The following is a 51648-nucleotide window of genomic DNA, read 5'->3' as shown; positions in this document are numbered from 1 at the left end:
TTTAGGCTCAAGGCCCTGACCGACTTCCTTAACCTTCCGGCACTGGGCAGGCGTCAGCCCCCATACATCGTCATTCGACTTAGCGGAGACCTGTGTTTTTGGTAAACAGTCGCCTGGATCTCTTCACTGCGACCTACTTGCGTAGGCACCCCTTCTTCCGAAGTTACGGGGCCATGTTGCCGAGTTCCTTAGAGAGAGTTATCTCGCGCCCCTTGGTTTACTCAACCTCCCTACCTGTGTCGGTTTCGGGTACAGGTGACAATTAGTTAACGTGTTTAGAGCTTTTCTTGGAAGCTTGACCGCTACCACTTCGGGTCCGTAGACCCTCGGATTTTTAACCCCAGCTCGAAGCGTTTTCGCCGCTTCTCATCGCCTCGGTTAATTACGCCGATAACCAACATTCGGCTGGTGCGTGCCTTCTCCGTCCCTCTGCACAACTAATTCTCAGTACGGGATTGTTCGCCCGTTGTCCATCGACTACGCCGTTCGGCCTCGCCTTAGGTCCTGACTAACCCTCCACGGACGAGCCTTGTGGAGGAACCCTTAGGGTTTCGGGGTATTGGATTCTCACCAATATTTGCGCTACTCAAGCCGACATTCTCACTTCTGTTTCGTCCACACCTGCTTGCCGCTAGTGCTTCAACCTAACACAGAACGCTCCCCTACCACTTGTAAATCAATACAAGTCCGCAGCTTCGGTACAAAGTTTAGTCCCGTTCATTTTCGGCGCAGGAGCGCTTGACCAGTGAGCTATTACGCACTCTTTCAAGGATGGCTGCTTCTAGGCAAACCTCCTGGTTGTCTGTGCACTCCCACCTCCTTTGCCACTTAACTTTGATTTGGGGACCTTAGCTGGCGGTCTGGGCTGTTTCCCTCTTGACGATGAAGCTTATCCCCCACCGTCTGTCTAGTAAGATTGTTGCTGGTATTCTGAGTTTGTCTCGATTTGGTACAGCTTGAGGCCGCCCGCACCGAAACAGTGCTTTACCCCCAGCAATTATTACTTACCGCTGCGCCTCAACACATTTCGGGGAGAACCAGCTAGCTCCGGGTTCGATTGGCATTTCACCCCTAACCACAGCTCATCCGCCGATTTTTCAACATCGGTCGGTGCGGACCTCCACTTGGTGTTACCCAAGCTTCATCCTGGCCATGGTTAGATCACCCGGGTTCGGGTCTATATACACTGATAATTCGCCCTCTTCAGACTCGCTTTCGCTGTGGCTATTCGCCATACCAGTGACTATAACTCGCCGGCTCATTCTTCAACAGGCACGCGGTCGGACGTTGAATCATCCTTCCACTGCTTGTCAACTGACGGTTTCATGTTCTATTTCACTCCCCTTATCGGGGTTCTTTTCACCTTTCCCTCGCGGTACTGTTGCTCTATCGCTCACGCAGTAGTATTTAGCCTTACCGAGTGGTCTCGGCTGATTCACTAGGGATTTCCCGTGTCCCTAGCTACTCGGGATTCAGCTAGTATCACTTCAACTTTCGACTACGGGACTATCACCCTCTTTGGTACACTTTGTCACGTGTTTCGTCTAGTCTAGTGCTTCCATGTCGCTGTCCCACTACCCCAGAATACAAACTACTCTGGTTTAGGCTCTTCTCCTTTCGCTCACCACTACTGGGAGAATCTCGTTTGATTTCTTTTCCTCCAGCTACTAAGATGTTTCAGTTGGCTGGGTTGGCTCATACCTGTCTATGGATTCAACAGGCTGTACTAAGGGTTGCCCCATTCGGATATCTTCGGCTCAGCGCTTGCTGCCAGCTCCCCGAAGCTTTTCGTCGGTCGCCACGTCCTTCTTCGCCTCTGCGTGTCTAGGTATCCACCGTCAGCTGTGTTTCGCTTGACCAGTAATAGATCGCAAATACTTGGTTTTCTACCTGACTTGTTCTCTTGTCTCTATGCAGTTTTCAAGGTGCTCGCTGGAAACTCTCCAGCAGTTGTCCGACTCTTGCAGACAGTGCTGATTTTTTCTCAACTTAACTAGTCTATCATATTCTCTGCGTCGTTCGCCAAAATTCCGTTCGCCCGCTGACGAACACCCGATTTACGACTTACGACTTTTTGAAGGTGGGCCATCCTGGACTCGAACCAGGGACCTCACCCTTATCAGGGGTGCGCTCTAACCACCTGAGCTAATAGCCCCTACTGGTGATACCGCTCGTACCGAACCAGTTCTAGTTTGAAAGCGTTGCTGCACTTGAGTTTTTTTTGTCAGTGTCGTCCGACCTCGGGATGTCACAATTTTAGATTTTTGATTGACGATTTTGGATTAGACTATCTCAATCTAAAATCCAAAATCTCAAATCTAAAATTGAGTTGGTCTCCCTGTAAAGGAGGTGATCCAGCCACACCTTCCGGTACGGCTACCTTGTTACGACTTCACCCCAGTCATCAGCCCTGCCTTCGGCATCCTCCTCCACGAATGGTTAGAGTAATGACTTCGGGCGTGGCCAACTTCCATGGTGTGACGGGCGGTGTGTACAAGGCCCGGGAACGTATTCACCGCCGTATGGCTGACCGGCGATTACTAGCGATTCCGCCTTCACGCAGGCGAGTTGCAGCCTGCGATCTGAACTGAGCTACGGTTTGCTGGGCTTTGCTCCCCATCGCTGGTTGGCTTCCCGTTGTCCGTAGCATTGTAGTACGTGTGTCGCCCAGGACGTAAGGGGCATGCTGACTTGACGTCATCCCCACCTTCCTCCGGTTTGTCACCGGCAGTCTGTCTAGAGTGCCCAACTGAATGATGGCAACTAAACACGAGGGTTGCGCTCGTTGCGGGACTTAACCCAACATCTCACGACACGAGCTGACGACAGCCATGCACCACCTGTGTTCTGGCTCCTTTCGGCACTGCCGAGTTTCCCCAGCATTCCAGACATGTCAAGCCCTGGTAAGGTTCTTCGCGTTGCATCGAATTAAACCACATACTCCACCGCTTGTGCGGGCCCCCGTCAATTCCTTTGAGTTTCACACTTGCGTGCGTACTCCCCAGGCGGGATACTTAACGCGTTGGCTCCGGCACTCCTCGGGTCGATACGAGAAACGCCTAGTATCCATCGTTTACGGCTAGGACTACTGGGGTATCTAATCCCATTCGCTCCCCTAGCTTTCGTCCCTCAGTGTCAGTCGCAACCTAGTAGAGCGCTTTCGCCACTGGTGTTCTTCCCGATCTCTACGCATTTCACCGCTACACCGGGAATTCCCTCTACCCCTATTGCTCTCTAGCTCACCAGTTTCCACCGCCTCTTCCCAGTTAAGCTGGGGGCTTTGACAGCAGACTTGATGTGCCACCTGCGGACGCTTTACGCCCAATCATTCCGGATAACGCTTGCATCCTCCGTATTACCGCGGCTGCTGGCACGGAGTTAGCCGATGCTGATTCCTCAAGTACCGTCATTTGATTCTTCCTTGAGAAAAGAGGTTTACGACCCAAGAGCCTTCCTCCCTCACGCGGTATTGCTCCGTCAGGCTTTCGCCCATTGCGGAAAATTCCCCACTGCTGCCTCCCGTAGGAGTCTGGGCCGTGTCTCAGTCCCAGTGTGGCCGGTCGTCCTCTCAAACCGGCTACCGATCGCAGCCTTGGTAGGCTCTTACCCCACCAACTAGCTAATCGGTCGCGAGCTCCTCTTTTGGCTATACAATATTTCACCCAAGGGCATATCCGGTCTTAGCTGCCGTTTCCAGCAGTTGTCCCCGTCCAAAAGGCAGATTCTCACGCGTTACTCACCCGTCCGCCACTAGAAGTCCGAAAACTTCCCGTTCGACTTGCATGTGTTAAGCATACCGCCAGCGTTCATCCTGAGCCAGGATCAAACTCTCCGTTTTTTTCCTTAACTCTCATATCTTCTTTCTTCTAATTCGACACCAACTCTCTTGTGCTATTGGCGCTTTCAAACTATACTCTTTTCTAGGTTCGGTCGCCTTGCAGGACTGCTTTTTAGCTCGTCTCTCTTCCGGCGCTTTATTAATCTAACTAATCCCTCTCGCTCTTGTCAACTACTTGGGCAAAATTTTTTTTGGATTACTCCAGACTGTTGATATGGCGGAGTTTAAGCGACAATGACATATGCATTGTGCTGCTGAGGAACGAGACTTGTGAACTTTCAATCAGTGATTGCTGTACTACATAAGTTTTGGGGCGATCGCGGTTGCTTGATTGCCCAACCCTATGACACGGAGAAAGGTGCAGGTACGAAGAACCCCCACACTTTTTTAAGAGCCTTGGGACCTGAACCGTGGTCAGTCGCTTATGTTGAGCCTTGCCGTCGTCCTACAGATGGACGCTACGGAGAAAATCCCAATCGCTTTCAACACTACTATCAGTACCAAGTGTTGATTAAACCTTCTCCTGAAAACATACAAGGTCTATATCTCGATTCTTTGAGAGCATTGGGTATCCACCCAGAAGACCATGATATTCGCTTTGTAGAAGATAACTGGGAAGACGCGACTGTAGGTGCTTGGGGTACTGGTTGGGAAGTCTGGCTGGATGGGATGGAAATTACTCAATTTACCTACTTTCAACAGTGCGGTGGGATCGATTGTCGTCCTGTTTCAATTGAAATTACCTATGGTTTGGAACGACTAGCAATGTACCTCCAGGGAGTAGAGGCGTTTACAAAGCTGAAATGGACGGACGATATTACCTACGGGGACGTTCATCTCCAAGGAGAAATCGAGCAGTGTACCTATAACTTTGAAGCCTCGAACCCTGAAATGTTGCTGACATTGTTTAATATGTACGAGCAGGAAGCAGAACAATTAGCTCAAAGAGCATTGGTTTTGCCTAGCTTGGATTACATTCTGAAGTGTTCTCACACTTTTAACCTTTTAGATGCTAGGGGAGTGATTTCTGTTACGGAACGGACTCGTTACATTGGCAGAATTCGGCATTTGGCAAGAAAAGTTGCTCAACTATATATTCAGCAACGGGAAGCGTTAAGGTTTCCACTGCTGCACAAAGCAAAAGGGTAGAAAACTAATGGATAATCTGAGAGATCTGTTGGAACCGATCGCAGCTTGGTTTCGTAGTTTAGGCATTCCAGAACCGATCGTCCACTGGGGACATCCCTTAATGATGGGAATTGTCGTGTTTGTGATGGGTAGTTTTGTTGGATTTGCGGGATGGCGTAGCAGAATAGTTGCAGATCGAGACGTTGCAACGGAAAGTGCGATTGCTCACCGCACTCTAGCACCTTGGATGTTTGGTTTTATGGCGGCTGGCTATACGGGTGGCTTGCTGTCACTGGTAATGCAGCAACAACCAATATTGAAAAGTCCTCATTTTTGGACTGGATCGATTGTACTATTGCTGTTGCTGCTAAATGGAGCGTTAGCATTATTAGGTTTTGGCAAGGAAAAAGGTACTTTACGCACAGTTCACGCTTACTTGGGTAGTACGGCGCTTTGTCTAATGTTCCTCCACGCTGTTTTAGGGTTAAGGCTGGGTTTAGCAATTTAATCGCTTTGTGAATAAAGTTCGCTTGGTGGGAATCATAAGATAATGAAAATCTGAGTTCTACCAAAGTGAACTATGCAGGGAGAATTACCATTTAGAGCGACTGGGCTGTCTGTTGGGCTGTCTGTATTAATTGATGCTGATAATGCTAATGCCAACTTAGTTGAGCCTCTACTCAAAGAAATTGCGAAATATGGTACTGCTAATGTTAAACGAATTTATGGTGATTGGACGCGACCGCAACTGAGTAGCTGGAAAGATAAGCTGCATAAATTTGTCATACAACCCATACAACAGTTTAGTTACACATCAGGCAAGAATGCAACTGATAGTGCATTAATTATTGATGCAATGGATCTGCTATACACTAGCAATTTTGATGGTTTTTGTATTGTTTCAAGTGATAGTGATTTTACTAAACTAGCTTGCAGAATTCGAGAGTCTGGATTATTTGTATATGGCTTTGGTGAGAAAAAGACTCCTGAACCTTTTCAAAAAGCTTGTGATAAGTTTACTTATACAGAAAACTTAGAAGAATTAGAAGAAAAAGAAGGGCAGAAATCAGAGCTTTCCTCAACAGAAAGAAAAGCACAAAGTAGTGCGAAACTTAAGCAAAATCAGAAATTAGTAAATTTTGTTAAAACCGCTTATGATTCTATTACCGAAGAGGAAGGCTGGGCGAGTCTAGGAGAACTGGGAATTCAACTTAACAAGTTAGATTCATCTTTTGATTCTAGAAATTATGGTTATAAAAAGCTTGGAGGATTGATTCGAGCAATTAATATATTTGAAATTAATACAATACCGCATGAAAAAAATCCAGCAGTTAAAGCTTTATATATTAAATTAAAAAATTAAGTAAATATTCATTCTTGATGACTCCGATTACTGGTGTTCTACTTTGTCTTGCTTACATTTTAGGTTTATTGTCTACAGCGATTGCATGGGGAGGCTGTGGATTACTGGTTATAGGAATTATAGTAGCAGTATTAGCTAGTTTTGGTAGAAGAAGTATTTACAGAAATAAACTTCCGAATAACTTTTGGCAAGTCAAGCCGCAAATATGGTTATTAGCTGGTTTAATTGGTTTTAGTGCAACTATATATATTCAAATAAGAACGCCATATCCTGGTGAGAATGATATTAGCAAGGTTATAGCTACTAATGCCCAAAATCCAGTACAAGTTGTCACTGTTCAGGGAACAATTACTAGTACACCACGTTTAACGAGAAGCCAGCGATCGCAATTTTGGCTAGAACCGTTTTATTTAAATGTTGACAACGATATTAGTAAAGATGTAACTGGTAAATTATATACAACTGTACCTTTATTACAAGCAACTGGATTGCATGAAGGGTCAAGAATTACTGTCACAGGAATTTTATATAAACCTAAATCAGCAAATAACCCAAGAGGATTTAATTTTCAAGCTTATCTAGCCAGAGAGGGTAGTTTTGCTGGTTTGAAAGGAAAAGAAGTTAGTTTAATTAACTCAGATATTAATCAGGATACCAACAATTGGGGATGGTGGGCAGTCAGACAAAAAATTCTTCGCTCTCAGGTACACTTGTTAGGCGTACCAGAAGGAGTTTTAGTGAGTGCGATGGTTTTAGGAAACCGCGTAGTTGACTTACCATCTTCTGTTAGTGACTCATTTATTCGAGTTGGTTTAGCTCATGCTTTGGCTGCATCTGGTTTTCAAGTATCTTTAATTTTAGGAGTTGTCTTAGCGATCGCTCAACGTTTTTCTAATCGAATTCAATTTATCATTGGAGTATCGGCACTACTAATTTTTCTCGGTATGACAGGTATACAACCATCCGTATTGAGAGCAGTTATTATGGGAATTGGTGCTTTAACTGCTCTAGCGTTAGAACGGAAAGTTAAACCTTTAGGCTTAATTCTATTCGCTGCTACTTTGTTATTAACTATAAATCCAATTTGGATTTGGGATTTGGGTTTTGAGTTTAGCTTTTTAGCAACTTTGGGATTAATAGTAACAGTACCAGCATTGATAAAAAAACTAGATTGGATGCCACCTGCGATCGCAACTTTAATCGCAGTGCCAATTTCAGCGTATATCTGGACAATTCCGCTACAAATATATAATTTTGGCTTAATTTCTCCTTATAGTATTTTAGTTAATATAATAACGACAATACCAATTTCAATTATTAGCTTAGGAGCTTTCATCAGTGCGATCGCAGCGTTAATGCATCCAACTATGGGTAGTGCTTTAGCTTGGCTGTTATATTATCCAGCTTATTACCTCATGGAACTCGTCGATTTTTTTGCTGGACTGCCAGGAGCCGCAACCGCTGTAGGAATCATATCCCCGTTACAGCTCGTAATAATATATGGGTTATTTATCTTAACTTGCATTCAAAAATGGTGGCAGAAAAAATGGTGGTTTGTAGTGCCGATCATGATTAGCTTGGTATTCATTCCAGTTTGGCAAACTCAAGCGAGCTTATTCCGAGTTACAGTTTTAGCAGCAGGAAAAGAACCTGTTTTAGTAATACAAGATCGTAGTAAAGTTTTACTATTGAATAGTGGAAATGAAACTACTTCTAGGTTTACAGTTTTACCTTTTTTACAACAACAAGGAATTAATCAGCTTGATTGGGCAGTAGCAGCAGAGCCTAATTCGATAAATAGCCTCAACGATTGGTCGTTGCTTTTGCAAAATTTATCAGTTAAAAACTTTTATAATTGCTCTAGTCGCGATCGCAATACAACGATTACCTCTAAACTATCGGATACAAACTGCCAGCAGTTGCTTCCAGATCGAGAAATATCTACAGGTTCGACATTAATTAAGCGACTCGATGCCCAACAACAGATTCTACAGATGCAAATCCAAGATCGGACTTGGCTAATTTTAGGGGAAAGAGAGATCGAGAAAACGAATGAGAGATTGCCACATGCTCAGGTATTGGTATGGTCGGGAGAGAAACTAGATTCTAGTTTGATTGCAGCAGTGAAGCCGGAAGTAGCGATCGCCGCTAGTGGTAAACTCGATCCGAAGACGATGGCTGAATTGCAACAAGGCAAAACTAAAGTATTCTTGACCGGAAAAGACGGTGCAGTACAGTGGACAGCCAAAGGTAAGTTTGAGATTGCAGTAGAAACAGTTGAAGACAAGGCATCTGCACTGTAGAATAGTATTCTTGTCTAAAATAAAGCAAGACTATCTCCTGTGGAGAGGTGGCAGAGTGGTTGAATGCGGCTGACTCGAAATCAGTTTTGGGGTCAAACCCAACGGAGGTTCGAATCCTCTCCTCTCCGTTTCTAAATTAATAAACGCGATCGCACCACAGAGATAACGAGCTGGCGTGGTACGATCGTCATGCTTTTAAGTCAAATGTGCGATCGGTGACAAAACCAACAGCACCATGACGAATTCTCAATTTTTAGAGCAACAATTTTTAGATCAACAATGAAACGGCGACGATTTATTGCCAAAACGACTACGGCTGCTGCTACCACCACAGCTTTAGGTGCTTGCGTCCGCGTGCAAACCAATAACGCCCAGCAAGCAGGTGCTTTACCGAAGGTACGATGGCGCATGGCTACAAGTTGGCCTAAAGCTTTGGGGATTTTCGGTGGTGCGGAAACCTTCAGCAAGCGCGTGCAGGAAATGTCAAATGGGCGGTTTATCATTACGCCATTTGTAGCAGGAGAATTAGTCCCAGGATTGCAAGTTCTGGATGCAGTTCAAGCAGGAACGGTGGAATGCGGTCACACCGCTAGTTATTATTACATTGGGAAAAATCCCGCCCTTGCCTTTGCCACATCCGTACCGTTTGGATTAACTGCCCAGCAGCAGAATGCTTGGCTGTATCACGGTGGTGGTTTGGAGGCAATGCAAAAGCTTTATGCTGATTTCAACGTGATTAATTTTCCGGCTGGTAACTCTGGGGCGCAAATGGGTGGCTGGTTCAAGCGAGAAATTAAATCAGTTGCCGACTTGAACGGTTTAAAGATGAGAATTCCTGGCTTGGGGGGTCAGGTGATGTCGCGCCTGGGCGTGAACGTGCAGGTGTTACCTGGCGGCGAGATTTATCTAGCACTAGACCGAGGTGCGATCGATGCAGCAGAATGGGTTGGTCCTTACGATGATGAAAAATTAGGTCTCAATAAGGCAGCAAAGTTTTATTACTACCCGGGTTGGTGGGAACCAGGACCAACCTGGGAAGTATTGGTCAATCGAGCTGCTTGGGATAAGCTGCCAAAGGAATACCAAGAAATCCTCAAGAGTGCTGCTACAGATGCCAATATGGATAATTTGGCTCAATACAATGCTTTAAATGGGGCAGCATTAGACCGACTCGTGAAGGGCGGGACAAGACTAACTCCTTATACTAAGGAAATTATGCAAGCAGCACAAAAGGCGACCACCGATTTATTATCTGAAAATGCTGCTAAAGATGCAACTTTTAAACAGATTTACCAGCAGTGGAATGCGTTTCGCGCCCAAGTTTATAGGTGGAATGAGATCAATGAGTTGAGTTTTACGAGTTTTACATTTCCATCTATTTAACTACAGGTAAGCCCCAAAATACTGCCCGTTGTCGCAGCCAACCCGCAGTAGTATAACGGGCGATCGCGGCGTTGACTTGTTGTCGCAAGCTATCGTATTGCAATCCTTTTGGCATGACGACAGCTAACGGTTCGGCTGACAATAATGTTGGTAGAATCTCATACTGAGGATATTCTCGCACCCAACCGCTCAACACGCTGGCATCGGCTGTAAAGGCTGCTGCTATGCCAGATTCTAGCAATGCGTGCGCCTGCTGATAGGAATCAACTCCCAATAGCTGTACTTGCGGTAATAAATACTTGACTGTAGGAATTGTGGAAGAACCTTTGAGGACGGCAACTGTTTTCTTAGCAACATCGTTGAGACTTTCTGCTGTTGCTTTTTTAGCAATTATTGCCGCACCATCTATGTAGTAAGGCGGACTGAAACTAACTAAACGCGATCGCGAATCTGTAGCTGTGACTTGGGCGATCGCTAAATCGACTTTATCTTCTATTACCGCATTGAGGCGATCGCGGTTTGCAACTGGAATAAATTTTACTGCTGCTGGGTTTCCGAGTAAATCTGCTGCTAATTTTTGAGCAAGTTCGATTTCCAATCCTCGCAGCTTTCCTTGTCGATCGCGAAAGCCCAGAGGTGGGGAATTATCTTTCACAGCTACTAGAAGATAGCCCCGCTGTCGAATCTCTTTAAATTCGGCGGCGTTGCTTTTAGAGATGAAAGGGTAAAGGGTAAAGGTTAAAGGGAAGAGTAGAAGAAAGAAGTGCAAACAGTTCGTCATGCTTCTACTTACCTTCATTCTGCCTTCATCCTTCATCCTTCATCCTTTATTTTGCTTGACCAGCGAGTTCTGCAACTTTAGCAAAGCTAGCTGGATCGAGAACTGCCAATTGTGCCAACATTTTACGGTTAATTTGAATCTCAGCTTTCTTGAGATTCCCCATCAGTTGACTGTAGCTCATACCATGCTGTCTTGCAGCTGCGTTGATCCGCACGATCCACAGGCGGCGAAAATCACGCTTGCGCTTGCGGCGATCGCGGTAGGCACTCCGCAATGCTTTCATCACTTGCTGATTTGCCGTGCGGAACAGAGTCGAGTGAGAACCGCGAAATCCTTTCGCGAGTTTGAGAATTTTTTTGCGGCGTTTGCGGGCAACGTTACCGCGTTTTACCCTGGTCATGAATAGAATTCCTTCGTAACTTACAAATAAGGGAGCATCATCCGAACGTTTTGCTCGTCGCGTTCGTGTACGAGTGCTGCTTTAGAGAGACGGTTCTTTCTAGCAGTCGTTTTCTTTTCTAAAATGTGATTTTTGAAAGCTTTACGACGCACGATTTTACCAGTGCCTGTGGCACGGAACCGCTTTGCCGCTGCTTTGCGAGTTTTCAGTTTAGGCATGAACTAGCTCTGATTCGACACAATCCATTAATATAGCATCTTTTATATTTCTTCTACTGTAAATTTTTATATGGAGTTGTGGGATTTCGTTTAGGATTTATTGACGATCGCGCTCTAGCTGAGTTTTAACAAAATAGCTGAAATTTCAAAAGGTTGACAGTTGATGGTTGACAGCGATGAAATTTCGTGAGTTTTGTCTTCTTTTTCAGCGCTAGATAGTTATGAAGTTAAAAAGTTGTATTGCAGCAGCAGCTATTGGTCTGAGTTTGAGCTTAATCGATAATGGAGCGATTGCGGTCAAATCCTCCAAGTACGCTTACCAAAAGATGGCTGATACAAGCGGTTCTTTTAACAGCTTTGGATTGCCTGTTATCAACAACGCCGGAACCGTTGCCTTTAGCGCCAATACGGACGGAGCATTAGGAGCATATACCAGTACGGGCAAGATAATAACAACGATTGCCGAAAACGTTGTTTTATATGAAAGTATCGGTAGTCCCATCGCGATTAACGATAGTGGAACCGTTGCTTTTGTTGCTACGCCAGCACGGGGAGCAACCACCGCAGAATATCCCACGGAAACGATTTTTACTAGTACCAATGGTAAGGTAACTCAGGTTCCTGCTTACAAGCCATCGCCTGAAAGTGGCTATCCTTCTTACGATCGCATTGTATCTCTGGCACTCAATAACAGAGGCACTATTGCTTATGTCGCTCAAAATATGCGTGGTATAGGCGTATTGAGTAGTGATGGTAGGCTGATTGCTGAAGCTAACGATGCTAGATTGTCCACTGTCGATTCAGCCAATATCAACGATCGCGGTACGGTAGCTTATAGATCTCAAAATGGTTATGAGTTTAATATTCTCGCCCACAAAGGCACAATAACTAAAACTTTAACTAGCACTACTTATCCTCTGTACGTCATGGCTCCAAAGAGCGGCGCTTTCTCTCCCTCGCTCAATAACCGAGGAACAGTTGCATATGTTGCTTTGGAAGTAACACCGACAAGCGAATACACGGCTGAGTTTAATCCTGCTAAGGCAGCAATCTTGAAGAATAACGGCACTAAAATAACTACTGTTGCCGATACTAACGGAGCCTACAGCAGCTTTAGCAGTGGAAGCAATTTTAATTTTGCCGCCGTACCCCCTGCCATCAACGATCGCGGTACAGTTGCATTTTTTGCTCAACTAGATACAGGTGGTGAAGGAATTTTTATCGGTCCCGATCCTGTCAAACATAAAGTTATTGCCAGTGGCGATTCTTTGTTCGGTTATATGGTACAAAGTGTTGCTCTATCTACAGATGGAATCAACGATTTCGGTCAGGTAACTTTTATTGCTTGGCTAGCTAACGGTACAGAAGTCATCGTCCGTGCCGATCCGTTTGGTACTGGCTGCAATTGTTTTGTCAAATAGAGTTTCAAATAGAGTTTAGCTGTCGTCGTGCCTCGTACAACAACAGCGCCGCTGCAATTCCTACATTCAACGACTCTACCCCCGCACAGAGGGGAATTTGCACTTGTAGATCTGTCATTGCCGCTAAATCTGCTGATAAACCTGCTCCTTCATTCCCTAACAAAATTAGACTTGGCACCCGCCAGTCTACTTCCCAATATGTCATCTTTGCGGTAGGCAAAGTCGCGATCGCTTGCATTCCCGCCGCTTGACACTGGAGTATAGTTTGCCGCAGATCTTGACTTACGACCATCGGCAATCGAAACCACTGCCCAGCGGAAGCTCGTAACACCTTGGGATTGTCTAAATCTACACTATCTGCGCTCAACCACAGCCCCGACGCACCAGCCGCCGCCGCCGTGCGAATTATCGTCCCTAAGTTCCCAGGGTCTTGCAGCGTCTCCAAAGCTAAACTGATGCCTATATGGGGTACTTCTCGTCCTTGCTGCCTGGTTGCCGTCGCTACAACTCCGTCAGGATTGATTGTAGTTGCGATCGCCTGCAAAACCTCTGGAGTGACAATTTCTACCCGCGATCCTGAGCGATGCAGCTGCTGCCAAAGCTGTTGATGGTTCTCCTGCCATTGGGAAGTACAACAGACGCATTCCACGGGATATTGCGCTGCATAAGCCTCCTCTAACAAATGGGTTCCTTCCAAGAGAAAAACACCCTGTTGCGATCGCTGTTTGGCAGAGTGTAGCTTTCGCATCTGCTTAACCAGAGGATTTTGCAAACTCGTTATCATCTATAAAATCTACTATTGACGATTCAGAGCTATCGTGGTAGTAATTAACTGCCAACTAGATTCACAGGACATATAAGACTAAACATGTAAGGCTAATAGCTCGTTGCTGGTAACCAAAACTTCAAGTTGATGCGGAACCCGGGACTTGAACCCGGAAGCCTTTCGGCACATGAACCTGAATCATGCGCGTCTGCCAATTCCGCCAGTTCCGCTTGCCCTCAACTTCAGTGGGCGCAATTTCTCATCATGACTTAAATATTTCTGTTTGTCAAGGTTTTTTCAGTTATCAGTTGTTAGCGACTAGTGGCTGGTGGCTAGAAAAGAGTTAAGCTACCAGCCACTCACAAGTAACTAATGACCAAATCTAAAATTTTTTGAGTAAAGCAAAAACTTTAGAGGGCAACAACTGTAGAAATACCGAGATCGAGCCAGATATTTGTAGCAGAGATAAGAAAATTCACAGTTTAAACTTTTACCATCTCAATGTAGAATCTAAACCAAATTTTTGCCAACTCGGGTACGGATTAACTAGATTCGGAGGACAGAGCCATTACTACTATCCATAACTCAATTAGACCGCAGCCCTCACCAGAAGTCGATCCAGCCGTACTGGAAATTTGGGGCGGGCATCCTTTGGCAGGTCAGGTCAAAATCAGCGGAGCAAAGAATTCTGCCCTTGTCATCATCGCTGGTGCTTTGCTCTGTCCTCAAGACTGTCGTATCCGTAACGTACCATCACTCGTGGATGTGGCGCGCATGGGTCAGTTATTATCATCGCTGGGAGTAAAAATCTCTCAACACGGTGATGTATTAGATATTGATGCTAGCGATCTCAGCACGTCTCAAGCTCCATACGAAATTGTCAGTCAACTACGGGCAAGTTTCTTTACAATTGGTCCGTTACTAGCTCGTCAGGGATATGCTCAAGTCCCCTTACCTGGTGGATGTACGATTGGAGCTAGACCGGTCGATTTGCATGTCCGAGGCTTACAGGCAATGGGGGCAGATGTCCAGATCGAGCATGGCATGGTCAATGCCTACGTCGCTGGTAGTAGCCGGAGATTGAAAGGAGCCAAAATCTATTTAGACTATCCCAGTGTCGGTGCAACAGAAACCTTGATGATGGCGGCGACATTAGCTGAAGGAGAAACAGTCATTGAAAACGCTGCTCAAGAACCAGAAGTTGTCGATCTAGCTAATTTCTGTAACTCTATGGGAGCGCGCATTCGGGGAGCTGGAACTACGGCAATTACGATCTTGGGCGTTCCTCGTTTGCATTCAACAGATTATGCAATTATTCCCGATCGCGTAGAAGCCGCAACTTTTTTGGTAGCGGGAGCCATCACCAACTCCGAGATCTCATTAGCGCCAGTCATTCCCGATCATCTCACCCCGGCGATCGTCAAATTACAAGAAATTGGAGTGCAGATTGTTGCGGATGCACCTGACTGCCTTCGTGTTGTTCCTGGCGAAGGATTGCGGGGAACAGACATTAAAACTCTGCCTTACCCTGGTTTTCCCACAGACATGCAAGCGCAATTCATGGCTTTGCTGAGTTTGAGCGAGGGCGATAGCGTCATTACCGAAACTGTATTTGAAAACCGCCTGCGCCACGTCGCCGAACTCAATCGCATGGGGGCAGATATTCGCGTTGAGGGCAATATTGCTGTCGTGCGGGGAGTACCGCTACTATCTGGTGCGCCAGTCGTCGCTAGCGATCTACGCGCTTCAGCCGCTTTGGTACTAGCAGGACTAGCAGCAAAAGGTAAGACAACAATTCAAGGACTGCACCATCTCGATCGCGGTTACGAGAAACTAGAAGTCAAATTACTCTCCTTGGGAGCGAGATTACAAAGAGTAACAGGTGCGATCGTTTCTCCCGATCGTCAACTAGGGGTTAGCAATTCTACAGTGAACAGTTATCAGTGAATAGGGAGCAGGGAGTCGGGAGTCGTAGGGGCGGGTTTTGACAGGAGATCCCTGAAACACCCCAGAATTGAGCGGATAAACCCGCCCGTACGGGAGTCGGGAGTCGGGGAAGATGGGGTAGAGCGCACGAGAAAATTCTTCTAGTGACACCTCCCACACTTCTTTAGAGCTTGACACCAGATACAATCTGCGCTTATAGTTGTAGATTGTGTCAACTCTAACATTCAGAAATACCCTTGGCTAACGTCATTGTTATAGGAGCCCAGTGGGGCGATGAAGGAAAAGGAAAGGTCACGGATTTACTCAGTCGCTCCGCTGACATTGTGGTTCGTTACCAAGGGGGAGTCAACGCCGGACACACGATTGTCGTCCAAGATCAGACTTTCAAGCTGCATCTGATTCCCTCTGGAATTCTGTATTCTAAGACAGAATGCATTATTGGCTGCGGTACGGTCATCGACCCAAAAGTTTTGATCGAGGAACTCGATCGGCTAGAAAGTTTAGATATTTCTACAGATAACTTGTTTATCTCTGAAACCGCTCATGTCACCATGCCGTATCATCGGCTGATCGATCGCGCGGCAGAAGAAAGACGGGGTAATTATAAAATTGGCACGACAGGGCGAGGAATTGGACCCACCTATGCCGATAAATCAGAACGAACGGGAATTCGAGTTCTCGATTTAATGGATTCGGTAGGACTGCGAGAACAGTTACAGTGGGCGATAGACTATAAAAATGTCATTCTCGAAAAACTTTACAATCTACCACCTTTAGATCCAGAAGCGGTCATTGACGAGTATTTGGGTTACGCAGAACGCTTGCGTTCTCACGTAGTCGATACCTCGCTGAAAATTTACGATGCGATCCAAAGGCGGCGAAACATATTATTTGAAGGCGCTCAAGGTACGCTGCTCGATCTCGATCACGGGACTTATCCCTACGTCACCTCATCTAACCCCGTCGCGGGAGGGGCTTGTGTTGGGACAGGGGTAGGTCCCACGGCAATCGATCGCGTGATTGGTGTAGCGAAGGCTTACACGACGCGGGTAGGAGAGGGTCCATTCCCCACAGAATTGGACGGACAACTCGGCGAACTGTTGTGCGATCGCGGGGCAGAATTTGGTACGACTACCGGAAGGCAACGGCGCTGCGGCTGGTTTGATGCAATAATCGGTCGCTACGCCGTGCGGGTGAATGGAATAGACTGCTTGGCGATTACGAAGTTAGATGTCCTTGACACGCTCGAAGAAATCAAAGTTTGCGTCGCCTACGATATCGACGGCGATCGCTACGAACACTTCCCTCGCAACGCCCGTCAATTTGCCAAAGTCCGCCCGATTTATAAAACTTTACCAGGATGGCAGCGATCGACAGCTGATTGTCGCACGTTAGACGATCTACCCAGACAAGCGCTCGATTACCTGAAATTTCTGGCAGAGTTAATGGAAGTACCGATCGCGATCGTCTCTCTCGGCGCTAGCCGCGACCAAACTATTATCGTGGAAGATCCAATCCACGGACCCAAACGCGCTTTATTGCACGCTGACGGCACGCCTGTCTCAGCTAGCTAAGTAGCGAATCTTCAGTTGTAGGGGCGTACAGATGTACGCCCCTACATTAGCAACCAACAACTAACAACTAACAATTAACAACAAAGATGGAACTTACAGTTGAGTGTCAAAAACGCCCAGAGGGAAGTCAACCCAATGCTTTACGTCGCGGTGGCATGATTCCGGCAAACCTTTACGGACATAAAGGTGCGGAAGCAATTTCTCTAGTCATGAATGCTAAAACAGCAGAAACAATGCTGAAAAAGGCTTCTGTCAACAACACCATCATCGATCTAAACGTCTCCGATATTCCTTGGCGTGGTAAAACTCTGGTACGGGAAGTACAATCTCATCCCTATAAGGGAAATCTCTACCACATCAGCTTCTTTGCCGTTGCAGCGCAAGATTCTGTGGATGTAGAAGTCCCGTTACATTTTGTTGGCGATGCGGTAGGCGTAAAGCAAGAAAGCGGAATTGTCGATACGCTGGCAACAAGCTTGCAGATTCGTTGCAATCCCGATAGTATTCCAGAGGCGATCGAGATTGATATCTCTAACCTGCACGTAGGTGATAGCTTGTACATTCGCGAACTAGTTTTACCGTCAGGGGTAACAGTTTTAGGCGACACAGAACAAGCAGTTGTGACTATTTTGTCACCGCAGAAGACAACCGCAGCTGCGGTAGAAGAGTTGGAAGCAGAGGCAGAAACGGAATCAGCATCAGAATCTGACGCAGCAGCAGAATAATAGCTGACAACTTGAGTAGAATTGCCGATAATACCAGGGGGAAACTCCTGGTTTTTTATTTGCAGTTGCGATCCCCCCTAACCCCCCGCAAGATTGGGGGGAATATTAGAAAACACAGAGGAAAGAAATGACAGCAGCTTCAATTCCCGCTTCGATTCAACAAATGATGCAACCTGGATTTTACCCTCATCCAGTGCAAGAACCTATTCAACTGATTCAGACGCATATTTCTTACGTGTTATTAACTGGAGAGTATGCTTATAAAGTGAAAAAGCCGATGAATTTTGGTTTTTTAAACTATTCAACGCTGGAAGCAAGAAAGCATTTTTGTCAAGAAGAATTACGATTAAATCAAAGAGGCGCATCCGAACTTTATTTAGAAGTTTTACCAATTACTAAAAACGAACAGCAATACGAATTGGGAGGTACGGGAGAACCTGTAGAATACGTATTAAAAATGCGTCAATTTCCCCAGGATATGTTATTAATTAACATGTTTTCTCAGGGAAAAGTTGACGAAAAACTGATGATTGATTTAGGGCGAGTTGTAGCACAATATCACGAGCGAGCTGCAATCAACGACTATATTCGTAGTTTTGGAGAAGTAGCTCAAGTTCGTCAAGCTTTTGACGAGAACTACGAGCAATCAGAAAAATATATTGGCAAAGCACAGACACAAAATCAGTTTGACGAAACAAAAGCGTATACAGATAAGTTTTTTGCTGAGAAAGAGTCATTATTTAAAAGCCGCATGGCAGGTAACTTTATCCGCGAATGTCATGGCGATCTATACATGCAAAATATTTGTCTATGGCATGACAAGATTTTATTATTTGACTGCATTGAATTTAACGAGCCATTCCGATTTGTAGACGTAATGTATGATGTGGCGTTTGCCGTGATGGATTTTGAGGCACGGGGACGCAAAGACTTAGGGAATATCTTTTTAAATACATATTTAGAGCAAACAGGCGATTGGGAAGGATTGCAAATCTATCCTTTATATCTCAGCCGTCAAGCATACGTGCGCGCTAAAGTCAATTCATTTCTGTTGGACGATCCAGGCGTACCCGCAGATGTAAAGGAAGAGTCGGCAAAAACAGCAGCAAACTACTATCGCCAAGCGTGGGAATACACCAAACCTCGTCAAGGCAGGTTAATTCTCATGTCTGGGCTATCGGGTGCAGGTAAAAGTACGGTAGCGAAGCAACTAGCACGACAACTGGGAGCAATTCACGTTCGTTCTGATGCCGTTCGCAAACATTTAGCTGGAATTCCTTTAGAACAGCGCGGCGGCGATGAAATTTATACTGCTGAATGGCATCAAAAAACCTATCAAAGGCTTTTAGATTTAGGACTGCTGTTGGCAGGTGAGGGTTTTACAGTCATTTTAGATGCCAAATACGATCGCACTGCTCTACGTCAAGAGGCGATCGCCCAAGCAGAATCGCGTCAAATTCCACTACAAATTTTCCACTGTACCGCACCAGTGGAAGTCTTGCGTCAGCGACTGCAACAGCGTACCGGAGACATTGCCGATGCTACCGTTGACTTATTAGAGTCCCAACAAGCCACTGCTGAGCCTTTTACCGACACTGAAAAGCCCTACGTTACCACGATTGATACGACACAGCCTTTTGAAGGGGTGAGGAGTGAGGAGTGAGGGGATAAGGAAAGAAGAGAGCAGAGGGAGCAGAGGAGCAGGAGAGCTGGGAAGTGTCAACCGTCAACCGTCTTCACGCAATGTAGCGCCAGCGTCAACCGTCAACCGTCAACCGTCAACCGTCAACCGTCAACCGTCAACTGTCAACCAACAACTACCAACTACCAATCACCACTCCAATGTTTCTCTTCCTGTCGAAACTGCTACCACTATTTCTCTACCCGCTGGGAATAGCCTGCGTGCTGCTGGTGGTGGGGTTGGTGCTGTTGTTGTGGGGTAAAAAAACGCGCGGCGCGGCGATCGCAATTGCCCTTGCTCTCATAATTTTATTGGTAGGGGGTAATAGCTGGGCTGCTCGTTCTTTCGCGCGATCGCTAGAGTGGCAGAATTTGCCACTCAATCCCGTACCAACTGCCGAGGCTATCGTGGTTTTGGGTGGTGTCACCAGAACGTCCACACCACCGCGCCCGACTGTAGAGGTGACTGAAGGGGGCGATCGCCTCCTCTATGCTGCTTATCTCTATCAGCAGAACAAAGCACCTGTAATAATTCTCAGTGGAGGACGAATTGAGTGGTATGGGAATGATTCTGCTGAAGCAACTGATATGTCAGCGTTATTGAAGAACATGGGCGTACCAGAATCGGCAATAGTTAAGGAACCCAAATCTCGAAATACTTACGAAAATGCAGTTAACGTGCGTCAAATTCTGACACAGCAAGGTATTCGCCAGATTTTATTGGTCACTTCAGCAATGCATATGCCGCGATCGCTGTCAATCTTTAAACGTTTGGGAATAACTGCTATTCCGGCTCCGACTGATTTTCAAGTTTCTACCCAAGAGTTTCAAGAATTAGCGAGTTCGCCCGAAGCTAAATTACTGAGCCTGTTACCAGATGCTAGCAGTTTATTTTTATTCACTCAAACTCTCAAAGAATACATCGGAATTGTCATTTACTGGCTGCGCGGCTGGTTGTAATTGGCGATAAATCCGCCTGACACATAACCATTTCACCATTCACACCATTGACAAAGCCTTGGGGATGGATCGACTTTCACTCTACGCTGACCGCTAAGATGCAAATAGATAGCAAAGCAGCCTTAGAGAGTGAAGAATGTCATGCTCGATACCCTTAGTACCAGCTCCGTATTAGAAGTTTTGCGCCCCGTGCAAGATCCAGAACTCCGCAAAAGCCTAGTGGAACTGAACATGATTCGCAATGTCAAAATTGACAATGGCAAAGTCAGCTTCACTTTGGTCTTGACAACTCCAGCTTGCCCGTTACGAGAGTTTATTGTTGAAGACTGCCAAAAAGCTGTCAAGCAGCTACCAGGAGTCACGGAAGTTGCGGTAGACGTAACAGCAGAAACACCGCAACAGAAAGGTTTACCCGATCGCACGGGAATTGCTGGAGTGAAAAATATTTTGGCAATTTCTAGCGGTAAAGGTGGTGTGGGTAAAAGTACTGTCGCAGTCAACGTTGCCGTTGCTTTAGCACAATCGGGGGCAAAAGTAGGATTGTTGGATGCAGACATTTACGGTCCTAACGCGCCTACTATGCTGGGACTAGAACAAGCACAGGTAGCAGTACGCCAAGGCGAGAAAGGGGACGTTCTCGATCCGGTTTTCAATCACGGTGTGAAGTTAGTCTCGATGGGTTTTCTGATTGACAAAGACCAGCCTGTCATTTGGCGGGGACCGATGCTCAATGGGATTATTCGCCAATTTCTCTATCAAGTCCAGTGGGGAGAATTGGATTATCTGATCGTAGACATGCCACCGGGAACCGGAGACGCTCAACTCACATTAACGCAAGCCGTACCGATGGCGGGTGCGGTGATTGTCACGACACCCCAAAATGTAGCGTTGTTAGATTCTCGCAAAGGCTTGCGGATGTTCCAACAGATGCAAGTTCCAGTATTGGGAATTGTGGAAAATATGAGCTACTTTATTCCCCCCGACGCGCCAGATAAACACTACGACATTTTTGGTTCTGGTGGTGGGGAAAAAACCGCTAAAGAACTAGGCGTACCCTTGTTAGGCTGCATCCCATTAGAAATTTCCCTGCGTCAAGGAGGCGATCGCGGTATTCCCATTGTTGTTGCTGAGCCTGAATCTGCCTCTGCTAAAGCTTTAATGGCAGTAGCAATGGCGATCGCGGGTAAAGTCTCGGTAGCAGCATTAACTTAGGAGTGAGGGACGAGGAGTGAGGAGTGAGGGAAAAAAGCTAAATTTAGACTATGAAAAGGGAACCATGAATTAGTTGTAATTTGTCCCTATCCCCAATCCTCGTCCATGCTGTTAAAAAGATTCATATTTTCTGTTCCTTGGAAATTACTGCTTGCCCCTTGGCAACAGATAGACTGGTGGCTGTTGGCGCTGACTGTAGGCATCACAATATTTGGTGGTATTTCCATTCGTAGTGCAGAGTTAAACCAGGGAATTACCGATTGGTGGCAGCATTGGCTGTTTGGTGGCGTAGGATTGGCATTGGCTTTCTTTCTATCGCTTTGTCGCTACGATTTTCTCCTGCGCTGGCACTGGCTGACTTATGCTTTCACGAACGTATCTCTGATTGCGGTCATGCTAGCTGGAATCAGTGCCAAAGGCGCTCAACGCTGGATTAGTGTTGCTGGCTTTAATCTCCAACCCTCAGAATTTGCCAAAGTTGGGATGATTATCACCCTAGCAGCATTATTACAATCCCGTAGCGCGGGAAAAATTCCTAGCGTGCTTCGAGCTTTGTTAGTTACAGCTGTGCCTTGGGTTTTAGTATTCGCACAGCCAGATTTAGGAACATCTTTGGTTTTTGGGGCAATAACTCTCGGAATGCTCTATTGGGGTAATGTCAATCCTGGTTGGCTGATCCTGTTAATTTCCCCCATCGTGGCAGTTGTCTTATTTAATGTCTATTTACCAGCTTGGTGTATCTGGGCAGTAGCAATGGGAGCGATCGCGCTGGCGACTATGCCTTGGCGATGGTTGTCGGCAGTTGGAGCGATTGGAATTAACTTTTTGGCAGGAGAATTAGGACACATTCTCTGGGGATTGCTCAAAGACTATCAAAAAGACCGCATCATTTTATTTCTCGACCCAGAGAAAGATCCTCTTGGCGGCGGTTATCATTTAATACAATCGCGAATTGCCATTGGTTCCGGGCAATTATGGGGACAAGGACTTTACCAAGGCACGCAAACCCAACTCAATTTCATTCCCGAACAGCATACGGACTTTATCTTTTCAGCAGTAGGCGAAGAATGGGGCTTTATTGGCTGCCTTGTTTTACTATTTATCTTTTGGTTGATTTGCTTGCGATTGGTATTAATTGCCCAAAGTGCGAAAGATGATTTTGGTTCCCTTCTCGTCATCGGCGTATTTTCCATGATAGTGTTCCAAGTCATCGTCAATATCAGCATGACAATTGGGCTTGCACCAGTCACGGGAATTCCCTTGCCCTGGATGAGCTACGGGCGATCGGCACTGCTAACGAATTGGATTGCGATCGGCATCGTGCAATCCGTTGCTAACCATCGTCCAAAGAGAAAGGGGCGAGGAGCGAGGAGTTAGGGGTGAGGGAGAAGAAGAGAGCAGAGGAAGCAGAGGCGCAGAGGAGAATTAATGACTCACGCACCACGACGCGGCTTCAAAGCGGAGGAAACCTCCGCTTCCGCCCGCTTCACCACGCACCACTCACTACACCCCACACCCCACACCCCACACCCCACACCCTTTCTTCATTGATAACTGATAACTGATAACTGATAACTGACATCACTACACTTATAAGCGAAAATTTAAATTATCAGTGTTAGTCAAGAGGAAAAGCTATGATTCTGCCAGGTGTAACTGTGCGCGTTAAGAACCCTAACGATACTTACTACGGTTATCAAGGGCTAGTACAGAGAATTACTGATGGTAAAGTCGCTGTGTTGTTTGAAGGTGGTAACTGGGACAAACTTATTACTTTCAATCAATCAGAATTAGAAGCAGTTGAAGTGACTCGGAAAAAAGGCAAGTAAGTTGTTGGTTGTTAGTTGTTGGTTTCGACTATCGGTCAACAACTACCAACGATCGACCGTTATGCTGCTTTTGGTGTCATTACCAAGTCGTATAGGGTGGAGGCGATCGCGTTTGGGGGAAGCACGAAATCGACTTTCCCAGTATTAATGGCAGCCTTGGGCATATCGAAACACTCGCAAGTCGCTTCATTTTGGGCGATCGCTATGCCACCATGTTTCTTAATTGCTAGCACTCCTAGTAAGCCATCAGTATCTTTACCACTCAAAATTACAGCGATCGCCCGTCTCTGATAACTTGTAGCAACCGATCGAAACAGCACGTTAGCTGAGGGACGAACAAAGTTAACTCTCGCTGCATCCGATAGCGACAACTGACCGCTAGGATTTACGACCAAGTGCTTGTTAGACGTGAGTTCGACGGTGGGAGATGAGCCAAAAAGAAAAAAGAGACCTATGCTCAAAATACACAGCGCTCGGCCTCAGTTATGAATAGCACCATTGTATCTCGCCTAGATGTGACGCAAATTTTTTGTGAGGTAGACGACTTCTATCAAACCTTTGAACGACATTGGCAGCAACAGATGCTATTGACGGCAAGTTGTGGAGAACGCTTGTGTCGCTCTCGTTTAAGTCTGAGTGAGGTGATGACGATAGTAATTGCTTTTCATGGCTCGGGATATCGTACTTTTAAAGAATTCTACACGCTACAAGTCCTACCAGGCTGGCGTCAAGCTTTTCCTCATCTAGTCAGCTATACTCGTTTTGTCGAATTGATGCCTTGGTCGTTGATGCTGTTATGCTGCTTTGTACAGACCCGTAAGGGAGAAGTCACTGGCATTTCATTCATTGATTCAACTCCGATTGAGGTGTGTCATCCAAAACGTTCTAGAAGCCATCGTGTGTTTGAAGGCATGGTGGGTTGGAGCAAAAATTCGGTCGGGTGGCACTATGGGTTTAAGCTGCACCTAATTATCAATGACCGAGGCGAGTTGCTAGCTTTTAAGCTGACCCCTGGCAATGTAGATGACCGCAAGCCTGTGCCGGACTTAACCCAAGACCTAATTGGTAAGCTATTTGGCGATCGTGGTTATATATCTCAGGAATTGTTTGAGCAACTCTATCAGCAAGGCTTGGAGTTAATTACACGGCGTAAGAAGAAGATGAAGCAACAGTTGGTCAAGTTGATCGACAAAATTCTCTTACGTAAGCGAGCCTTAATTGAAACAGTTTATGACCAACTGAAGAACATTTCTCAAATCGAGCATTCCCGACATAGAAGCATCTGGAATTTCCTGGTCAACTTGTTAGCTGGATTAACAGCTTATACTTATTTGCCCCGAAAACCTTCTCTCGATTTAGAACCCAAAGGCTTACCTGCTCTTCCTCCTGCTGTCTTTTAACCCCGTCGAACTCACGTTGTTAGGCACGGCAACATAAACCGTTCCTGGACGCAGCAATTCTCCTGTCTCTGCATTTTTCACCCGCAATCTAGTGCGGTATCTAAGGATCTCAGCCAAGTAGCTGGGGCAGTTGGGAGACGAGTGCTGTACGATCGCAATTGCTGCGGGAAAATCTGACGGTAAGGCGGATAAAATTTGACTAATTGCATTTAATCCACCTTTAGAAGCGGCGATCGCTACAACGTTAAACGCAACATTGGGAAAGTGGGAAAAGATTTTATGTTCGCGCTTGCTATTCACAGTTTTTCTATGATGTTCTTACGATCGCCCTGGCAAGCCAGGGCGATCGCCGCCTACTGCAAACAAGGGATTAAAATGTTTATGTCAGTTAGCTGACATATTTTCTATTCTTTATGTTAGCTAAGCTACATATATTATTTACAATATTTACATTTAAATAAATCTTGGGTGAGAAGTCCTCGATTGATGCTGTCAGTTATCGATGTAGATAAGACTGGCTCAAAGAGGTTTCTGATTTTGGTGTCGAAAAATTCCCATCCAGCTGATGAAAATCAGCTTCTAGCTATCTTGCCTAGAGAAGAATACGAACGCCTAGTGACTAACATGGAATTAGTCCCCCTGACTTTCAAGCAAACTCTCTACGCAGCTAACGAATCTATTGAGTATGTCTACTTCCCTAAGAGTGGCGTAGTCTCTTTGCTGACGCTGATGGAAGACGGTACAGCAGTTGAAGTGGGAACAGTTGGCAATGAGGGAATGGTAGGTCTCCCCGTATTCCTGGGATCTAATAAGATTCCCGGTCTGGCTATGGCACAAATTCCTGGCGAGGCTTGGAGGATGAGAGTAGATGTGTTTAAAAATAAAGTTATCCCAGGCAGCACGCTTCACGATCTGCTGCAACGCTACACGCAAGCGCTGTTTAACCTGATTTCCCAAATAGCTGCCTGCAATCGCATACACTCAGTTGAGGAGCGATTTTGCCGCTGGTTACTCATGACTCAAGACCGAGTGGGTTCAGATGAGTTTCCGCTCACCCAAGAGTTTCTCTCGCAAATGCTGGGCGTGCGCCGCCCTACTGTCAGTTTGTCAGCCAGCGTTCTTCAGAAAGCGGGGCTGATCCGCTACGTGCGGGGTAAAATGACTATTCTCGACCGAGAAGGGCTAGAAGCTTCCTCCTGCGAGTGTTATACAATTGTCAAGCGGGAATTCGAGCGGTTAGTCGGCAGCGATTTTGACTAGCTAACAGTTATCAGTTATCAGTTATCAGTTATCAAGTCGCAAGTCGCAAGTATTTCACGCACCACTCACCACTCACCACTCACCACTCACAAATGACTAATGACCAATGACCAATAACCGCAGGATAAAGTATGAGAGATAAAGTTTAACTTGTCTTGAGATATGCGTCTTCCCCTACCTCAATTTACGACAGGCGATCGCCATCCGAGTTACATAGCCGAAGTGATTGAAACCTCGACAACGGAATTTTTAGCTCAATGCCTGGAACCAGAAGATTTGAGCTTTCCGGTGATGCCACCTTTTGGTAGTTGGGTAAAGTCTGCGGATGATGAATCGGGAAATCAAGTTTATGGGGTAGTTTATTACGCTACCACCATGCCGATCGACTCGATCCATCGGGCAAGGGCTTTAGGGTTATCTCTCATGGAGTTGCGCGAACAGCAGCCGCAAATTTTCGCCATGCTCAAAACTGAATTTCGCGCTGCCATTATCGGCTTTGAGCCAGCTAAAGCCTCAAAACGCGCTCAACGCCAAGTGTATCAATACCTTCCGCCCCGTCCGCCGCAAATTCACCAAGCTGTCTATTGCTGTCAGCCAGAAGATGTGATTTTATTTAGCGATCGCCTGGATTTTTTACGCACTTTGTTGCAAGTTCAAGGTGCGCCTGTAGAAGCTTTAACCGCCGCCGCAATTCGAGAAGTCTATCAATTACGCAAAGCTGATAGACAATGGTTAGTCCAAGCCGGACGCACCCTCAGCACTCTTCTCAAAGACGACTACGATCGCTTGCGCTACATTTTGAGTCAAATACATCCTTAGTCGTTGTGAGTGGCTAGTGACTGGTGGCTAGTGGTTAACTACTTTCTATCTTTAGACGGATCGCGGTTGTATTAGTTTTATCCTTACGATGGAAGACGAAAATCTGTCAACACCCAGTCAATACTTAGGTGTTGCTTGAAGGAAATTTTTTCTCTCACGCTACAACAGATTCCTCACACGTCTCCATTTCAGTATCGAGTCACTATGACGACTGCCACAGCTAATCCCGATAGCGATGCTCTTGACCTCAAGCAACTCCTGCAAACATTACTAGAAGTTAAAAAGGGTAATTTTTCCGTTCGGATCTCTAGCGAACAAACAGGTATTGCTGGCAAGATTGCAGATACCCTCAACGACATTATTGAGACAAACGAGCAGATGACAACCGAGCTAGCGCGAATTAGCACGGTAGTCGGCAAAGAGGGCAAAATTTACGAGCGAGTATCAAATAATGGGGCAAAAGGATCTTGGCAAGCCTGTGTCAATTCAGTCAATACCTTGATTACTGACTTGGTGCAGCCGATGGCAGAGACAACTCGCGTGATTCGGGCAGTAGCTAATGGTGATTTGTCACAAGCGATCGCTACAGATATCGCTGGAAACCCTTTACAGGGCGAGTTTTTGCAAACAGCGCAGATCGTGAATAAGATGGTCGGTCAACTGAATTCGTTTGCCTCAGAAGTGACGCGGGTGGCGCGGGATGTGGGAACCGAAGGAAAATTGGGCGTGCAAGCAGACGTGCGCGGTGTGGCAGGCACTTGGAAAGATTTAACCGATAGCGTTAACTCAATGGCAGGCAACCTGACAGCACAGGTACGCAATATTGCCGAAGTCACTACAGCCGTAGCGAATGGTGACTTATCTAAGAAAATCACGGTAGACGTAAAGGGCGAAATTTTGGAGTTGAAAAACACGATCAATACAATGGTCGATCAGCTCAACTCGTTTGCCTCAGAAGTGACGCGAGTAGCGCGGGAGGTGGGTTCTGAAGGCAAGTTAGGCGTACAGGCAGAGGTGAAAGGCGTAGCGGGAACCTGGAAAGATTTAACCGATAGCGTCAACTTTATGGCAGGTAGCTTGACGGCACAGGTACGAAATATTGCCGAAGTCACTACAGCCGTAGCGAATGGCGACTTATCCAAGAAAATCACGGTAGACGTAAAGGGCGAAATTTTAGAGTTGAAAAACACGATCAATACAATGGTGGATCAGCTCAACTCATTTGCCTCAGAAGTGACGCGGGTGGCGCGGGAAGTCGGTACGGAAGGGAAATTAGGGGTACAAGCATACGTGCGGGGTGTCGGTGGCACTTGGAAAGATCTCACCGATAACGTCAACTTGATGGCAGGCAACCTGACAGCACAGGTACGAAATATTGCCGAAGTTGCCACGGCGATCGCTAATGGTAATTTGTCTAAAAAGATTACCGTAGATGTCAAGGGCGAAATTTTAGATTTGAAAAACACCATTAACACGATGGTGGATCAACTGAGTTCCTTTGCTTCTGAAGTGACGCGGGTAGCGCGGGAAGTCGGCACGGAAGGGAAATTAGGCGGACAGGCACAAGTTACGGGTGTAGCGGGAACCTGGAAAGATTTAACCGACAACGTGAATTCAATGGCAAGCAACCTCACGGCACAGGTACGAGGTATTGCCAGAGTTGTCACGTCGGTAGCAAATGGCGATCTCAAGCGCAAGCTGATGCTAGATGCCAAGGGCGAAATTGAAACGCTTGCCGAGACAATTAACGAAATGATCGATACCCTGGCGACGTTTGCCGCACAGGTGACGACAGTGGCGCGAGAAGTCGGAATCGAAGGAAAACTGGGCGGACAGGCAAAAGTCCCTGGTGCGTCGGGGACTTGGCGCGATTTAACCGACAACGTGAACGAACTAGCAGCAAATTTAACCACGCAGGTAAGAGCGATCGCTGAAGTAGCAACCGCTGTAACCAAAGGCGATTTAACGCGATCGATCTCCGTTGAAGCTTTAGGAGAAGTCGCCGCGCTCAAAGATAATATCAACCAAATGATTGCCAATCTGCGCGAAACAACGCAGAAAAATACCGAACAAGACTGGCTGAAGACCAACCTTGCCAAATTTACGCGGATGTTGCAAGGGCAGCGCGATTTAGAAACCGTGTCCAAGTTGATTTTGTCAGAGTTAGCGCCTCTAGTTTCGGCGCAGCATGGAGTCTTCTACTTAATGGAAAGTGGCGAGAACCACCCGCCTTACTTAAAATTAATTAGCAGTTATGCTTATCGAGAACGCAAACATTTAGCCAACCGTTTCTATTTGGGTGAGGGATTAGTGGGGCAATGTGCGTTGGAAAAAGAACGCATTTTAATTACGGAAGTCCCGTCGAACTATATTAAGATTAGTTCCGGCTTGGGAGAATCAGCCCCAATGAATGCGGTAGTTTTGCCCGTGTTATTTGAAGGGCAAGTTACTGCTGTCCTCGAGTTAGCTTCTTTCAATCGGTTCAATGAAATTCACCTCACATTCTTCGATCAGTTAACTGAAAGCATTGCGATCGTACTCAACACGATCGCTGCCAGTATGCGGACTGAGGAGTTATTGAAACAATCCCAATCTTTAGCAGAAGAATTACAATCTCAACAAAAAGAACTAACGGGTACTAACCAGCGATTAGAACAACAAGCAAAATCGCTGACAGCCTCAGAAGAATTGCTCAAACAGCAACAAGAGCAATTGCAACAAACCAATGGCGAATTACAAGAAAAAGCTGAACTATTGGCATTACAAAATCGCGAAGTCGAACGGAAAAATCAAGAAATCGAACAAGCACGGCGATCGCTAGAAGACAAAGCCGCACAGCTCGCTTTAAGTTCTAAATATAAGTCTGAATTTTTAGCGAATATGTCGCATGAATTACGAACGCCCCTTAACAGTTTGCTGATTTTGGCAAGATTATTAGCTGATAATCAAGACCGAAATCTTACCGATAAACAAGTAGAATACGCTCGAACAATTCACTCGTCTGGCAACGATTTACTGGAATTAATTAATGATATTCTCGACCTTGCCAAAATCGAGTCGGGCAAAATGTCTGTGGATATTGAACCAGTTAGATTTACTCATTTGCGGGAAAGCATAGAGCGGACATTTCGTCAAGTCGCAGGCGATCGCCAACTCAAATTTGAAATTCAGTTTGACGAGCGATTACCCCGTACACTTTATACCGATGCCAAACGCTTGCAGCAAGTCTTAAAAAATTTGCTCTCCAATGCCTTCAAATTCACTGACACTGGCTCCGTACGCTTAAATGTTACCCCAGCACTTGCAGGTTGGAGTGCGGAACAAGAAGTTCTCAACCGTGCTGCTAGAGAAGCACCATCAGGAGAAGCAGGTGTTATTGCTTTCTCAGTCACCGATACAGGCATCGGCATTGCACCTGATAAACAGCAAATTATTTTTGAAGCATTCCAGCAGGCAGATGGCACGACCTCTCGCCGTTATGGTGGGACGGGGTTAGGTTTGTCAATTAGCCGCGAAATCACGCGCTTGTTGGGTGGTGAAATTCAACTGAGGAGCGAACTCGGTCGAGGTAGTACATTCACGCTCTACTTACCGCAAATGGTAAGTCGAACGGTAGAGCAACAAGCAACCCCATCATTAGCGCCAACTAACCCTCTACCTGCACTCCCAACTTCCCCGCCTGAAGTCTTGTCGCTCGTTGAAACTCAAATCTCAAATTTATTAGAGGAAAGAGCGGTTGAGGACGATCGCGATGTGATTCAACCAGGCGATCGCACGCTGCTGATTATTGAAGACGACCTGAAATTCGTGCGCATATTAATAGATGCAGCTCGTCAGCAAGGCTTTAAGGTGCTAGTTGCCACGCGGGGTAATGTCGGTTTAGCACTAGCACAGCAATTTCAACCCACGGCGATTACGCTCGATATTCGCTTGCCAATCGTCGATGGTTGGACGGTACTCGATCGCCTCAAACACAATCCCGATACCCGTCACATTCCCGTACATATCATTTCGGTTGAAGAAACACCGCAACGGGGATTAAAACAAGGTGCGATCGCCTACTTGCAAAAGCCAATTAGCAACACCGCATTATTAGATACGCTGTCTCAGATTCAAGAGTTTGCCAATCGCTCCGTGAAAAACTTGTTAATCGTCGAGCGCGATGAATTGCAGCGTCGTAGTATGCTCGACTTGATTGAGGAAAGCGATATTGCAATTCAAGTAGTAGAAACAGGTGCAGCCGCACTCGAAGCTCTCCAAACTGGTCATTTTGACTGTTTAGTTTTAAATCTAGCCTTGCCGGACACCAACGGATTTGAATTGATCGATCGGCTCAAGCAAGAACCATTATTTAGAAATCTACCCATCATCGTTTATACTCCCAGGCAGCTCACTTCTGAAGAAGAAATCGAACTACAACGCCTGTCAGATAGCTCGATTCTCAAAGAGGCGCGATCGCCAGAACGCTTGCTGGAGGAAACTACGTTATTTTTACATCAAACCCAAGCCGATCTACCTGCACCTAAGCGGTTGATGTTAGAGCAGTTGCAACAAAACGATTCCGTACTGGCAGGCAAGAAAGTCCTGATTGTCGATGATGATATGCGGAATATTTTCGCACTCACCAGCATCCTAGAACGTCAACAGATGCAGGTTTTATACGCAGAAAACGGTCGAGAAGGTATTCTTCAGATTGAAAACAATCCAGACATTGACATTGTATTGATGGATATTATGATGCCAGAAATGGATGGATATGACACGATCCAAGCTATACGGCAGATCGAGCGCTTGGCATCACTACCAATCGTGGCACTGACAGCTAAAGCCATGCAAGGCGATCGCGAAAAGTGCCTTGATGTCGGAGCTTCCGATTACATTTCTAAACCGATCGATACAGAGCAATTATTCTCGCTACTAAGAGTGTGGCTTCAGCGTTAAGCTCGCCGCCTTAAATCTAATCGTCAAGAGATAATTTTTGACCCAAAGATAGATGCGTTCCCAATCGCTTACTATATCGTTAGATAGAGAGGAAGTATGCATTAAACTATACAACTTGAAGCAAAAATAGATTGTTCGCCACTCTCTTAGCTGTCGCTCATGCCATGAAGTCCGAGCCTAAAATTAACGTCTTATTAGTAGACGATTATCCCGAAAATCTTGTAGCGCTGGAGGCAACGCTCAAAAGTTTAGGACAGAATTTAGTAAAAGCTTATTCCGGCAAACAAGCTTTGAAATGTTTGCTAGAGCAAGATTTTGCTGTCATCCTGCTGGACGTGCAAATGCCAGAAATGGATGGATTTGAAACAGCAAGTCTCATTCGACAAAGAGAGCGATCGCGCCATACACCAATTATTTTTCTCACGGCAATTAGCGATAGCGACGATTTGAAGTCAAAAGGATACGCTCTAGGTGCTGTCGATTATTTACTCAAACCTATCGATCCGATTATACTAACATCTAAAGTTGCAGTATTTGTCGAGTTATTTAAAAAGAATTTAGAGGTGCAACGTCAAGCAGCTCAATTAGTTGCCAAGAATTTAGAAATATTTCAAGCTCAAGCCGCTCGGCAGCAAGCAGAAGCAGCTAACTTAATGAAAGATGAATTTTTGGCAGTTGTTTCTCACGAATTGCGATCGCCCTTGAACTCAATTTTGGGTTGGTCGCAGCTCATGCAAATGCGGAAGTTTGATGAAGCTAAATTGTGCCAAGCACTCAAGATCATCGAACGGAATGCTAAATCTCAAGCGCAACTGATCGATGACATTCTGGATATGTCTAGATTGATGCGGGGGAAAGTACAGCTATCCATTCAACCTGTCAATGCGATCGCCACGATTGAATTGCTATTAGAATCAATTCGTCCCCAGCTTGAGGAGAAATCACTACAACTACGCACGCAACTCGATCCGGCAGTACAAACAATCGCCGCCGATCCAACCCGACTGCGACAAATCATTTGGAATTTGCTCTCCAATGCAATCAAATTCACCCCTGAAAAAGGACAGATCGAGATACGACTGACTCAAGAAAGTAAGGAGCAGGGAGCAGGGGAAAGAGAGCTGAGGGAGCTGAGGGAGAGAAGAGAGCTGGGGGAGACTAGGAGCAGAGGAGAAGGGAGACTAGGAGCAGAGGAGCAGAGGACGAATTTAATTCCGAATTCCGAATTCCGAATTCCGAATTCCAATTACGCTCAAATCCAAATTATCGATACAGGAATTGGCATTCGTCCCGAATTTCTGCCGCAAATTTTCGATCGCTTTCGTCAAGCAGACAGTTCTATTACTCGCGCTTTTGGCGGACTGGGGTTAGGACTGGCGATCGTACGACAACTGGTGATTCTACATGGTGGCACTATTGAAGCTCACAGCGAGGGAGAAGGCAAGGGAACAACGTTTACAGTATGGCTACCACTGGCAAATAGTCCTGCTACAGCAACTTCCCCCGCTACAACGACTCCCAATCCGCTCGACGTGACGGAAAATAATGAATTTGACTCTAATTCATTGCTGAATGGTGTAAACGTGCTAGTCGTCGAGGATAACAACGATAGCCGTGACTTGATCCAATTTGCGCTCGAACAAGCAGGTGCAACTGTCACAACAGTTTCTTCAGCCGCAGATGCAATCGCCTATTTAGAACGCGATCGCCCCGATGTTTTAATTAGCGATATTGCCATGCCAGAAACCGACGGCTATCAATTCATTCAGCAGCTCCGAGCCAGCGAGCAACAGGAAGATCGACACATTCCCGCGATCGCTCTGACTGCTCACGCCAAGCCAGAAGACCGTTCGCGATCGCTAGCAGCAGGATTTCAACAGCACATTACTAAGCCTGTAGAATCTACCGCTCTGATTGCAGCTGTTGCGGAGTTAATCAAGCAGTCAGTTATCAGTTATCAGTGAACAGTTATCAGTGAACAGTTATCAGTTGTCAGTGGGTAACAATCAATCGCTTACAACTGACGAATGACAAATGACCGATGACAAATGACCAATGACCATTTCAAATTTCGTAGTGCCAAAATGGTGAGCGATCGCTCGTAACAATAAATTGACGTTCTTGCCGTTGAATCAAGCCTTGTTTTTCTAAATCGCTCAGTATTCGCGTTACCGTGACGCGAGTTAATCCTACTAGTTCGGCAATTTCTTGATGAGTCAAACGCAGATCGATTAATTTACCTTGCGATACGTGTTGACCAAAACGATTGGCTAGCCAAGTAAACAGTTGTAAAACTGCGGCTTCGGCATTGCCACAGTGCAAGATTTCCATCAACTCACCCGATCTCTGAATGTGCGAAATCATCGCCTCGTTGAGTTCGTGCCACCTTGACCTCGAGATCAAAGTCACCTCAACTGGCGTTAAACACTCAATTTGGTAAGTTTGAGTGCTACAAAATACTCTGCCGACTACATCCCCCTCACCCCAAATTCCCAAAGTGCTGTAGTTCCCATCAGCTAAGACTGTCAAGGTGCGAACCATACCAGACTTAATCTGCCACAGAGCATCGTGCCTCAAAGGTAGAAGCGAACGACGCGCAAACCGAGAAGATCTCAGCTCGGTAGACTGATTTGATGTCAGCAAGGAGACGGTCATAGCAGTTTATTCGGGTAGCAACAGGTATCAGAACGATGCTCTTACGCAGTAAAATTACCTTAAACTCGGTCGGAATAGCGTAATTTTTCCTGACTCCAGCAGTATGTCACATCTTTGGTTGAAGCACAAGCATAAAAATACTAAATCTTTATCTACGAACAGTAGTATTGAGACAGAAACGGTATCTGCTGGTATTCAGAGTTGAGTTAGCTCGGTCGATAATTTTATTTCAGCAATTCCAAACACAATTGCCGAAAATCGTCGCCGCGTTGCTCGAAATTTTGGTAGCGATCGAAACTGGCACAGGCAGGAGAAAGCAAGACAACCCGTGCCTGATATTGTGGGGCTAATTCTGCGGCTCTAGCCACGGCACGCGCCATCGTTTCCACAATCTCGTAATTGTTGTAACCCACTTGAGATAAACGTAAGGCAAAAGCTGGCGCAGCATCGCCAATGAGTAAAACGGCGGCGGCTTGGGCTTGAATTGTTTGCAACCATGCCAAGTCGTCACCAATTTTCGCTTCGCCGCCAGCAATCAGAATTGCAGGGCTAGTGACAGAAGACAACCCAACTTGAGCGGCATCGTAGTTAGTTGCCTTGCTATCGTTGATAAAATCAATTCCTTGCCAAGTACAAATGTGTTCTAAGCGGTGGGGAACGCCTGGAAATGTAGCTATTGCAGTGGCGATCGCCTCTTTGTCAATTCCTGCCAGCCGCGCCACCGCTACCGCCATCAGCAAATTTTGTAAGTTGTGCGCGCCTACCATCCTCAACGCCGACACCTGCACGATCTGCTCTTGCCCAGAGATAACCCAACCGTCTTCAATATAAGTACCTAAATCGGGATGGCAGTTGAGGAAAGCTTTACCTTTTACACTCGTCCAGTATGCATCCTGCCAATTATTCAGCTTCTCCTGACTTAAGAAAGCATCATCGCCATTAATCACTTGCAATTGGGATTGATGCACTAGGTGCGCTTTGATGTCGTAATACCGCTCTAAAGTCTTGTGGCGGCTGAGGTGATCGGGTGTAAACGTCGTCCAAACACCAATACGCGGCGCAACTGAGGGAGCAGATTCGATTTGATAGCTGCTGATTTCGGCAATTATCCAATCTAATGAGTGGCTAGTGGCTAGTGGCTGGTGGCTAGAGTTGCTTCCTTTGCCCCTCTGCTCCTCCGCTCCTCTGCTCCCTGCTCCCTGGTTCCTAAATTCCAAGGCTACATCGCAGACGGCATAGCCAATATTGCCACAGGCGGGGGCGTTGAGTCCGGCGGTTTGAAAAATTGCTGCAACTAAAGCTGTCGTTGTGGTTTTGCCGTTAGTACCAGTGATGCCTACCCAGGGAACAGCGTTGAGATAGCGCCAAGCCAGTTCCATTTCACCAATCGTCTCGATCGCTAATTCTCTGGCACGATTTAAGATATCTGCATCCCAAGGTACGCCAGGACTGACAACAATTAACTGGGGTGAATCCGTGCTGTCTAAATTTGGAGTATGACCCAAACAGACTGTAATCCCCTCTGCTGCGAGTTGTTGCTGCTGCTGGCGTAAAGATGCAGAGTCAGAGCGATCGCTCAATATCACTTGCCAACCCTCTCGTTTCAACAGTCGGGCAGCAGCAACACCAGATTTTCCGAGTCCGATTACACAAGCATTGGACATACGCTATTTAGCAAAATCCCTGGACTAAGCACTCTATATAGTAAGGGGCTAGCGGGAAATTTGCCAATGCAAGGTAGGTAAGGGAAGGACAAGGGAGAAGTCGTAAGTCGTAAGTCGTAAGTCAGGAGTCAGGAGTCAGAAGTCAGGAGTCATTAATCGCCGCTCCCTGCTCCCTTTGTTCACTGATAACTAGTCACTGCTCCCTGCTCCCTGCTCCCTGCTCCCTTATTTACTAGCTAAACAGAGACATTAATAAACTAAACATATTCATGCGAGAACGACGCGATCGCCGTCCGCCGCCACCACCACCGAATAGAGATAGTAGAGGCATAATAAACGTAGTTTGAGACATCTTATAACCCGTCCGGCGAGTCGTGGAAGAGCCGTCGTTGAAGTTTGAAGTTGCCTCGGCGGAAGTATCAATATCAGTTTGTTGGAAAAATATAGGACCAAACAGATCTTGTAAACCCGCTCCCCCTGCTACTGTTTCTTGTTCCCGATCGGATAATTCCACAAATAGTGCTGTATCTTTAATTTCTGTCATCTGAGACATAGCGAATTCCTCCCCATTTCCTCATTAAGGTAAGAAAAATTTCAAATGTTCCCCTGGTGCTTGACGCAACTCTGATAGGGGTCCTTGGACGACCAATTTACCTTTACTCATTAACACCACCCACTCTGCGCGATCGACCACGGCAGGACGGTGAGTAATTAAAATTGTGGTTTTGCCTTTACGGGCAGCAAACAGCCGTTCCAAGACTTCAAATTCGCCGATCGGATCGAGTCCAGATGTTGCTTCATCCAAGATCAGCACGGGTGGGTTGTTCACAATAGCGCGGGCGATCGCCAACCTCTGCCGCTGTCCTCCAGACAAGTTCGCCCCAAATTCTCCTAACACTGTCTGGTATTTATTTGGTAGTTGGCTAATAAAGCCATCTGCATCTGCAATTTGACATGCTTTCACAATTTGTTCAAACTCAAGATGAGGATTACCTAAACGGAAATTATCTAAAATTGACCGACTCCAAAAGTGGGGTTCTTGAGGAACTAAAACAACTTGCTGACGCAAGCAGTCAAGCGATAAATCCTGCAAGTTATACAAGCCGATCCGAATATTTCCCGACTGTGGCTCGTACAAACCCGAAATGAGTTTTGATAAAGTACTTTTACCACAACCCGATTGCCCGATCAAGGCAACAATTTTTCCCCCAGGAAGCGTGACTGAAAAATCTTCTAATAAATCTATCCGCCCTGCATGATGAAAACAAATATGCGAACACTCAATATCGGCATCGGGTAAAATTTTGGCAAATGGTTTATAAGTGTCGCCTACAGATTCTGGAGTCGCATCAATCACTTCTAGAAGGCGAGTCACCGCAGTTTGAGTCCGAAAATATTCATCGGTTAGTCCAATTAAAGAACTAATTAAGCCGATGACATTTCCCTGCATACTGTTAAACGCCAGCATTTGACCGATGCTGAGTTCGTTTTTAATTACTAAGACGCTACCATAACCTAATAGAGCAATTCCCCCAATACTACTGATAAGTTGAGTAAAAGTACTATTAAGAATGCCGAGTTTAATCGTACCAAATGTTAAATTCGCCATTCGTCCAAAACGGCTCTGAAATTCATCCCAAAATTGAGGTGCGGCTGTTGTGGTTTTCATCACCATTGCACCTTTAAACGTTTCTACTAATACGCCCTGATTCTCGGCTGATAATATTAAAAGATTGCGTGTTTTTTGTTGTAGTGTTGGTAAAAATGGTACTGTAGAGAAAGCCATTACCATTCCTACTAGTAAGACGGTAAGTGTTAGCTTCCAGCTATAAAATACCATGAATGCGAAAGAAATTATCGCAATAAAAATCTGGCTGGGTAGGTGAGCGACAATTTGCGAAACCAACTGGTTAATTTCACTAATATCTCGCAGACGGCTGGTAATTTCTCCACTACGACGGGATTCAAAATAACTTAAGGGTAAGTGCAAGAGTTTGCGACCAAATTCTAATACCAGTCCTAATTGCAACCGCTGACCGAAATGAGAGATCATTGTCGATTGCAACAGTCCCATCGTGCTGCTAAAAATGCTGGTCACGATCACAGCAGCTACCACCACCGTGAGTAATTGCATATCTCCCCGAACTAGAACATCATCTGTAAGAATTTGAATTAAAATTGGGCTAGCTAAAGAAAGTAAACCTAAAACAATATTGATCCCTAATGCTTCTAGCAACAGCAAGCGATAGGGCCAAATTCTGCGGAAAAAGCGCGTAAAACCACCAGAAGTTTCTTCTTCTCCCATATTATGGAAGCGGTCTGGGTCAGGAACCAGCAACAGCATGATTCCACTCCAGGCTTCCAACAACTCACGCCGAGTCAGGTAACGAATCCCGACTGCGGGATCGGCGACTACAAATTTATTACCCTGCCGTCCAAACAAGACAATCCAGTGGTAGCCTTGCCAGTGAATGATTGCTGGAAGAGGGACTTCATGAATTTTGTCTAAAATCTCATTCGAGGCTTTGACCGATCGCGCGTTTAATCCTAAAGCTTCAGCACCGCGTTTCAACCCTAACATCGTCGTTCCCAATTGTCCGGTTCCGACTGCTTCCCGACTGCGGTTGATGCTCAAAACTTTGCCGTAGTGCTTGCAAATCGTTGCCAAACAAGCCGCGCCGCAATCTTCCTCACTTGCTTGTAAAATCGCTTGATATTTTTTCCTAAACAGACTAACCATGATAGATGCCGACAATCAGTTATCAGTTATCAGTTATCAGTTATCAGTTGTCAGTTATCAGTCAAGTCTGACTTACGACTTACGACTTACGACTTACGACTTACCACTATTTTTAGATACCCGAAAGAATTCTTGCTTTACGTAAAACGAATTGTAATGGTGTCTCTGATTTGGAAATAATGTCTACTGTCCCTTCCATACCAGGTTGCAATCGACACAGGCGATCGCCAGTACCGACAAACCACGTATTCGGCTGAATTGTCACCTCATATGCGCCTGCTGGAGTCGGGGACTCGCTGGCTGCACCGCTAGCAGTAGGTACGACATCGGGAGCCACGGTTTTGACTACACCCTTAAGCGTGCCATAGTCGGGGTAGGGACAGGCGGAAACGCGCATCTGAACTTGCTGTCCTGGCTTGATCTTGCTAATCTCTGCACCTGGGACGTAAGTTTTGATGTCTAAACGCGAGTTGGTGCGGGAAATTTGGGCGATCGCTTGTCCCGTGCTGACTACTTGTCCTGGGTTGCGCAACTCTAGTTTCAACACTGTACCATCGGTGGGCGAGAGAATCATAGTCTTGCTCAGTTCTACCCCCATTTGTTGGACTTCTTTGGTGTCGCGGGCAACTTGATTTTGTAATTCGATTTGGTTGCTAACTAAGTTTTTACGTTCTTTGTGTAGTGCAGCTACAGTTGCCATACCCCTTGCTTCTTCTTGGGCGATACGTTCGTTGGCGATCGAGACTGTGGCGCGACTGGGGTTGAGATTGGCTTTGGCTTGATTGACTTTTGCCTGCGCTGCTTTATAAGCTTGTTCTTTTTCTTTAACTTGTAATATAGGAATTGCGCCTGTATTGGCTAGTTGACGGTAACGTTGCATCTCCTCTCGCGCCAGATCTAATGAGGCTTGAGCGACTTGCACTTCTGCTATTGCTGACTGTTGTTTGGCAAGGTAATCTCTTTGCTGTAGTTGCAATTCTGCCTGAGCGGAGGCAACTGAACGAGTTGATAAATTTGATTCTGCCGCAATTTGACTATCAATGGAACTCAACTGAGATGAAATTTGTCTCAGTTGAGAGCGGCTTTGTTGAATGCTGTCAAGTAATTGGTTTCTTCTAGTTAAAATTTGTGAATTGTCAACGTAAGCGATCGCATCACCTTTTTTTACCAATTGGTTTTCTTTGACGGCAATGTTTCTGACAACGCCATCGGATGCCGATTGGACAATTTGGACTTCGCCACGAATCGATGCAGGTGCTTTAACTGTCACGTTGTAGTTGAGCGTAGCAGCCAAGGATACCGCTGCGCTGAAGGCAACTACCAGAACTCCGCCGCCAATTGTGACTGTAGGACTAATTGAGGGTAGAAACTCTTCGCTTTCAACTATTCGTAGAGATTCTGGATTGACTTCGCTAACCATGACTGTGAACCTTTAAACTACATCATTTGTCTGAGACGTTGAGCGCAAAAGTTAGGTAACTGCGATCGCTACTAAGAAAACTTCTAGTTAACGCTTTTGTTATGAATCTTTTCTAGAAGATATAAAATCTTGACATTGGTTTGAAGAAGAGAGGGTGATGGAATGGGTCTTTTTTGCCATTGTCTGGTTCTGTTTGGCGGCTTGTTTCATGTTCCGTAGATTCATGAGTTTCTTTATTGATTTCGGTATAGTTAGCACCGCCAGCTACAGACTCTTGTTGCTCTGTGGTTAATTCTAAAAACAATTCTGGTAATAGATTTTTCGGAAAAGACATAGTTGATTTTCTCCAATTGTTACAATCTCATTCATTTCGTCATAAGAAAAAAAAACTTCCAGAGACTTCATACCTTGGGGTGTTCTCATTTATGCACTGAGCTAGGCAAACCAAGCGCAATGAAAACGGTAGTGGAAGCTCTGGAGTTGTTTAGTGGATAGTCTGTACTACTGATTTATCTATCCATCACCGTAATCTTTCTCAGCGATTACTTGGCAGTAAAGTACTTGAAGGCATCAGTTTCAAACTTGTGGTTAGCATTCAAGTAGTCTTGCTCAACATAGCTACCGTCGCGAGTCGAGGCAATTCCGACTTTAAGATGTTGCACGGATTTGTTTTCTTTCAAGCTGGTTCCCAAAGCATCATAGATAGAATTGTCACCGTAGCCACCCCAGTAAGAACCACCAGCTACGAGTTGTTGTTGTTCGTCAGATAGTTCGACAAATAATTCGGTGTTCGTTTCGTTAATCATTGTAAGTAATCTCCTGAAGTTGTTTAAATCACTTAATTTAGATTTTGTTGAGAGGTAATTCTCTCGTTGGAGTTGAGAGAATTACACTTGATAATTTCAGTTAGTCTGACTATTTAGCTGTGAAGTACTTGAAAGCGTCAGTTTCAAACTTGTGGTTAGCATTCAAGTAGTCTTGCTCAACGTAGCTACCTTGACGAGTTGAAGCAATTCCGACTTTGAGATGTTGCACTGATTGCGTTTCTTTCAAGCTAGTTCCCAAAGCGTCATAGATGGAATTGTCACCGTAGCCACCCCAGTAAGAACCACCAGCTACGAGTTGTTGTTGTTCGTCAGATAGTTCGACAAATAGTTCGGTATTGGTTTCGTTAATCATTGTGAGTAATCTCCTGAAGTTGTTTGAGTTGAAGTTATTTGGGTGAATTAATTTGAGATTTGCTGGGAGGTAATTCTCTCAGCTCAAATGAGAGAATTACATTGGGTGATTTCAATTAGTCTAATTATTTAGCTGTGAAATACTTGAAAGCGTCAGTTTCAAACTTGTGGTTAGCATTCAAGTAGTCTTGCTCAACATAGCTACCGTTGCGAGTTGAAGCAATTCCGACTTTGAGATGTTGTACTGATTGCGTTTCTTTCAAGCTAGTTCCCAAAGCGTCATAGATGGAATTGTCACCGTAGCCACCCCAGTAAGAACCACCAGCTACGAGTTGTTGTTGTTCGTCAGATAGTTCGACAAATAGTTCGGTATTGGTTTCGTTAATCATTGTGAGTAATCTCCTGAAGTTGTTTGAGTGACTTAATGTGTTGTACGTTTGTGCTGCGAGAATTATGCACTGAAGTTCAATTATTTAGCTGTGAAATACTTGAAAGCATCAGTTTCAAAGCTTTGGTTAGCATTCAAGTAATCTTGCTCAACATAGCTACCGTTGCGAGTTGAAGCAATTCCGACTTTGAGATGTTGTACGGATTTGTTTTCTTTCAAGCTGGTTCCCAAAGCGTCATAAATGGAATTATCACCATAGCCGTCCCAAGAATAACCACCTGCGACTAATTGTTGTTGTTCGTCAGATAGTTCGACAAATAATTCGGTGTTTTCGTTAATCATTGTAAGTAATCTCCTGAAGTTGTTTGAGTTGAAGTTGTAGACGTGAATTAATTTGAGATTTGCTGGGAGGTAATTCTCTCGTTGGAGTTGAGAGAATTACACCTTATGAGTTCAGATAATCTAACTATTTAGCTGTGAAAAACTTGAAAGCGTCGGTTTCAAAGTTTTGGTTAGCATTCAAATAGTCTTGCTCAACATAGCTACCGTCACGAGTCGAGGCAATTCCGACTTTAAGTTGTTGCACGGATTTGTTTTCTTTCAAGCTGGTATTGAGAACGTCATAGATAGACTGACCATCACCACCGCCGGGATAAGAATAACCACCAGCTACGAGTTGTTGTTGTTCGTCAGACAGTTCGACAAATAGTTCGGTATTGGTTTCGTTAATCATTGTGAGTAATCTCCTGAAGTTGTTTGAGTGACTTAATATGTTGTACGTTTGTGATTCGAGAATTATGCACTGAAGTTCAATTATTTAGCTGTGAAATATTTGAAAGCATCAGTTTCAAATTTTTGGTTGGCATTCAAGTAATCTTGCTCAACATAGCTACCGTTGCGAGTTGAAGCAATTCCGACTTTGAGATGCTGTACTGATTGCGTTTCTTTCAAGCTGGTTCCCAAAGCGTCATAAATGGAATTATCACCATAGCCGTTCCAAGAATAACCACCTGCGACTAATTGTTGTTGCTCGTCAGATAGTTCGACAAATAATTCGGTGTTTTCGTTAATCATTGTAAGTAGTCTCCTGAAGTTGTTTGAGTGACTTAATGTGTTGTACGTTTGTGATTCGAGAATTATGCACTTAAAGTTTAGTTCGATTGATTTTCCATCTTTAAAATACCTAGAAGCTTTGTTGTCAAACAAATGATTGAAGCCTGGTATTTCTAATCAATAAAGTAACTTTAAAAAATATTACTATATTGACTTTCAGATTTACCGATCGTTTTTTATACAGATTCGGTTTAGAGAACATCTTTTAGTGCTGAGAGAACGCTGTAAGAGTAACTACCAGCTTTAGTTTTTGTTTCTCGTTATTTAATCCTACAGTTAGTTCAGATTTGATTTCGGAAAACCTGTTTGAAAAACTTTTTTGTTTTTTCTTGTTCAGGCTATTATTCGTCATCTACTAATAATCTATAAAAAGATTCAGATTATTTGTACGGCAAAGTTACCCAAAGCAATGGGTGAGTTCACTAGGTATATACCCGTTTTAAAACAGTAGATGTGCTATCTATTTTAAGAGGTTATGATATTAAAAAAGCCAAGTCAAGTGCTAGGATATAATAGGTTTCTATGGAAACATATTACCCTTAACACTAAACTTGGATGGTAGATAATAAATATTCTATTTTTGTTGTCTTTAGTAGAAGGAAGTTAAATTAAAAAAATTGCTATTGAGCAAGTGAATGGAGGGGGATATAAAGATCTACAATTAAATATTGCTAAGACACCATAGATAGAAAAAGAACATACTGTTTGATGCGATCGCCACCAATTTTAAACTAGTAAAATTTGCTGACGCAATTTTCTGTAATCCAAAATCTAAAATCCAAATTCTAAAATTTTAAGATAATTTGGTACATGCTACCCCGCAATCGCAGTTTTTCCCAGCAACCTTACGAAATTAAATGATTTTCCATTGCAAAGCGCAACAATTCAACCCGATTGCTAGTTCCCGTTTTACCTAACAAATTGCTCACGTATTTCTCTATCGTGCGCGGACTGAGAAATAGATTGGTAGCAATTTGAGAATTAGATAGTCCCTGCGCCAGAAATTTGAGTACAGCCTGTTCTCTGTCTGTGAAATTAATCCGAGATCTGGTAGCTGCAATTGTTGCTTGAATTTGGGAATGCAATTGCTGGCGTAAGGTTTCAGTTGGCGATGAAATTGGTGTTGGAACACTGAGAGGATTGTAGTCGAAAGTATCTGTAGAGACGGGTAGCCTACCTGTATTTTGTGCGCGATCGCGCAGGCGCAATTCCCATTGCATCAGTTGAGATATCAGCTGCGATCGCTCTAAGAGGTTGCGAACGACAGCATGTAATTCATCTAATTCAAACGGTTTAGGTAAGTATGCATCGCCTCCCATTTGATAGCCGCGAATGCGTTCTTCCGTTTCCGTGCGTCCGGTTAAAAATACGACAGGTAATAACCGAAATGCCGGACGCTGACGCACCCATCGAATCAGTTCGTATCCATTCATCTGCGGCATCATAATATCGGTGATAACTAGATGAGGTTGATATTCCTCAATAATTCTCAGCGCTTCTTTTCCATGTTCAGCCGTAACTACTGAGTAACCAATTTGCTCCAATGCATAGCTAGCAGAAACACGAATCGACGGCTCATCATCAACCACGAGAATTAGTAACGACATAGGACGCAAACATTTCCTAACAACTTATGAAGGCTCAATTTGAGCTATATGCGCTGACCTACTAACCAGATGTTATATGTATACGCTGCAATTTTAGATTTGATGCATGGCGATCGCTTGTAGGTTTCCAGCAGAGAAAGCATATCTGGCTCAGTTAAACTTTACAAAAAATAACAATTTCTGTCCGCAGTAAACAAAATTTTTTCTAGGCTGATGCATTGTATGTGTAACTACAAATTCAACTTGAGTGACAAAGATTACGGAAAAAGCACATAATTTCTAAGTAAATTTGTTACCAGCACCCAACGCTAACAGCAAATTGCATAAAGATAGCAAGACTACCCATAGCAAAGATTGCAGAGATGCAAGTAAAAGCTACAGAATGCTCTGCCTTAAGTAGTAAACCTAACTTCCTCAGAGTTTGGTTAAGGTCGGGAACCGTGCTTAATTTTTTTTAATTCATTTTTGTTTTGTTTAAATCGATTTGCAATGTTGCTTACATTGCAAATAGGTTGTAGTTAGCACCCTTTACTGTCCGCCTGCAAGCTAGACAGCATCATAGTTATCTTTTTCGTGTTTTTGTAGAACGAATTTTGCTCCTCGATTATGCCAAGATCGAGAAGCGGAGAAAAAATCTTCTTACACCACTAATTTAAGTATTTTCCCAGTCAAATTGTCAAAACCCGCCGTAGTCTTTATCAAATCTTTACTGAAGCTCAACATAAGCTTAATTCCAGGTTAACCAAAAGTAGCAGTAAAGGTTGTAACAAAATTTCATTAGTTTACAGAGTTCAATCTAGTAAAGTTTTCTAGCAAAACCATTCCTGCCGATCGGTTGCCGACGCTAAGTACAAGACGACTGCAGCAGGGATAACTTGAATTAGTACAGCTAAGATAGCAAAGATAGACCAGATGTTAGCGTGCATGGGGTTTCTCCTACTGCGTAATGCTTGTTATAGGTTACTTAGGTTTCCCTTAGTTAGTTTATGCAGCGATCGATGAGCAGTAGAGACGTTACATGTAACCTCTCTACACTGACAACTGACAACTCAATGCTGTTCGGTTAAGGCAAGATCCCCCCTAACCCCCCTTAAAAAGGGGGGAACAAATGCCCTCTTGTTAAGGGGGTTGGGGGATCTTCCAAGATCTTTGCATCACTAACCGAGATGTATTGACTGACAGCTGACAACTGATAACTGATAACTGACAACCGGACGTGGTATGTTAGAACTAAAACTGAAAATCAGCAACTTCCGATGGCAGCAATCTTGTTAAAAAATCGTTACCGAGTGCTGCAAGAACTAGCAAATGGGAGATTTGGGAAGACTTTTTTAGCAGAAGACACTCAGATGCCTTCTGGTAAGAAATGTATCATTAAGCAGCTCAAACCGAGCGAAAACAGTCCCCAGGTCGATCGAATAATCAGAGAAAAATTTCAGCGTGAAGCCGCAACTTTAGAAACGCTAGGCGATATCAATAGTCAAATCCCTCGTCTGTATGCCTATTTTGTAGAAGCTGGAGAATTTTATTTAGTTCAAGAGTGGATTCAAGGTCAAACTCTGAGCGATCGCGTCCAGCAAGTAGGACTGTTTAGCGAGCGAGAAGTTAAAGAAATACTATTAAATATACTGCCAGTTCTGCAATACATTCACAGTCAAGGTATTATTCACCGCGATCTAAAACCAGACAATATTATTTGGCGATCGCGAGATAGCAAACCCGTCTTGATCGATTTTGGCGCGATTAAGGAAATCATGGGAACGACGGTAACGCCTTCCGGTCGTGCTACAAGTTCGATTGTAGTAGGTACGCCAGGATTTATTCCCAACGAACAAGCAGCGGGAAAACCTTTATTTGCCAGCGATTTGTATGCTTTAGGCTTAACGGCAATTTATTTACTGACAGGTAAGATGCCGCAAGAACTGAAAACTAACCCTTTGACGGGTGAGATCCACTGGCGACAGCAAACATTAAATGTGAGTCCAAAATTTGCGGCAATTTTAGATAAAACAATACAACCATCCGCCCGCGATCGCTACATGAATGCGCCTGCCATGTTAGCAGCTTTGCAGCAGCTCGACACTCATACTGTTCCTTCAAAAGCTAGTGCGTCGCAAACGCCATCGGCTGCACCGCCACCGACTCCAACTCCACCAAGAGTCAGTGCGCCACAAACCCCACCAGCAACTCCACCAAGAGTTAGTACGCCGCAATCCCCACCAGCAACTCCACCAAATCCAACTCCACCAAGGGTTAGTGCGCCGCAATCCCCACCAGCAACTCCACCAAATCCAACTCCACCAAGGGTTAGTGCGCCGCAATCCCCACCAGCAACTCCACCAAATCCAACTCCACCAAGGGTTAGTGCGCCGCAATCCCCACCAGCAACTCCACCAAATCCAACTCCACCAAGAGTTAGTACGCCACAAACCCCACCAGCAACTCCACCAAATCCGACTCCACCAAGAGTTAGTACGCCACAAACCCCACCAGCAACTCCAGTGGCTCCTGCTTCACAGACAATTATTCCAGAATCCTCTCCTCCGCCACCAACAGCAGTCTCTACGCCTCCCAACCAAGTAGAGAGAAAAGAAATTCATACAGGCGTTACTTCAGGTAAAGCTAGTCATGAAAAATTGAAAACCTCTGCTGCCACCAGTAAACTGGTAACTTTGGCAAAAGCTGCTTTAATTCTTTGCGGTAGCTTAGTAGCTTTAGCCGTGCTATTTGTTGCAATTAGCTATGTAACAAGACCAAAAACGAATTCTATCAATAATGACTCTCCTGAGGCGATCGCAGAGCAAAACGGCAAACCGAGTGAATTGAATTCCTCGGCAACAGCTAATAATCAGCCAAATGCTGTTTCTCCGCAGCCAGGATCGACACCATCAAGCTTGAGCGAGCAAGTGAAAATCGGTCGGCTGAAAACTTATACTTACAATACCAATCTGTTTTCAATCGACGTACCGGAAGACTGGCAGCGCCGCGATCGCAGTACGACGGGTGAAGCAATTGTAAGCTGGTACGATCCGAGTAATAATGCAGCTATTGTAGTTGATGTCTTTACCAGAGAAGCATTTCAGCAAAAAGGTCAAATTTCACAAGAAAGATTGAACCGATTTTTAGCCAGAGCAGCCCAACAACAGTATCGTGCGAATCCTGATTTTCAGTTAGCTGCCACTGAACCGGCGAGTGGCGGTTGGCTGCAAGTACATTGGACTTATACAGTGACTAACCTGCAAGGTAAAAAAAGCAAAATGTTGGGCTACGGTTATGTCAAACAAGATGATGACAAAATTTCTTACATTCACTTCATCGTTCCTGAGACGCAGTATCCACAATTGCGATCGCAGCTTGGTAAAGTTACCTCCAGTTATAGAGTCAACTCCACAGCGCCATTACCTTAAGTTCAACCTGGGTGCATTTATAACAATTCTCATTTGAATGAGGTACATGTATTTGTAGTAGGGGCGCACATCTGTGCGCCCCTACAGATATATTGCATCTAGCATGGGAATCGCTATATCTATTTCCAAAACTTTTGTATATTTTTGTTTCTCCCATTCTGAAATTTTCTGAAAGACCACGTGTAGGTATAACACATAACAGAATTTCACGAATTTCAATTTTTGGAGAACATATGTTTTTTGTCTCTAAACGCCTCACATTATTTATTTGGGCGCTATTAATAACGTTAGGACTAGCCGTCACTCAGTCTTCACCATTGAAATTAGCAGTGGCAAAAGAATCGAGCCGCGATCGCGCTCCGTCTAACCCTCATGCGATGCACCTCGCCCAAGCAACAACATCTCAACCCACTGTCACACTGTTTGACAATCTCGGCAATCTCCACCACCCTATTTCCACGAATTCAAAACTGGCTCAACGCTACTTCGATCAAGGATTGACCCTTGCCTACGGTTTCAACCACGCGGAAGCAGCTCGTTCCTTCCAAGAGGCTGCTAAACTCGACCCTGCATGTGCGATTTGCTACTGGGGCGTTGCCCTCGTTCTTGGACCCAACATCAATGCACCGATGGAACCAGAAGCCGTATCTGAAGCTTGGCGATCGCTCCAGCAAGCACTGAAGCTGAGCAAACATGCCAGTGACAAAGAAAAGGCTTACATTCAAGCATTAGCAAAACGTTACCCATCGCAGCCAGTCGAAGACCGCAAGTCGTTCGATCTTGCCTATGCTAATGCCATGCGGGAAGTTGCCCAACGCTACCCAGACGACCCAGACGCAGCAACTTTGTTTGCTGAATCCTTAATGGATACCACTCCTTGGGATTACTGGGAGGACGATGGCACGCTCAAACCAGCAGGTAAAGAAATTATTGCCACCTTAGAGTCAGTTCTAAAACAGTATCCCAACCATCCTGGTGCTAACCATCTTTACATTCATGCCGTAGAGAAAGAACGCCCCGATTTGGGAGTTGCATCTGCCGATCGCCTAATGCAATTGGTTCCCAATTCTGGACACCTCGTACACATGGCATCGCACATCTATATTCGTGTTGGCAGATATCACGATGCCGTACTATCCAATCAACGCGGAATTGCAGCTGACAACGCTTATGCGGCTCGGAATCAGGTAGAGGGGATTTATCCGTTAGCTTATATGCCCCACAACCATCATTTCCTCTGGTTCGCCGCCTTAATGACCGGACAAAGTAAAGTCGCAACCGAAGCAGCGCTTCGCACAGCTAAAGTCGATGCAAAACTCATGCGGCAGCCTGATTTGGCTGGAGCCTTGCAACACTTCTATACGATTCCCATGTATACTTACATTCGGTTTGGGCAATGGGATCGGATTCTCTCAACTGCTGCACCAGCACGAGATTTGAAATATCCATCGGGAGTTTGGCACTACGCACGCGGACGCGCTTTTGCTGCCAAAGGTCAGATGAAACCAGCAATGCGGGAATTGAAAAAACTACAAGCGATCGCCGCGATTCCAGCCTTGCAAGATGTCAAAATTTGGGGCTTTAACTCAACGGCAAGTATTTTAAATCTTGCCTCCCAAGTGCTAGCAGGTGAAATTGCAGCACAGCAGAAAAATTACCAGCAGGCGATCGCGCACTTGAAAAAAGCAGTCAAGCTAGAAGATGCTCTTGTTTATACCGAGCCTGCCGACTGGTCTCAACCCGCGCGACAATCGCTAGGAGGTATTTTACTCAAAGCGCGTCGCTTTGCCCAAGCAGAACAAGCCTATCGAGATGACTTGAATATTTATCCCGAAAACGGCTGGTCTCTCTATGGGTTAATGCAAAGCCTCAAAGCACAGAACAAGCAAGAGGAAGCCCAAGTCGTCCAAAAACAGTTCGAGCAAGCTTGGCAGTATGCTGACAGTTATCAGTGACCAGTTATCAGTTATCAGTTATCAGTTGTCAGTTATCAGTGACTCCTGACCAGTGACCAGTTATCAGTGGTGCGTGGTTTTTCTCCCCCAGCTTCCGATCGCTCCCTCAGCCATCTTCTCCGCCTCCCGTACGGGCGGGTTTCTAAACCCGCCCGTACCGATTCCCGGCTCCCGCTTTCAGCACTGAAGGAATTGCTTCTAACACCTGTGCTGCGATCGCCTCTGGGGTGTCTTGAGGATGGGGGGTGATGTGCAAGTCGGCTTCGGCGTAGAGCGATCGCCTCTCATCGAGGAGCGATCGCAGTTTTCCGATTGGATCGGGGTCTTGTAGTAGAGGTCTGGTATTATCTTCGGCTAAGCGGCTGTAGAGTTGTTCGACTGGTATATCCAGCCAGACAATTAAGCCGTAGTGCAGGTAACTCCAGTTTTCTCGCCGCAAAACAATTCCGCCACCAGTAGCAATGGCGAGACGAGTATAGGCACAAACTTCTGATAAGACTTTAGTTTCTATTTGCCGAAACGTTGCTTCTCCCTCGTCAGCAAAGATTTGGTTAATCGATTTTTGTGTCAGTTGTTCGATGACTGCATCTGTATCGACAAATCCATAACCGAGCTGAGCTGCAAGTATTTGTCCTACCGTCGTCTTGCCTGCACCCATCATTCCCACCAGGTACAGGTTAATTCCCTTAAGTAAGTCGCTGTCTCCCACTCGATATACATTTAGCTAGTGACTTTCATCATTTTACAAGAGTCGGGAGTCGGGAGTTGGAAAGAAGGACAAGGGGTACAAAGGAGAAATTCTAGCCACCAGCCACCAGCCACTAGCCACTAGCCACGCACCACTCTTTTTACGCAATACTGGAACAAGAAGCTAAAAAGCGGAACGCAGAGTAATGGAAATTCGAGCGATTGATACACCACTTTTAGACTGGGCTGGAGATGCTCTCGCCCTTGGTTTATTTGAGGATGCTGTAGAATTAACAGGCGAACTGGCAGAGCTGGACGGAAAATTTGCTGGGGCGATCGCCGAACTGACCGCGGATACGGAGTTTAAGGCGAAAGAAGGTAGTACGGCAGTGACGCGAGTTGGCGGTGGTAGTGCCGTCCGCAAAGTCATATTGGTAGGACTGGGTAAGCCAGAAGGACTAAAAATAGACAACTGGCGTAAAGCGGCTGCGGTAGTGGCGCGGTTAGCGAAAAAGGAACGGTGTAAAACCGTAGGAATTAGTCTTCCGGCGTGGAATAACGATCCAGCTGCAACGGCTCAAGCTTTGGCTGAGGGAATTCAACTGGCTTTGTTTCAGGATAATCGGTTTAAGTCAGAACCGGAAGATAAACCGCCAACTGTAGAACGAGTCGATCTATTAGGATTAGGCAGTCAAGATGATGCCGTTACCCGTGCCAGTCAGATTGCTTCGGGTGTAATTTTGGCGCGGGAACTGGTGGCGGCTCCAGCTAATGCCGTAACACCAGTCACAATGGCGGAAACAGCACAGGCGATCGCCTCTGAATATGGACTTGCAGTCGAAATTCTCGAACGGGAAGATTGTGAAAAGCTAGGCATGGGTGCGTT

The 51648-nt window shown here is 45.4% G+C and carries 44 protein-coding genes, 3 tRNA genes, 2 rRNA genes and 1 pseudogene (1 of these 50 cut by a window edge); 26 read left to right on the top strand and 24 right to left on the bottom strand.

Translation table 11 applies throughout. From position 1 onward, the window contains the following. From QH73_RS27650 to QH73_RS27640, 3 genes are all read right to left on the bottom strand, one after another. Positions 1 to 1859, bottom strand: a 23S ribosomal RNA gene (locus QH73_RS27650); the annotation flags it as partial. Between the two features lie 222 nt (positions 1860 to 2081). Beyond that, a tRNA-Ile gene (locus QH73_RS27645) sits at positions 2082 to 2155 on the bottom strand. 187 nt (positions 2156 to 2342) lie between these two features. After that, positions 2343 to 3838 (bottom strand): 16S ribosomal RNA (locus tag QH73_RS27640). A gap of 270 nt (positions 3839 to 4108) precedes the next feature. Between QH73_RS27640 and glyQ the strand changes: the two genes are divergently transcribed. The 6 genes from glyQ (at position 4109) to QH73_RS27610 (ending at position 10015) form a co-directional block, all read left to right on the top strand. After that, positions 4109 to 4987, top strand: a complete 879-nt coding sequence (gene glyQ / locus QH73_RS27635) for a glycine--tRNA ligase subunit alpha (protein WP_039713576.1) — start codon at positions 4109 to 4111, stop codon at positions 4985 to 4987. A 7-nt stretch (positions 4988 to 4994) separates the two neighbouring features. Beyond that, the gene (locus QH73_RS27630) at positions 4995 to 5474 is read left to right on the top strand and encodes a DUF4079 domain-containing protein (RefSeq protein ID WP_039713577.1); all 480 of its coding nucleotides are present in this window, start codon (positions 4995 to 4997) and stop codon (positions 5472 to 5474) included. Positions 5475 to 5546: 72 nt separating this feature from the next. Then, on the top strand, positions 5547 to 6329 hold the full coding sequence (locus QH73_RS27625; RefSeq protein WP_052289764.1) for an NYN domain-containing protein: 783 nt from the start codon (positions 5547 to 5549) through the stop codon (positions 6327 to 6329). A gap of 17 nt (positions 6330 to 6346) precedes the next feature. Beyond that, complete coding sequence (locus QH73_RS27620) at positions 6347 to 8632, top strand: ComEC/Rec2 family competence protein (protein ID WP_039713578.1); 2286 nt, start codon at positions 6347 to 6349, stop codon at positions 8630 to 8632. Positions 8633 to 8673: 41 nt separating this feature from the next. Then, a tRNA-Ser gene (locus tag QH73_RS27615) sits at positions 8674 to 8760 on the top strand. A 151-nt stretch (positions 8761 to 8911) separates the two neighbouring features. After that, positions 8912 to 10015, top strand: coding sequence for a TRAP transporter substrate-binding protein (locus QH73_RS27610; protein WP_039713579.1), 1104 nt, complete (start codon positions 8912 to 8914; stop codon positions 10013 to 10015). Here QH73_RS27610 and QH73_RS27605 read toward each other — a convergent pair. The 3 genes from QH73_RS27605 to rpmI are packed head-to-tail and all read right to left on the bottom strand — an operon-like array spanning position 10008 to position 11414. Further along, positions 10008 to 10832 (bottom strand): transporter substrate-binding domain-containing protein, encoded by an 825-nt coding sequence (locus QH73_RS27605; protein WP_236147196.1) that lies wholly within the window; start codon positions 10830 to 10832, stop codon positions 10008 to 10010. The two genes, QH73_RS27610 and QH73_RS27605, sit on opposite strands and share 8 nt — an antisense overlap. Before the next feature lie 10 nt (positions 10833 to 10842). Then, on the bottom strand, positions 10843 to 11196 hold the full coding sequence (gene rplT / locus QH73_RS27600; protein WP_039713581.1) for a 50S ribosomal protein L20: 354 nt from the start codon (positions 11194 to 11196) through the stop codon (positions 10843 to 10845). Positions 11197 to 11216: 20 nt separating this feature from the next. Next, positions 11217 to 11414 carry a 50S ribosomal protein L35 gene (gene rpmI, locus QH73_RS27595; RefSeq protein ID WP_015156854.1) on the bottom strand — a complete coding sequence of 66 codons (198 nt, stop codon included), beginning with the start codon at positions 11412 to 11414 and terminating at the stop codon, positions 11217 to 11219. Between the two features lie 221 nt (positions 11415 to 11635). On the opposite strand from rpmI, the gene QH73_RS27590 reads away from it, so the two are divergent. After that, the gene (locus QH73_RS27590) at positions 11636 to 12835 is read left to right on the top strand and encodes a DUF7453 family protein (protein ID WP_039713582.1); all 1200 of its coding nucleotides are present in this window, start codon (positions 11636 to 11638) and stop codon (positions 12833 to 12835) included. Between the two features lie 4 nt (positions 12836 to 12839). On the opposite strand, the gene QH73_RS27585 is transcribed toward QH73_RS27590, so the two are convergent. Both QH73_RS27585 and QH73_RS27580 read right to left on the bottom strand, forming a co-directional pair. After that, positions 12840 to 13619, bottom strand: a complete 780-nt coding sequence (locus tag QH73_RS27585) for a TrmH family RNA methyltransferase (RefSeq protein WP_132867316.1) — start codon at positions 13617 to 13619, stop codon at positions 12840 to 12842. A gap of 130 nt (positions 13620 to 13749) precedes the next feature. After that, positions 13750 to 13831 (bottom strand) — tRNA-Leu (locus QH73_RS27580). Here QH73_RS27580 and QH73_RS27575 point away from each other — a divergent pair. The 11 genes from QH73_RS27575 to QH73_RS27525 all read left to right on the top strand — a co-directional run bounded on the left by QH73_RS27575 (position 13802) and on the right by QH73_RS27525 (position 23528). Beyond that, the gene (locus QH73_RS27575) at positions 13802 to 13948 is read left to right on the top strand and encodes a hypothetical protein (protein ID WP_165587795.1); all 147 of its coding nucleotides are present in this window, start codon (positions 13802 to 13804) and stop codon (positions 13946 to 13948) included. The two genes, QH73_RS27580 and QH73_RS27575, sit on opposite strands and share 30 nt — an antisense overlap. Before the next feature lie 220 nt (positions 13949 to 14168). Further along, positions 14169 to 15548: a UDP-N-acetylglucosamine 1-carboxyvinyltransferase gene (gene murA, locus QH73_RS27570; protein WP_052289765.1), complete on the top strand. Its 1380-nt coding sequence runs from the start codon at positions 14169 to 14171 to the stop codon at positions 15546 to 15548. Between the two features lie 236 nt (positions 15549 to 15784). Continuing rightward, a complete protein-coding gene (locus tag QH73_RS27565; RefSeq protein WP_039713584.1) occupies positions 15785 to 17122 on the top strand; it encodes an adenylosuccinate synthase in 1338 nt (445 codons plus the stop codon). An 86-nt stretch (positions 17123 to 17208) separates the two neighbouring features. Next, positions 17209 to 17847, top strand: coding sequence for a 50S ribosomal protein L25/general stress protein Ctc (locus tag QH73_RS27560; protein ID WP_039713585.1), 639 nt, complete (start codon positions 17209 to 17211; stop codon positions 17845 to 17847). Between the two features lie 127 nt (positions 17848 to 17974). Further along, positions 17975 to 19510 carry a bifunctional aminoglycoside phosphotransferase/ATP-binding protein gene (locus QH73_RS27555; RefSeq protein ID WP_039713586.1) on the top strand — a complete coding sequence of 512 codons (1536 nt, stop codon included), beginning with the start codon at positions 17975 to 17977 and terminating at the stop codon, positions 19508 to 19510. After that, positions 19500 to 19790: a hypothetical protein gene (locus QH73_RS27550; RefSeq protein ID WP_132867312.1), complete on the top strand. Its 291-nt coding sequence runs from the start codon at positions 19500 to 19502 to the stop codon at positions 19788 to 19790. Before QH73_RS27555 ends, QH73_RS27550 begins: the two co-directional genes overlap by 11 nt. Beyond that, on the top strand, positions 19690 to 20487 hold the full coding sequence (locus QH73_RS27545) for a YdcF family protein (RefSeq protein ID WP_039713587.1): 798 nt from the start codon (positions 19690 to 19692) through the stop codon (positions 20485 to 20487). Before QH73_RS27550 ends, QH73_RS27545 begins: the two co-directional genes overlap by 101 nt. Positions 20488 to 20628: 141 nt before the next feature. Beyond that, positions 20629 to 21699, top strand: a complete 1071-nt coding sequence (locus QH73_RS27540; protein WP_015156846.1) for an Mrp/NBP35 family ATP-binding protein — start codon at positions 20629 to 20631, stop codon at positions 21697 to 21699. 105 nt (positions 21700 to 21804) lie between these two features. Next, positions 21805 to 23076, top strand: coding sequence for a rod shape-determining protein RodA (gene rodA, locus QH73_RS27535; RefSeq protein WP_039713588.1), 1272 nt, complete (start codon positions 21805 to 21807; stop codon positions 23074 to 23076). A gap of 2 nt (positions 23077 to 23078) precedes the next feature. Continuing rightward, complete coding sequence (locus QH73_RS27530) at positions 23079 to 23264, top strand: hypothetical protein (protein ID WP_132867310.1); 186 nt, start codon at positions 23079 to 23081, stop codon at positions 23262 to 23264. 72 nt (positions 23265 to 23336) lie between these two features. Next, a complete protein-coding gene (locus QH73_RS27525; protein ID WP_039713589.1) occupies positions 23337 to 23528 on the top strand; it encodes an NAD(P)H dehydrogenase subunit NdhS in 192 nt (63 codons plus the stop codon). A gap of 59 nt (positions 23529 to 23587) precedes the next feature. Here QH73_RS27525 and QH73_RS27520 read toward each other — a convergent pair whose 3' ends face one another. Next, a complete protein-coding gene (locus tag QH73_RS27520; RefSeq protein WP_236147195.1) occupies positions 23588 to 23989 on the bottom strand; it encodes a chemotaxis protein CheB in 402 nt (133 codons plus the stop codon). Between the two features lie 24 nt (positions 23990 to 24013). Here QH73_RS27520 and QH73_RS27515 point away from each other — a divergent pair, with 24 nt between their 5' ends. After that, positions 24014 to 24928: an IS982 family transposase gene (locus QH73_RS27515; RefSeq protein WP_039711688.1), complete on the top strand. Its 915-nt coding sequence runs from the start codon at positions 24014 to 24016 to the stop codon at positions 24926 to 24928. Here the strand turns inward: QH73_RS27515 and QH73_RS28535 are convergent. After that, positions 24899 to 25228, bottom strand: coding sequence for a chemotaxis protein CheB (locus QH73_RS28535; RefSeq protein ID WP_309476543.1), 330 nt, complete (start codon positions 25226 to 25228; stop codon positions 24899 to 24901). The two genes, QH73_RS27515 and QH73_RS28535, sit on opposite strands and share 30 nt — an antisense overlap. Positions 25229 to 25468: 240 nt before the next feature. On the opposite strand from QH73_RS28535, the gene QH73_RS27505 reads away from it, so the two are divergent. The 4 genes and pseudogenes from QH73_RS27505 to QH73_RS27490 all read left to right on the top strand — a co-directional run bounded on the left by QH73_RS27505 (position 25469) and on the right by QH73_RS27490 (position 33912). Further along, positions 25469 to 26188: a Crp/Fnr family transcriptional regulator gene (locus QH73_RS27505; RefSeq protein ID WP_309476544.1), complete on the top strand. Its 720-nt coding sequence runs from the start codon at positions 25469 to 25471 to the stop codon at positions 26186 to 26188. A gap of 162 nt (positions 26189 to 26350) precedes the next feature. Continuing rightward, positions 26351 to 27007: an HAS-barrel domain-containing protein gene (locus QH73_RS27500; protein ID WP_015156841.1), complete on the top strand. Its 657-nt coding sequence runs from the start codon at positions 26351 to 26353 to the stop codon at positions 27005 to 27007. Between the two features lie 411 nt (positions 27008 to 27418). Next, positions 27419 to 31948: pseudogene (locus tag QH73_RS27495) on the top strand (response regulator); the annotation flags it as partial. Between the two features lie 164 nt (positions 31949 to 32112). After that, entirely contained in the window at positions 32113 to 33912 is a 1800-nt protein-coding gene (locus QH73_RS27490; RefSeq protein ID WP_039713591.1) for a response regulator, read from the top strand. Positions 33913 to 34012: 100 nt separating this feature from the next. Here QH73_RS27490 and QH73_RS27485 read toward each other — a convergent pair whose 3' ends face one another. The 13 genes from QH73_RS27485 to QH73_RS27425 all read right to left on the bottom strand — a co-directional run bounded on the left by QH73_RS27485 (position 34013) and on the right by QH73_RS27425 (position 44713). Then, positions 34013 to 34603, bottom strand: a complete 591-nt coding sequence (locus QH73_RS27485) for a Crp/Fnr family transcriptional regulator (RefSeq protein ID WP_039713592.1) — start codon at positions 34601 to 34603, stop codon at positions 34013 to 34015. A 224-nt stretch (positions 34604 to 34827) separates the two neighbouring features. Next, on the bottom strand, positions 34828 to 36267 hold the full coding sequence (gene murD / locus QH73_RS27480; protein ID WP_132867308.1) for a UDP-N-acetylmuramoyl-L-alanine--D-glutamate ligase: 1440 nt from the start codon (positions 36265 to 36267) through the stop codon (positions 34828 to 34830). Positions 36268 to 36499: 232 nt separating this feature from the next. Next, complete coding sequence (locus QH73_RS27475; protein WP_052289767.1) at positions 36500 to 36820, bottom strand: CTB family bacteriocin; 321 nt, start codon at positions 36818 to 36820, stop codon at positions 36500 to 36502. Between the two features lie 24 nt (positions 36821 to 36844). Continuing rightward, positions 36845 to 39007: a peptidase domain-containing ABC transporter gene (locus QH73_RS27470; protein ID WP_039713594.1), complete on the bottom strand. Its 2163-nt coding sequence runs from the start codon at positions 39005 to 39007 to the stop codon at positions 36845 to 36847. Positions 39008 to 39119: 112 nt separating this feature from the next. Further along, positions 39120 to 40427 (bottom strand): HlyD family secretion protein, encoded by a 1308-nt coding sequence (locus QH73_RS27465; protein WP_039713595.1) that lies wholly within the window; start codon positions 40425 to 40427, stop codon positions 39120 to 39122. A 112-nt stretch (positions 40428 to 40539) separates the two neighbouring features. Next, entirely contained in the window at positions 40540 to 40761 is a 222-nt protein-coding gene (locus tag QH73_RS27460; protein ID WP_039713596.1) for a hypothetical protein, read from the bottom strand. A 208-nt stretch (positions 40762 to 40969) separates the two neighbouring features. Further along, positions 40970 to 41233: a CTB family bacteriocin gene (locus QH73_RS27455; protein ID WP_132867306.1), complete on the bottom strand. Its 264-nt coding sequence runs from the start codon at positions 41231 to 41233 to the stop codon at positions 40970 to 40972. A 109-nt stretch (positions 41234 to 41342) separates the two neighbouring features. Further along, positions 41343 to 41606, bottom strand: a complete 264-nt coding sequence (locus tag QH73_RS27450) for a CTB family bacteriocin (RefSeq protein WP_132867304.1) — start codon at positions 41604 to 41606, stop codon at positions 41343 to 41345. Between the two features lie 124 nt (positions 41607 to 41730). Continuing rightward, the gene (locus QH73_RS27445; protein ID WP_132867302.1) at positions 41731 to 41994 is read right to left on the bottom strand and encodes a CTB family bacteriocin; all 264 of its coding nucleotides are present in this window, start codon (positions 41992 to 41994) and stop codon (positions 41731 to 41733) included. Positions 41995 to 42074: 80 nt separating this feature from the next. Next, entirely contained in the window at positions 42075 to 42335 is a 261-nt protein-coding gene (locus QH73_RS27440) for a CTB family bacteriocin (protein WP_132867300.1), read from the bottom strand. Positions 42336 to 42459: 124 nt separating this feature from the next. Then, complete coding sequence (locus tag QH73_RS27435) at positions 42460 to 42726, bottom strand: CTB family bacteriocin (RefSeq protein WP_132867298.1); 267 nt, start codon at positions 42724 to 42726, stop codon at positions 42460 to 42462. 80 nt (positions 42727 to 42806) lie between these two features. After that, positions 42807 to 43067 carry a CTB family bacteriocin gene (locus QH73_RS27430; RefSeq protein ID WP_039713598.1) on the bottom strand — a complete coding sequence of 87 codons (261 nt, stop codon included), beginning with the start codon at positions 43065 to 43067 and terminating at the stop codon, positions 42807 to 42809. 884 nt (positions 43068 to 43951) lie between these two features. Then, positions 43952 to 44713 (bottom strand): response regulator transcription factor, encoded by a 762-nt coding sequence (locus QH73_RS27425; RefSeq protein ID WP_039713599.1) that lies wholly within the window; start codon positions 44711 to 44713, stop codon positions 43952 to 43954. A 1256-nt stretch (positions 44714 to 45969) separates the two neighbouring features. Here QH73_RS27425 and QH73_RS28530 point away from each other — a divergent pair. Both QH73_RS28530 and QH73_RS27415 read left to right on the top strand, forming a co-directional pair. After that, on the top strand, positions 45970 to 48120 hold the full coding sequence (locus tag QH73_RS28530; protein WP_132867296.1) for a serine/threonine-protein kinase: 2151 nt from the start codon (positions 45970 to 45972) through the stop codon (positions 48118 to 48120). Between the two features lie 233 nt (positions 48121 to 48353). Then, positions 48354 to 50075 carry a tetratricopeptide repeat protein gene (locus tag QH73_RS27415; RefSeq protein WP_039713601.1) on the top strand — a complete coding sequence of 574 codons (1722 nt, stop codon included), beginning with the start codon at positions 48354 to 48356 and terminating at the stop codon, positions 50073 to 50075. A gap of 142 nt (positions 50076 to 50217) precedes the next feature. Here the strand turns inward: QH73_RS27415 and QH73_RS27410 are convergent, their stop codons facing one another. Then, on the bottom strand, positions 50218 to 50736 hold the full coding sequence (locus tag QH73_RS27410; protein WP_052289913.1) for a shikimate kinase: 519 nt from the start codon (positions 50734 to 50736) through the stop codon (positions 50218 to 50220). Between the two features lie 232 nt (positions 50737 to 50968). Here QH73_RS27410 and QH73_RS27405 point away from each other — a divergent pair, with 232 nt between their 5' ends. Continuing rightward, positions 50969 to 51648, top strand: the beginning of a protein-coding gene (locus QH73_RS27405) for a leucyl aminopeptidase (protein ID WP_039713603.1). Its footprint extends 796 nt past the window's final position; 680 of the gene's 1476 nt are visible here — the first part of the coding sequence; its start codon is at positions 50969 to 50971; the stop codon falls past the right edge of the window.

The sequence above is a fragment of the Scytonema millei VB511283 genome, from assembly GCF_000817735.3.
In the GTDB taxonomy this organism is placed as follows: Bacteria; Cyanobacteriota; Cyanobacteriia; order Cyanobacteriales; family Chroococcidiopsidaceae; genus Chroococcidiopsis; species Chroococcidiopsis millei_B.
Note: the sequence above shows the minus strand (reverse complement) of the source record. Positions and strands in the feature narration are given on the sequence as shown.

Coding starts and splice junctions, on each gene's coding strand:
- QH73_RS27630 (WP_039713577.1), top strand. CDS start 4,995: ATGGATAATCTGAGAGATCTGTTGGAACCGATCGCAGCTTGGTTTCGT.
- QH73_RS27625 (WP_052289764.1), top strand. CDS start 5,547: ATGCAGGGAGAATTACCATTTAGAGCGACTGGGCTGTCTGTTGGGCTG.
- QH73_RS27620 (WP_039713578.1), top strand. CDS start 6,347: ATGACTCCGATTACTGGTGTTCTACTTTGTCTTGCTTACATTTTAGGT.
- QH73_RS27610 (WP_039713579.1), top strand. CDS start 8,912: ATGAAACGGCGACGATTTATTGCCAAAACGACTACGGCTGCTGCTACC.
- QH73_RS27605 (WP_236147196.1), bottom strand. CDS start 10,832: ATGAAGGATGAAGGCAGAATGAAGGTAAGTAGAAGCATGACGAACTGT.
- rplT (WP_039713581.1), bottom strand. CDS start 11,196: ATGACCAGGGTAAAACGCGGTAACGTTGCCCGCAAACGCCGCAAAAAA.
- rpmI (WP_015156854.1), bottom strand. CDS start 11,414: ATGCCTAAACTGAAAACTCGCAAAGCAGCGGCAAAGCGGTTCCGTGCC.
- QH73_RS27590 (WP_039713582.1), top strand. CDS start 11,636: ATGAAGTTAAAAAGTTGTATTGCAGCAGCAGCTATTGGTCTGAGTTTG.
- QH73_RS27585 (WP_132867316.1), bottom strand. CDS start 13,619: ATGATAACGAGTTTGCAAAATCCTCTGGTTAAGCAGATGCGAAAGCTA.
- QH73_RS27575 (WP_165587795.1), top strand. CDS start 13,802: ATGCGCGTCTGCCAATTCCGCCAGTTCCGCTTGCCCTCAACTTCAGTG.
- QH73_RS27560 (WP_039713585.1), top strand. CDS start 17,209: ATGGAACTTACAGTTGAGTGTCAAAAACGCCCAGAGGGAAGTCAACCC.
- QH73_RS27555 (WP_039713586.1), top strand. CDS start 17,975: ATGACAGCAGCTTCAATTCCCGCTTCGATTCAACAAATGATGCAACCT.
- QH73_RS27545 (WP_039713587.1), top strand. CDS start 19,690: ATGTTTCTCTTCCTGTCGAAACTGCTACCACTATTTCTCTACCCGCTG.
- QH73_RS27540 (WP_015156846.1), top strand. CDS start 20,629: ATGCTCGATACCCTTAGTACCAGCTCCGTATTAGAAGTTTTGCGCCCC.
- rodA (WP_039713588.1), top strand. CDS start 21,805: ATGCTGTTAAAAAGATTCATATTTTCTGTTCCTTGGAAATTACTGCTT.
- QH73_RS27525 (WP_039713589.1), top strand. CDS start 23,337: ATGATTCTGCCAGGTGTAACTGTGCGCGTTAAGAACCCTAACGATACT.
- QH73_RS27515 (WP_039711688.1), top strand. CDS start 24,014: ATGAATAGCACCATTGTATCTCGCCTAGATGTGACGCAAATTTTTTGT.
- QH73_RS27500 (WP_015156841.1), top strand. CDS start 26,351: ATGCGTCTTCCCCTACCTCAATTTACGACAGGCGATCGCCATCCGAGT.
- QH73_RS27490 (WP_039713591.1), top strand. CDS start 32,113: ATGAAGTCCGAGCCTAAAATTAACGTCTTATTAGTAGACGATTATCCC.
- QH73_RS27485 (WP_039713592.1), bottom strand. CDS start 34,603: ATGACCGTCTCCTTGCTGACATCAAATCAGTCTACCGAGCTGAGATCT.
- murD (WP_132867308.1), bottom strand. CDS start 36,267: ATGTCCAATGCTTGTGTAATCGGACTCGGAAAATCTGGTGTTGCTGCT.
- QH73_RS27475 (WP_052289767.1), bottom strand. CDS start 36,820: ATGTCTCAGATGACAGAAATTAAAGATACAGCACTATTTGTGGAATTA.
- QH73_RS27470 (WP_039713594.1), bottom strand. CDS start 39,007: ATGGTTAGTCTGTTTAGGAAAAAATATCAAGCGATTTTACAAGCAAGT.
- QH73_RS27465 (WP_039713595.1), bottom strand. CDS start 40,427: ATGGTTAGCGAAGTCAATCCAGAATCTCTACGAATAGTTGAAAGCGAA.
- QH73_RS27460 (WP_039713596.1), bottom strand. CDS start 40,761: ATGTCTTTTCCGAAAAATCTATTACCAGAATTGTTTTTAGAATTAACC.
- QH73_RS27455 (WP_132867306.1), bottom strand. CDS start 41,233: ATGATTAACGAAACGAACACCGAATTATTTGTCGAACTATCTGACGAA.
- QH73_RS27450 (WP_132867304.1), bottom strand. CDS start 41,606: ATGATTAACGAAACCAATACCGAACTATTTGTCGAACTATCTGACGAA.
- QH73_RS27445 (WP_132867302.1), bottom strand. CDS start 41,994: ATGATTAACGAAACCAATACCGAACTATTTGTCGAACTATCTGACGAA.
- QH73_RS27440 (WP_132867300.1), bottom strand. CDS start 42,335: ATGATTAACGAAAACACCGAATTATTTGTCGAACTATCTGACGAACAA.
- QH73_RS27435 (WP_132867298.1), bottom strand. CDS start 42,726: ATGATTAACGAAACCAATACCGAACTATTTGTCGAACTGTCTGACGAA.
- QH73_RS27430 (WP_039713598.1), bottom strand. CDS start 43,067: ATGATTAACGAAAACACCGAATTATTTGTCGAACTATCTGACGAGCAA.
- QH73_RS27425 (WP_039713599.1), bottom strand. CDS start 44,713: ATGTCGTTACTAATTCTCGTGGTTGATGATGAGCCGTCGATTCGTGTT.
- QH73_RS28530 (WP_132867296.1), top strand. CDS start 45,970: ATGGCAGCAATCTTGTTAAAAAATCGTTACCGAGTGCTGCAAGAACTA.
- QH73_RS27415 (WP_039713601.1), top strand. CDS start 48,354: ATGTTTTTTGTCTCTAAACGCCTCACATTATTTATTTGGGCGCTATTA.
- QH73_RS27410 (WP_052289913.1), bottom strand. CDS start 50,736: ATGATGGGTGCAGGCAAGACGACGGTAGGACAAATACTTGCAGCTCAG.